The sequence below is a fragment of the Streptomyces sp. NPDC004051 genome (genome assembly GCF_053604275.1).
Genome location: NZ_JBSGHG010000005.1, coordinates 111,199 through 168,008, shown reverse-complemented (window position 1 = coordinate 168,008; position 56,810 = coordinate 111,199). Strand labels below are relative to the sequence as shown.

The following is a 56,810-nucleotide window of genomic DNA, read 5'->3' as shown; positions in this document are numbered from 1 at the left end:
GGCCGAGGGGCGGGACCAGGCCCTCGGCCGCCGCGCGCGTCAGCAGGCCCCGTACGGCCGCGTAGCCGTCCTCGCCGAGGTCGGCGGTGAACTCGTTGACGTACAGCCCGATGTGCTGGTCGGCGACGGCCGGGTCCATCTCCTGGGCGTGCGCCATGACGTACGGCCGCGCCGCCTCGGGATCGTCCCAGGCGGCCCGTACGGAACTGCGGATCGAGTCGGCGAGCAGGGTCAGCGTCCGCGCTCCGAGGGACCGCCTGGCGATGATCGCGCCCAGCGGGATCGGCAGCCCGGTGGTCCGCTCCCAGTGCTCACCCATGTCCGCGAGCCGGTGCAGTCCGTACTCCCGGTACGTGAAGCGCGCCTCGTGGATGACGAGTCCGGCGTCCACCTTCCCGTCCCGTACGGCGGGCATGATCTCGTGGAACGGCATCACCACGATCTCCCCGACCCCGCCGGGCACCACGTCCGCCGCCCACAGCCGGAACAGCAGGTACGCCGTCGACCGCTCGCTCGGCACGGCGACCGTGCGCCCGGTGAGTTCCCCGGGCTCCCGGGTCAGCACCAGCGGTCCGCAGCCCCGGCCCAGCGCGCCCCCGCAGGGCAGCAGCGCGTACGCGTCGAGGACGTAGGGGAGGGCCGCGTACGACACCTTCAGCACGTCCGACTCGCCGCGCTCGGCCATGCCGTTGGTGACGTCGATGTCGGCGAAGGTGACGTCGAGGGCGGGCGCGCCGGGGACGCGGCCGTGCGCGAGGGCGTCGAAGACGAAGGTGTCGTTCGGGCAGGGGGAGTACACGATCCCCAGCCGCTGCTGCTCAACTGTCATACCGGTTCCAACTCTCCAGGACGGGCGCGATCTTCCCGAAGCCCTCGGCGAGGGCGTCCAGGGCGTCGCCGATGCGCCAGGCGGCGCGGTCGCGCGGGCCGACGGGATTCGACACCGCCCGCACCTCCAGCACGGGCACGCCGTGCGCGGCGGCGGCCTCGGCGACGCCGAAGCCCTCCATGGCCTCGGCGAGCGCGCCGGGGTGACGGTCGCGGAGCAGGGCGGCGCGGGCCGCGGTGCCGGTCACCGTCGACACGGTGAGCACGGCACCGGTGAGCGCGCCGGACGCGGCGGCCACCTCCCGGACCAGGGCGGCGGGGGGACGGTGGGTGACGGCGCCGAAGCCGAGGTCGGTCACCGGCAGGAAGCCCTCGGCGGTCTCGGCGCCCAGGTCGGCGGCGGTGATCTCGTCGGCGACGACGAGCGAGGCGAGGGGCGCGTGCGGCGGGAAACCGCCGGCGATGCCGGCCGAGACGACCAGGCCGTAGGGGCGGCCCTCCAGGGCGGCGGCGGTGAGCGCACCGGCCGTGGAGGCGGCGGCGAGGGCCGGGCCGACACCGGCGGCGATCAGATCGGGGCCGTCGGCGACCGTGACGACGGTCACCCCGGGCAGGGCCCTCTCGCGCACGGCACCGGGAAAGGCCCTGGCCACCGCGTCCCGTTCGGCGGGGACGGCGGTGGCCACGAGGACGCCTCCCCGCGCTCCCGGTCTCGTGGGGGCGGGGGGCGCCTCGGCGGACGACGCGGTCAGGCGTCCTTCTTCAGCCGGAAGGACCACAGGCCCGTGGCCTCGTTCTCGCCCTGCTTGACCGACACCAGGGTCGAGTCGCCCTGGGCGCCGTACTGGGCGTTGAAGAAGACGCTGCCGGGGATGGTGCGGTAGGTCTTGGTGCTGGAGTCGGTCAGCGGCTGACCGTTCATCAGGATCGTCCAGCCCTTGTCGGCGAGGTCCGGGTCGACACCGAAGCGCACGGTCTCGTCCGGGTCGACCGAGATCTCCTTGATGTCCTTGTCCTTCAGGCACGACGTCAGGGCGGAGGCCTTCAGGGCCTCGCCCTCACCGCCGCAGGTGGCCTCGGAGGACACCGACTCACTGCCCACGGTGATCGTGGAGATCGCCGTCGGCTTGGTACCGCAGGCGGACAGGAGGAGCAGTCCGGCGGAGACGGCACCGGCGACGACGACGGCACGGCGCCGTCGCACAGCGCGGTCACTTCGAGCGGCTGTGCCGCGGGGCAACGTGGTCATGGGCGAAGGTTATCGGGCACGTCCGGTCCACCTCCCACGTGGGGGTACGGCGTGGCCGGAGCGTTACGCCACTCGCGCGCGCCCGTGGCCCCCGTGCCGGGCGGAGCCGATCAGCGCGCGGACGGTGGTCAGCCAGCCCGTGGTGACGATCGCGGCGCCCACCGCGAGGCCCAGCGGCCCGATCAGCGGCATCGCGATACCGATCGCCCCGCCCAGCACCCACGCCATCTGCAGCAGCGTCTCGGAGCGGGCGAACGCCGACGTGCGGACCGTCTCGGGCACGTCCCGCTGGATCAGCGCGTCCAGGGACAGCTTGGCCAGCGCCTGCGCGAAGCCGGCCACCCCGGCGAGGCAGGCCACCACGACCGCGCCGAACAGCGCCGCCGCCACGACCGCCGCGGTCACCACACAGGCCACCACCGTCACGATGATGATCTCCGGCGCGCGGGACCGGAGCGACGCGCCGACGGCCGTACCGAGCGCGTTGCCCACGCCCGCCGCCACCCCCACGATGCCCAGGGACACGACGGCGCTCTGACCGGACATCGGATGCTCACGCAGCAGGAACGCCAGGAAGAAGATCAGGAAGCCGGTCAGGCAGCGGATGGAGGCGTTGGCGGCCAGCGCGTGGGTGACGGCCGGGCCGACCGTGCGCAGCCCGGGCCGCTTGCCGGACCTGCGGTGCGGGCCGTGCAGATGGGCCTCGTCCGCCGCGAGCAGCGCCGTGTCCTCGCCCTTGGCGGAGTCCACCTCCGGCGGCAGCCGGAAGGACAGGAACATGCCCGTGACGAAGAGCACGAACGCCCCGTACAGCGGCCAGCGCGGCCCGATCTGGTGCAGCCCCGCGCCGATCGGCGCCGCGACACCGGTGGCCAGCAGCCCGCCGAGGGTGACCCGCGAGTTGGCTTTCACCAGGGAGAACGCGGGCGGCAGCAGCCGGGGCACGACGGCGCTTCTGACCACCCCGTACGCCTTCGAGGAGACCAGGACGCCGAGCGCGGCCGGATACAGCTCGAGGCCGCCGGTGACCACCGCGCCGGACAGCACCAGGGCGAGCAGCGCCCGGGCGAGCATCGCGCCCGCCATCGCGGCCCGGCGGCCGTGCGGGAGGCGGTCCAGGAGCGGGCCGATCACCGGTGCCAGGAGGGTGAACGGCGCCATCGTGATGGCGAGGTAGAGCGCGACCCGGCCGCGTGCCTCGTCCGTCGGCACGGAGAAGAAGACGGTGGACGCGAGCGCGACGGTGATCATGACGTCGCCGGCGCCGTTCACGCCGTGCAGCTCGATCAGCTTGCCGAGCCCGGACTCCCCGGCGCCGTGCGCGTGGGTGGCCCGGCGGATCCCGCGTGCGGTTCCGGTCACCGGCTTGCGCAGGACGCGACCGGTCGCGCGCAGACGGCCGCCCCGCCCGCCCGCTTTGAGGCGCGGGCCCTTTCCTCTGACTCTGGCCCCTCTGGCTTCGTGCGGCCCACCGGTCCCGGTGGCGCCCTGGGGTGTCCTCGCGGTAGCCACGACGTTCATAGTGCCCTGATACGGCGGTCCGTAGTGCCCCGACCGCCTCGACGGCCCCGCGGCGTGCGGCTTCCGGGGGAACGCGGCACCGGCGCGCGGTGCCCGGAGAGGGGTGAGGACAGCCGAGAACATCTCGAGAACACTCGAGAACAACCGTCGGTGTAGGCCCAGCGCACGCGAACAGGTAGCGTGCGTATCTCAGCCATCCCGCAGAATGGATGGAGGCGCGCCCGAGCACGATCAGGCGTGGACGTCGACGCGGTCCTCCGGTCCGCTCCGTCCGCCCTCGCGCCGGGAGTGGCGCACTCGTGAGACGGCGTAGGAGAGAAGCGATACCTGTGAAGGCAGCGACAAGGCGAAGCCGCACCCCCGACCGGCTGTGCGCCGAGGCCGTCGACCTCGCCCGCGCAGCAGCCGAGGAGGCCGCCGCGCCCGGGGTCGTCGGCGAACACGAAGGCATGCTCTCCGAGGGCGACCGGGTCGTCACCCACTACTTCGCGTGCCGCGAGCTCGGCTACCGCGGCTGGCGCTGGGCCGTCACCGTCGCCCGCGCCTCCCGCGCCAAGATCGTCACGGTGGACGAGGCGGTCCTGCTGCCCGGTCCCGACGCGATCCTCGCGCCGGAGTGGGTGCCGTGGAGCGAGCGGCTGCGCCCCGGCGACATGGGCCCCGGCGATCTGCTGCCCACCGACGCCGAGGACCTGCGACTGGAGCCCGGCTTCTCCGGCGAGGACGCGCCGCCGCCGAACTCGCCGGTCTCCGGAGAGTTCGCCGAACTGGCGGAGGCCGAGGACGCGGACGTCACCGAGGGCACCCCGGCGCGCCAGGCGACCGCCCCGGCCCGCGGTTCGATCGCGGCGGTCGCCGAGGAACTCGGCATGCGGCGCGCCCGCGTGCTGTCCCGCTACGGCCTGCACACCGCCGCCGACCGCTGGGAGGAGGCCTTCGGCGCCAAGACCCCGATGGCGCAGGCGGCCCCCGCGTCCTGCGTGTCCTGCGGCTTCCTCGCCCCGATCGGCGGCTCCCTCGGCCAGGCCTTCGGCGTCTGCGCCAACGAGTTCTCCCCCGCCGACGGCCGTGTCGTCTCCCTCTCCTACGGCTGCGGCGGCCACTCCGAGGCCGCGGTCATGCCCAAGCCGCCCCGGCCCGTCCCGCCCCGGATCGACGAGACCCGCGTCGACCCCTTCCCGCTGCGCCCGTCCCCCGACTCCGGCTCGGTCCCGCCGACGGAGGACGCGTCGGCGGCGGATCTGGGGCACTCGTAGGGGGACGCGGGCCCCGACCGGCTCGGTCCGAACGCCGTGCTGTCTCAGAACCCCGGGCAGGTGATCTGACCGCCGTGGACGCGTTCGCGGCGCACGACGACCCGGTACGTGAACATTCCGCCGGGAACGGGGATGCCGCCGCCCTCACTCGCCTTCGAAGATCTCTTCGGCCTTCGGAGCGGTGACGGCGCGGAGGAGCCAGTGACGGAGGACTTCGGGGTCGGTGCAGTCGGTGACGCGCGCACGCACCTCGTCGGAGATGTCGAGACCGCGCTGATCGAGCACGAGCAGCACGTCTTCGGCCGCCCGTTGTACGTGCCCCTGCTCGAGCTCTTGCTCGAGCCCCTGCTCAAGTCCTTGCGTACGGGCTTCGTCCCGGATTTCCTCGACGAGGTAGGACTTGTAGAAGGAGAGGTCCACGGCCACCAGATTCCTCCAGAGGTGCTTGACCGGGCGGTTGCCCAGGCCATCGCACCGGGATGCCAGTCCCCGGCGGGGGCCGAAGTCTTTTTGCGGTTGCTGCGCTGAGCGTAGGGCCGCGGGGGGTGCGGTTTTCCGGCTATGTCGGTGATGTTCACCCGCTTGAGTGAGTTTGGGCCTCGGCCTCGAACGGGCGGTGGGATGGGGCTTGGTGGGGGTTTCTCCCCTTGTGGTGAGGGGGATGTGGGCTCCCCGTGGTCCCGGGGCCCGCACAACCGGCGAGGGGGGTGCTGTGCCGGGAACCGTGAGCAGTCAGGGGGAAAGTGTCATCTGGGCGCTCATGCGAGCGGTATGTGGACAGATGTGGCCGAAGTGCTCACGCGTGCGGACGGTGGTGTTCCGGTCGGGCGAGGCTCAGTTCGGCCCGGACGGTCTTGCGAGGACAGCGGCCCTCGGTGACGCCCCAGTGGCCGGCGAACGCCTCGACCGGCAGCAGGCCGCGCCCGGACTCGGCGTCGGCGGAGGGTTCCTGAGGTTCGGGGAGTTGCTCGCCCCGGGTGTCGGTGACCTCGATGCGGAGGGTGCCGGCCACGGCGTAGCGGGTGAGCCGGAAGTCGCGTCCCGGGACGCGGCCGTGTGTGGTCGCGTTGACGGCCGGCTCCGCGATGATCTGGCGGGGTCCAGGGGCAGGCCCCAGGAGCGGAGTTGTTCCGCTCCGGGCAGGCGGGCGAGGCGTGCGCCGCGCGGTGCGGAGGAGGGCTGCACGCTGAAGGTGCGGACGGGGGCCGCGGGTTCGGCGGTTCTCCGGTTCACGTCACCCGGCGTGGCGGTACCCGCGTACCGCGAGTGGTGACCCGGGGCGTGCGCACGGTCACTTTCCGGAGGCCGTCCGGTGCTGTCGAAGCTGTGCCGACGGTTGGTACGGGTGGGGCGCCGAGGGTGTCACGGACGGTTTCGAGGGAGACGCGCGACATGACGGCGGCCGAGGCCGAGTCGGGTCGGCTCAAGGGCGAGGCGGACGAGCCGGGGCGGGAGGCGGACCCGGACGACGAGTGGGGAGTCGCGGTCATCACCACCGTCGAACCCGGATCCCTGTGCCATCGAAGTCGAGCCGGAGGGTCGGGCCCGGCCGGACCAGCACGGAGCCGGCCCGGCGTGCCGGGTTGTCCGGTGCCCCGAGGAGGTCGTCGAGGGCATCGAGGAGAGCGGTGACGATTCCGCGCCGGGGTCGAGCGAGCGGCCGGCCACGGCTCCGGAGGCCGGAGCCCGCATCGGTGCTCACGCCACCCCGGGTTCCGCTTCGAGGGGCACGCGGCCCGGCCCGGGTGGTGCCTGCCCGGTGGATCGTGCCGCAGACGCGGGGTCCGGCACGGGGGGCGTGCCGGGCGGCGGGCGACGCTGGACGGCGTACCCCGGCCGAGCGGCGGTCGAGTGGCGCCGGGGCCCCTGCGGCCCGGGGCGGCCCCGCGGGCCCGGGGCGTGCGTGCCGGCGTCCCGGGGAGGGGTACCTTCGGTCTCACGCCGATCGGGGCCGATGAGGAGAGTGACCGTGAGCATGTTCGTACGGCCTGCGGACGAGGGCGCCGACCCGTTCGGGACGGCGCGGCTGCGGCGTGGGGTGCTGGACGCCTGGGCCGCCAGTCCCGCCCGGTTCCGTGAGGACGCCAACGCCGAGGAGGATCTCGTCCTCGGCGGGTACCGGGACCGCCTCGTCGTCGAGCTGGCGCAGAACGCCGCCGACGCCGCCGCCCGCGCGGGGGTGCCCGGGCGGCTCCGGCTCACGTTGCGCGACGGGGTGCTCGTCGCCGCGAACACCGGCGCCCCGCTGGACGCGGCCGGGGTCGAGTCGCTGTCCACCCTGCGGGCGTCCGCGAAGCGGGACGAGCCCGCCGGGGCCGTGGGCCGGTTCGGCGTCGGGTTCGCCGCCGTCCTCGCCGTCACCGACGAGCCCGCCCTGGTCGGGCGGCAGGGCGGGGTGCGGTGGTCGCTGGCCGAGGCCCGGGGGCTCGCCGGCGACAGCGCGGGGCACAGCGCCGGCCTCGGCGACGAGATCCGCCGCCGCGACGGGCACGTACCGCTGCTGCGGCTGCCCTTCGCCGCCGAGGGCACCGCCCCCGACCCGTACGACACCGCGGTCATCCTGCCGCTGCGCGACACGGCCGCCGCCGACCTCGCCGAGCGGCTGCTGCACGCCGTCGACGACGCCCTGCTGCTCGCCCTGCCCGGTCTGGAGGAGGTCGTCGTCGAGATCGGCGACGACGAGCCCCGCACCGTGCGCCGGAGCGCGGAGGGCGCCCTCACCGTCGTCGACGACTCGCGCGACGGCGCCACCCGCTGGCGCACCTCCGCCGCGCACGGGCCGCTCACCCCGGACCTGCTCGCCGACCGTCCCGTCGAGGAGCGGCTGCGGCCCCACTGGTCGGTCACCTGGGCCGTCCCCGTCGACTCCGACGGCAGGCCCGTCCGGCCCCGCACCAGTCCCGTCGTGCACGCGCCCACCCCCAGCGACGAGCCGCTCGGCGTCCCCGCCCTGCTCATCGCCTCCTTCCCGCTGGACTCCACCCGCCGGCACGCCGCCCCCGGCCCGCTCACCGACTTCCTGGTGGAACGCGCGGCCGACGCCTACGCCGGCCTCCTCGCGGAGTGGCATCCGGTGACCACCGGGATCATCGACCTGGTGCCCGGCCCGCTCGGCAAGGGCGAGCTGGACGGCGCCCTGCGCCGGGCGGTCCTCGGGCGGCTGCCCCGCACCTCCTTCCTGCCCCCCGCCGTCCCCCCGCGCGAGCAGGACGACGACTCCGCTCTGCCCGAGTCGCTGCGGCCCCGGGACGCCGAGGTCGTCGAGGGCGCCGGGGCCGACACGGTGCGGGTGCTCGCCGAGGTGCTGCCCACCCTGCTGCCCGCCGGGCTCGAACGGCGGACGGAACTGCGCACCCTGGGCGTGGCCCGGGTGCCGCTGGCCGACGCGATCGACCGGCTCGCCGGTCTGGAGAAGGCGCCCGAGTGGTGGCGGCGGCTGTACGAGAGCCTTGCCGGGGTCGACCCGGACCGGCTCTCCGGGCTGCCCGTGCCGCTGGCCGACCGCCGTACCGCCATCGGCCCCCGGCAGGTGCTGCTGCCCGGCGCGGAGGCTCCCCGGATCGAGCCCGAGGTGCTGGCCCGGCTCGGTCTCAAGGTCGCCCACCCGGACGCCGCGCACCCCCTGCTGGAGAAGCTCGGCGCCCTCCCGGCCACCCCGCGCGCGGTGCTCACCACCCCGCAGGTGCGGGCCGCCGTCGCCGCCTCCCTCGACGACGAGGGCGGCATGACCGCCATGGGCTGGGAGGAGGAGGCGCCCGACGCCGAGGAACTCGCCGACACCGTGCTCGGCCTGGTGCGCGACGCCGGTCTCGAACCCGGCGACGAGCCCTGGCTGGGCGCCCTCGCCCTGCCCGACGAGGACGGCGAACTCTCCCCGGCCTGCGAACTGGTCTTCCCCGACGGTCCCTTCGCCCGCGTCATGCGCGAGGGCGAACTCGCTTCCGTGGACGTCGAGTTGGCGCAGAAGTGGGGCGAGGCGCCGTTGGCCGCCTGCGGGGTGCTGGTCGACTTCGCCCTCGTCCGCGCCACCGACGTCGTCCTCGACCCGGACGAGCTCGAGCCGCGGGAGGGGGACTACGCCGAACCCGACGACGCGGGCCTGCTCGACGCGGTGGACGTGTGGAGCGAGGACATCCTCGACCGCTTCCCCGACAGCCCGGTGCCGCCGGTCGCCACCGAGATCGTCGCCGTGCGCGACCTCGACCTCGTCGACGACGACCAGTGGCCCCGGGCCCTCGCCCTGCTCGCCCGCCCGCCACTGCGCGACGCGCTCACCCAGCCGGTGCGCGTCCTGCTGCCCGACGGCACCCACGAGATCGTCCGCCCGTACACCGCCTGGTGGCTGCGCGGGCACCCGGTGCTCGGCGGCCGCCGCCCGGCCGGTCTGCGCGCCGCGGGGAGCGACCCGCTGCTGCGCGGCCTGTACGACGAGGCCGACGCCACCGGCTTCGAGGACGAGCAGGTGCTGCGGGCCCTCGGGGTGCGCACCTCGGTGTCCGCGCTGCTCGACGAACCGGGCGGCGCGGCCGAACTCCTGGACCGCCTCGCCGACCCCGACCGTGCGGTCACCGCCGCCCAGCTGCACGGCCTCTACGGTGCGCTGGCCGACCTGGAGCCGGAACAGGTGACCCTGCCGGACGAGCTGCGCGCGGTGGTCGACGGCCGGGTCGAGGTGGTGGACGCCGCCGACGCGGTGGTCGTCGACTCGCCCGACCTGCTGCCGTTCACCGCGGGGGTGGCCCTGCTGCCCGTGCGGCCCTCGCGGGCGGCCGAGCTGGCCGAACTGTTCCAGGTGCGGCGGCTGAGCGAGTCCGTCACCGGGGAGGTCGGCTCCCGGGGCACCGAGTACGACGTGCCGGAGTCCGTGCGGGTCCTGCTCGGATCGCGCACCCCGGCCACCTACGTCGAGCACGAGGAACTCGTGGTGGACGGAGTGGAGATCGACTGGCGCCTGACCGACGACGGCGTGCCGCACGCCGCCACCCTGGAGGGCGTCGCCGCCGGGCTGGCCTGGGCGGCCGGCGAGTGGCCGCGCCGCTTCGAGGTCGCGGCCCTGCTGGAGGATCCGTCCAGGACGGAGGAACTGGCGCGGGACCGCTGGTTCGACTGACGGCGAAGGGGGGCGGGCCGGGGAACTCCCCGGCCCGCCCCCCTTCCACGGGTGGACCCCTCGCCTACTTCGTGGGCGCCTGGGCGCCGGAATCCTTCGCGTACGCCTCGAGCTCGCGGGCGAGCGTCGCCGCGTCGTACGGCCCGGTGTGCCGGCGGTTGCCGACGAAGAACGTCGGGACTCCGCGGGCGCCGCTGGCCTCGGCACTGGCGGCGTCCGCCCGTACCCGCTCGGCGATTTCCTCGGACTCGAGGTCGCGGAGGAACTTCTCGACGTCGAGTCCGAGGTCGGCGGCGTAGCCGGCGCTGTCCTCGTACTCCAGCTCGGCCTGGTGCTTGTAGAGCAGGTCGTGCATCTCCCAGAAGCGGCCCTGCATGCCGGCGGCCGTCGCCGCCCGCGCGGCGAGCTCGGCGTGCGGGTGCACGTCGGGCAGGGGCAGGTGCCGGAAGACGTAGCGGAACTGGTCGCCGAAACGCTGCCGCAGCTCCTGGGTGACGCCCGTGGCGCGGGCGCAGAAGGGGCACTCGAAGTCGCCGTACTCCACCAGGGTGAGGGGCGCCTCGGGGGGCCCGAGGATGTGGTCCGTCTCCGGGTCGACCGGACGGTCCAGGTAACGGGGCAGGTCCGCGTCGGTCTCCCCGCGCAGGACCGCGGCCAGATGGAACACGAGCCAGCCCGCGAGGGTGGAGAACAGGGCGGCCAGCAGGACGCCGACGGTCGCCTCGGCACGGATGACCGGGTCGTCGAAGGCGAGCCCGACGATCAGCAGGGACACGGTGAAGCCGATGCCGGACAGGACACCGCCGCCCAGGACGTGGCCCTGCCCCACCCCGGTCGGGAGCTTCCCGAGGCCGGTCCGGGTGCCGAGGTAGGCACCGCCCCAGATGCCGACCAGCTTTCCGACGACGAGACCCACGACCACGGCCCAGGTGACGGGGGAGGTCAGGGCGTTGGTCAGGACGCCGTTCCGCAGGTCGACGCCGGCGTTGGCCAGCGCGAACACCGGGACGATGACGTAGCTGGACCAGGGGTGGAGCACCGTCTGCATCCGCTCGTTGACGGAGACGGCCCGCTGGAGTCCCCTGCGTGCCGTCTTGCCGACGTCCGCGAGGGGGGACTGACGGAAGGCGCGGAAGAGCCGTGCGGCCTGCTCCACTCCCTCGCGCGAGGGGTTCCGGGCGGGGATCAGGAGACCGCCGAGCATGCCGGCGATGGAGGCGTGCAGGCCGGCCTGGAGGGTGGCGAGCCACATCACCAGGACGATCAGGACGTACGGGGCCGCCTGCCAGACGCCGAAGCGGGTCAGCGCGGACAGCACCACGCCCAGGACGAGCGCGACGATCAGCTCCGGCACACTGACGTTGCCGGAGTAGACCACACCGATCACGGTGACGGCCACGATGTCGTCGATGACGGTGATGGCCAGCAGGAAGACCCGCAGCTGGGTGACGAACCGCGGGCCCACGATGGCGAGCGCGCCCAGCATGAACGCCGTGTCGGTGCCGATGACCACGCCCCAGCCCATGGCGGCCTCGCCCCCGGGCGCGATCGCCAGGTACAGCAGGACGGGCACGAGCATGCCGCCGATCCCGGCGAGGACCGGGATCATGAGCTTGCTGCGGTTGTTCAGCTCACCGACGGAGACCTCGTAACGGACCTCCAGGCCGATGATGAAGAAGAACAGGGCCATCAGTCCGTCGTTGACCCAGTGCCCCAGGTCCATCGACAGCTCGGCGTTGCCGAGGGAGAGGGACAGGTCGGTGGCCCACAGTGCCGTGTACGAGTCCGACCAGGGCGAGTTCGCCCAGAACAGGGCGACCGCGACGGCTATCAGGAGCAGACCGGCGCTGCCGGCCTCGGTTTCCATGAAGGAACGCACGCGGGTGGAGAGCTGTCCACCCAGTGAGCGCCGCTTCGCCCGGGACTGCGTGTCCGGAGTCTTCGTCGGGCTCATCACTGAATCACAGTACCCGTCCGAATGGCGGACAAGGCCTGGGAATGATGCTGACAGGGGTTGTCGCGGACGGGTGTGATCATGCGGGACCCTCCTTCGGGTTCTTCAGATGCTTCTGGCCTTTCGGGCTCTGCTTGCGGCACGCGGCGGCCGGGGCCGTGATCTTCAAGAATCGCACACAAGTTTTCGATCCCTGGTACAACCATTCACCGGTGTGACGTATCTGATCAGCTGAGTCAACAGACTCCAAGGTCACTCGGGCCCCGAAAGTGACGACGAGCCGTTGGGAACGACGACCATCGGGGCCCCTTCTCCCTCAGGGGAACGCATGCGTATACGAGCCACCGTCGTCGCCGCAGTCTCCGGCGCCCTGGCCCTCTCCGCCCTGGCCGCTCCGGCCGCGCAGGCGGACAGCGGGTGGGGCGACACCACGATCACCAAGGTCGTCGTCGACGGAGACAACAAGGTGTCCGTGGGCACCTCCAACCCGAAGACCATCAAGGTCAGTGTGACGGCCAAGGACAACTCGGGCATCAAGGGTGCCGACGAGTTCCTGCTGAAGGGCCCCGACTACGGGTTCATCTTGACCAGCAAGCCCGTCTGCAAGGCTTCCAGCTCCACCACCTCCACCTGCACCGCCTCGGTGCTGGTGGACCCGAAGGTCGATTACCTCAGCAACGCCAACGCCGGTACCTGGTACGTGGAAGCGTGGATAGACGCCAAGGACGGCGACTACCTGTGGAAGGACAAGGCCGGCTCCTTCAAGTTCCAGCGCGCTTCCAAGCTGACCGCCAACGCCTCGCCCGAGCCGGTCAAGAAGGGCAAGACCATCACGGTCACCGGCAAGCTGACCCGCGCCAACTGGGAGACCGGCAAGTACGCCGCCTACACGAAGCAGTCGGTGAAGCTGCAGTTCAAGAAGAAGGGCGCCAGCACCTACACCACCGTCAAGACCATCACGACCGACTCGAAGGGCAACCTGAAGACCACGGTTAAGGCTTCCGTCGACGGTTCTTACCGCTACTCCTTCGCGGGCAACACGCCCACCCCGGCGGTCAACTCCGCGGGCGACTTCATCGACGTGAAGTAGGCCCTGCCCGGGCTGGTCGCGCGGTTCACCGAAACGCCCCGTCAGGGGCGCGGGGCTGTGTCGACATGCGGCTCCGCCGCACGGGCGCGACCAGCCCCCACCGGCCCGCAGGGACGGACCGACCGTCCCTTCTCGGGCCGAGCGCTAAGCGAAAACGCGGTCCACCCACCGCCACAGGAACTCCAGGGCGGCCGCCGCCAGCACCGCGATGCCGACCGCGACCCAGGGCATCGTCATCCCCACCAGCCTCAGCGCGAAGAACTCCTGCAGCCACGGCACGACCAGCACCAGCAGGAACCCCGCGGCCATCGTCGCCACCAGCCCGACCCGCCACCAGGTGTAGGGCCGGGCGATGATCGCCAGCACCCACAGCGAGATCAGGAACAGCGTCAGCGTCGCCGCGCTGGTCTCCGCCTCCAGCGCCCCCGCACCGCTGTAGTGGTGGCGGGCGAGCAGATACGTGGCGAACGTCGCCAGCGCGGCCAGCACCCCGCCCGGGATCGCGTACCGCATGACCCGCCGTACGAAGTGGGGCCGGGCCCGCTCCTTGTTGGGGGCGAGGGCCAGGAAGAACGCCGGGACGCCGATGGTGAGCGTGGACAGCAGGGTCAGATGACGCGGCAGGAACGGGTACTCCACCTGCCAGCAGACCACCAGCACCGCCAGCAGCACCGAGTAGACGGTCTTCACCAGGAACAACGTCGCGACCCGGGTGATGTTGCCGATCACCCGCCGCCCCTCGGCCACCACCGACGGCAGGGTGGCGAACCTGTTGTCGAGCAGCACGATCTGCGCGACCGCCCGGGTGGCCTCCGAACCGGAGCCCATCGCGACCCCGATGTCGGCGTCCTTCAGCGCCAGGACGTCGTTCACCCCGTCGCCGGTCATGGCGACCGTGTGCCCACGCGACTGGAGCGCGCCCACCATGTCCCGCTTCTGCCGCGGCGCGACCCGCCCGAACACCGTGCCCCGGTCCAGCGCCTCGGCCATCCGGTCCCGCTCGGCGGGCAGCCCGCGCGCGTCGATCGCCGTACCGCTCAGCCCGAGCTTGGCCGCGACCGCGCCGACCGAGACGGCGTTGTCGCCGGAGACGACCTTGGCGCGGACGTCCTGCTCGGAGAAGTACCGCAGGGTGTCGGCCGCGTCCGGCCGCAGCCGCTGCTCCAGCACCACCAGCGCGGTCGGGCGGAGCCCCTCGGCCGCCTGAGGGTCGTCCACGGGCACGTCGCGCTCGGCACGGGCGAGCAGCAGCACCCGCAGCCCCTGCTCGTTCAGCCGCGTGGTCCGGGCCAGGGCCGGGTCGTCGGCGTCCAGCAGCACGTCGGGCGCCCCGAGCAGCCAGGTGACGGGCGGCTGTCCGGCGCCCTCGGCGAGGGTGGCGCCGCTGTACTTGCGGGCCGAGGAGAACGGCAGGGTGGCGGTGCGGCGCCAGTCCCCGGCGTCCGGGTAGGCGTCGGCGATCGCCCGGAGGGACGCGTTCGGCCGCGGATCGGACGCGCCGAGCGCCCCCAGCACCCTCCGCACGTACGGCTCGTCGTCGCCGTCGAGCAGCCGCAGTCCGGTGACGTCCATGCCGCCCTCGGTGAGGGTGCCGGTCTTGTCCAGGCAGACCGTGTCGACGCGGGCCAGCCCCTCGATGGCGGGCAGTTCCTGCACCAGGCACTGCTTGCGCCCCAGCCGGATCACGCCGATCGCGAAGGCGACGGAGGTGAGCAGCACCAACCCCTCGGGCACCATCGGCACGATCCCGCCGACCGTGCGGGCGATGGAGTTCTTCAGCTCGTCGTCCTTGACCACCAACTGGCTGATGATCAGCCCGGTCGCGGTCGGGATCATCATCCACGTCACGTACTTGAGGATCGTGGAGATGCCCGAGCGCAGCTCGGAGTGGACCAGCGTGAACCGGGACGCCTCCTCGGCGAGCTGCGCCGCGTACGCCTCGCGCCCCACCCTGGTCGCCTGGAAGGAACCGCCGCCCGCGACCACGAAGCTCCCGGACATCAGGCGGTCCCCGGGCTGCTTGACCACGGGGTCGGCCTCGCCGGTGAGCAGCGACTCGTCGATCTCCAGCGCGTCCGCCTCGGCGCACACCCCGTCGACGACGACCTTGTCGCCCGGCCCGATCTCGATCAGGTCGTCCAGCACGATTCCGGAGGTGCCGACCTCGGTGCTCACCCCGTCCCGGCGCACCGTGGGCCGCACCTCGCCGATCAGCGCCAGCGAGTCCAGGGTCTTCTTCGCCCGCCACTCCTGGACGATGCCGATCCCGGTGTTGGCGAGGATCACGAAGCCGAACAGGCTGTCCTGGACGGGCGCGACGACCAGCATGATCACCCAGAGGACGCCGATGATCGCGTTGAACCGGGTGAAGACGTTCGCGCGGACGATCTCGAGCACGGACCGGCTGCTGCGCACCGGCACGTCGTTGACCTGCCCGAGGGCCACCCGCTCCGCCACCTCCGCGGCGGTCAGGCCGGTCACCGGCGAGGTGACGGTGCCGGGCTGCGCGGCACCGGCCCGCGGGTCCGCGTCGAGATGCGTCATGCAGTCGACGGTACGTGCGGCGCCACGGCTTCACCCACCGGATGCGCGGAAGATCCGACCCGGGGAGGAGGGGCGCGGGCGGCCGTAGTGCCGTGGTCGTACGGGAGCGGCGGGGGTCAGTCGGCCGACGACGGAGAGGAGGTGCCGGAGGAGGCGCCGGAGGGTCCACCGGCCGGTTCCGTCTCCACCTCTTCCACCTCTTCCACCCCTTCCGCCGCTTCCACCGACGCCGCCGTCTCCGCGGTCCGCGCAGCCGCCGCGGCCTGCTCGCGCTTGATCGCGGCGTCGCGCCGGCGGACGTACCAGATGCCGATGAACCCGAGCCCGCCGCCGGCCAGGCAGGTCCACAGCCACCAGGCGTGGCCGCGGTCGTCGAACCAGCCGTAGAAGGGCAGCTGCACCAGGAAGAGGACGAACCAGATGATCGTGCCGCCGACGATGGTGGCGACCACGGGGCCCTCCAGGGGCTCCGGCGCCTCGTGCTTGGGGGTCCCCGTGAGCCGGCGCGAGAGATCCGAGAAGAAAGCGGCCATGCGGACAGCTTACGAGGACGGACGGGGGTGAGGTTCGCCGCATCGATCCGCGGGTGTCTACGCGCGGAGATGGCGTGGTTGACGTTATATCTTCATACTGAATCTGTTTGTCTCCGGCCCATTCTGATCGTAGGAAACGCCAAAGGGCTCTGCCGGAAGTCCGACGGTGATGAGGTTCTGCATGTCCACGTCGGCCCCCAGCAAGGCCCCCCTGCCCGACCAGCCCGGGCCCGCGCCCGCGCAGGGCGCACTCGACCGCTACTTCAAGATCTCCGAGCGGGGCAGCAGCCTGCCCCGCGAGATCCGTGGCGGATTCGCCACCTTCTTCGCGATGGCCTACATCATCGTGCTGAACCCGATCATCCTCGGCAGCGCGAAGGACCTGTACGGCAACCAGCTCGACAACGGCCAGCTGGTCACCGCGACCGCCCTGACGGCGGCGTTCACCACGCTGCTCATGGGTGTCATCGGCAACGTGCCGATCGCGCTGGCCGCCGGCCTCGGCGTGAACTCGGTCGTCGCCCTCCAGCTCGCCCCGCGCATGTCGTGGCCCGACGCGATGGGCATGGTGGTGCTGGCGGGCTTCATCGTCATGCTGCTGGTCGCCACCGGTCTGCGCGAGCGCGTGATGAACGCCGTCCCGTACGGCCTGCGCAAGGCCATCGCCATCGGTATCGGCCTGTTCATCATGCTGATCGGTCTGGTCGACTCCGGTTTCGTCTCCCGGATACCGGACGCCGCCCAGACCACCGTCCCGCTCCAGCTCGGCACCGGCGGTCACCTCACCGGCTGGCCGGTCCTCGTCTTCGTCCTCGGCGCGCTGCTCACGCTGGCGCTGATCGTGCGCAAGGTGCCCGGCGCGATCCTCATCTCGATCGTCGCGATGACGGTCCTCGCCGTGATCATCAACGCCGTGGCCGACATCCCCTCCTGGGGCCTGACCAACCCGACCTGGCCCGGCAACCCCCTCGCCACCCCCGACTTCGGCCTGATCGGCGAGGTCAGCCTGTTCGGCGGCTTCGCCAAGGTCGGCCTGCTGACCGGCGTCCTGTTCGTCTTCACCGTGCTGCTGTCGTGCTTCTTCGACGCGATGGGCACGATCATGGGCGTCTCCGACGAGGCCAAGCTGACCGACGCCGACGGCCAGATGCCCGGCATCAACAAGGTCCTGTTCATCGACGGTGTCGCGGTCGCCGCGGGCGGTGCCAGCTCCTCCTCCGCCACCACCGCCTTCGTGGAGTCCACGGCCGGCGTCGGCGAGGGCGCGCGCACCGGCTTCGCGAACGTCGTCACCGGCGCGCTGTTCGCCGTCGCGCTGTTCCTCACGCCCGTCGCCACGATGGTGCCGTCCCAGGCGGCCACCCCGGCGCTGTTCGCGGTCGGTTTCCTGATCCTGGCGGGCTCGATCAAGGAGATCGACTGGGCGGACTACACGATCGCCGTCCCGGCCTTCGTGACCATGGTGATGATGCCGTTCACCTACTCGATCACCAACGGCATCGGCATGGGCTTCATCACCTTCGCGCTGCTGCGCCTGGTGGCCGGGCGCGGCCGGGAGGTCCCGGCGGCGATGTACGCGGTGGCGGCGGTCTTCGCCTTCTACTACCTGATGCCGGCCCTGGGCCTGGCCTGACCGGCCCGGTGCGGGCTCAGGTGACGCCGTAGAACTTCTCCGTCTCCTCCACGGCGGTCTGGAACCGCTGGTCGAAGTCATCGCGAATGAGCGTCTGGACGACATAGTCCTGGACGCTCATTCCGCGTTTGGCGGCATGGCCTCTGAGTCTTTCGAGCAGTTCCTGGTCCATGCGCAGGCTGAGTACGTCGGTCCCCATGGGCATGAGCCTTGCCGTACTCTCCGGCCGGGTGTGCCCTTTTACGCGCAGGAATCACCCGTACGAGTGATCTATGGCGCGCTGTGTGGCCTGATCCACTGCACGAGTGGCCGATATCACGGGTGTGGACGGGGTGGGAACACGCCCCGGACTATCCTTTAGCGAAGCTAATGAGTTACGCTAAAGAACATGCCGGACCTCAGCCATGGCGACGACGCGGCCGCCGTCAACGCCCTTCGATCCGCCGTGATGCGACTGTCCCGTCGACTCAGGCACCAGCGCGTCGACGAGTCCCTCAGCCCCACCGAGATGTCGGTGCTGGGCACCCTCACCCGCTGCGGCCGGGCCACCCCGGGCGAGCTCGCCCGCAAGGAGCACGTCCAGCCGCCCTCGATGACCCGCATCGTGGCCCTGCTGGAGGGCAAGGGGCTGGTCCGGCTGGAGCCGCACCCCGACGACCGGCGCCAGAAGGTCGTGACGCAGACCGAACAGGCCGAGGCGATGCTCGCCGAGAGCCGCCGCAGGCGGAACGTCTTCCTGGCCACCCTCGCGGAGGAACTCGACGAGGACGAATGGGCGAAACTCCGTGCCGCCGCGCCAGTGCTGGAAAAACTCGCGCACCTCTAGAAAACCCAGCAGCTTTCGCTAGGAGGCGAACCTTGAGTACGGGACCCGGAGCACACTCCGCCCCCGGACCTGACACCAACGACATCCCCGCCGGCGGTGACACACCGCCCGACCCCGAAGCGCCGGGTCATCACATCCGCAAGGCCCGGATGTTCTCCTCGCTGCAGGTCAGGAACTACCGCCTGTTCTTCATCGGCCAGGTCGTCTCCAACATCGGCACCTGGATGCAGCGCATCGCCCAGGACTGGCTGGTGCTCACCCTCACCGCCTCCTCGGCCGCCGTCGGCATCACCACGGCCCTGCAGTTCCTGCCGATGCTGCTGTTCGGCCTGTACGGCGGCGTCCTCGTCGACCGCCTGCGCAAGCGGCCCACGCTGCTCGTCACCCAGTCGGCGATGGCCCTCACCTCGCTGGCGCTCGCCGCTCTCACCCTCACCGGACAGGTCGAGGTCTGGCACGTCTACGTCGCCGCCTTCGTCACCGGTCTGGCGACGGTGGTCGACAACCCCGCCCGCCAGTCCTTCGTCGCCGAGCTGGTCGGCCCCGGTCAGCTGCAGAACGCGGTCAGCCTGAACTCCGCGAACTTCCAGTCCGCCCGCCTGGTCGGTCCCGCCGTCGCGGGCCTGCTGATCACCGGCGTCGGCACGGGCTGGGCGTTCCTCCTCAACGGCCTGTCCTTCATCGCGCCGCTGGCCGGCCTGATGATGATGCGGGCCCGCGAACTGCACGCCGTCACGCCGTCCCCGCGCGGCAAGGGGCAGCTGCGGGAGGGGCTGCGCTACGTCGCGGGCCGGCCCGACCTGGTCTGGCCGATCGTCCTGGTCGGCTTCATCGGCACGTTCGCCTTCAACTTCCCCGTCTACCTCTCGGCCTTCGCCGACGACGTCTTCCACGGGGGCGCGGGCGCCTACAGCCTGTTCAACACCCTGATGGCGGTCGGCTCCCTGGCCGGCGCCCTGCTCGCCGCCCGGCGCGGCACGGCCCGCCTGCGGCTGCTGATCCTGGCCGCGCTGGCCTTCGGCGCACTGGAGATCGTGGCGGCCGGGGCGCCCACCCTGTGGCTGTTCGCCCTGCTCATGATCCCGATCGGCCTGTTCGCCATGACGGTCAACGTCACCACCAACACCAGCATCCAGATGTCCACCGACCCGGCCGTACGCGGCCGCGTCATGGCCCTGTACATGATGGTCTTCCTCGGCGGCGCGCCCGTCGGCGCCCCGATCGTCGGCTGGATCACCGACACCTACGGCGCCCGTCTCGGCTTCGCGATGGGCGGCGCCGTCGCGGTCCTCGCCGCCGCCGTGATCGGCCTGATCCTGGCCCGCGTCGGCAACCTGCGCCTGACGGTCGGCTGGAACCACGGCCACCCCCAGGTGCGGTTCGTACCGCGGGAGCGGCGACGAGAGCTGACGGCGATGGCCTGACGACGCCGGCCTGACGGCCGGACCCGCTGCCCCGGCGAGTTCCCCCGCGATCAGTCGCGGGGGAACTCGTCGGTCTTGAGCACCAGCCCGACGACCGTCCCGCTCAGATCGACCTCCTCACCGAAGGGAAGCCGGACCGCCCCGCGGTACGTACCGTCCTTCGGCAGGGTGTACAGGTGCCACTCGCCGGTGTACGGGTCCACGATCAGGTACACGGGGACGCCGGCGGTGGCGTAGGCGGTCTTCTTGGCGCCGTAGTCGTTGGCGCCGGTCTTCTTGGAGATCACCTCAGCGACGAATTCGACGTCCTCGCAGCTCCACAGCCCTTTGGCGTTCTTGTCGGCGCCTTCGGCCATCAACGTGACATCAGAGGCGAAGCCGTTGAGGTACCCCGGGTAGTCGATGCGGACGTCGGACTTCACGCGCTTGCGCGGGTACTCGGCGCGCAGCTGGTCGTAGATGTTCGCGATGATCTCCCAGTGGGTGTCCCGCTGAGGCGCCATGAAGATGTTCCCCCCGACGATTTCGACCTTGTAACCCTCGGGGACGGGCATCGTCTCCAACCACTCGAACATCATGTCGAGGGTGGGTTCGCCGTTGCTGTCGGCCATCTTGATCCTGTCGTCAAGGACGGTCATCGTGGCGCTCCTCCCCGGCTGAGCCCCGGACGGGCGCAGCCGCGCGGTACAACGATACGCACGGTGACCAGGACACGCGTGGGCGTACACGCGTTCCCCGGTGAGACTGGAGACATGAGACTCTTCGCCGCCGTGGTGCCGCCCGAGGACGTGATCCGTGAGCTCGCCGTCGAGGCCGAGGAGCTGCGACGGCTGCCCGGCGCGGACGCCCTGCGCTGGACCGGGGTTCCGGGTTGGCACTTCACGCTGGCCTTCTACGGGGAGGTGGACGACGCCCTCGTCCCCGAGCTGACCGCCCGCCTGGAGCGGGCCGCATCCCACACCGGGTCCTTCGAGCTGGCGCTGTGCGGCGGTGGCCGGTTCGGCCACGGACGGGCCCTGTGGACCGGGGCGGACGGTGACCTGCACACTCTGAGCCTGCTCGCCGACCGTACGGAGGCGGCGGGGCGCAGGGCGGGCGTGGCGATGGGGGAGCACCGCCGCTACAAGGCCCACCTGACGCTGGCCCGCAGCCGGACCGGCGCCGACGTGCGGCCGTACGTGGAGGCACTGGGGCGGTTCCGGAGCCGCACCTGGACCGTGGGCGAGCTGGCGCTGGTGCGCAGCAACCTGCCGAGGTCGGGGGTGCCGGGCGAGCAGCCCCGTTACGAGGTGGTCGCGCGCTGCCCACTCGGGGCGGCCGGTTAGGCTCGAGGGCGTGGACCCGAAAACCCGGAACCGGATCATGGCCGGTGCGCTTGTACTGATGTTCGTGGTGGTGGCCGTGGCGGCGGCGCTCGGAAACTAGCCCCGCCGCCAGGCACCTCCGGCGATCCCGGCGTGCCCGCCGGGAGGGCGGCGTCCTACCAGGCGAAGGCCTCCGGGGACGGCCCCGGGCCCGGGAAGATCTCGTCCAGCGAGGTCAGCAGCTCCTCGCTCAGCTCCAGCTCGACCGCCCGCAGCGCCGACGCCAGCTGCTCGGTGGTGCGCGGACCGACGATCGGCCCCGTCACGCCGGGCCGGGTGAGCAGCCAGGCGAGCGCCGCCTCGCCGGGCTCGATGCCGTGCTTGTCGAGCAGGTCCTCGTACGCCTGGATCTGCGCGCGGGCGGCGGGGTCGGCGAGCGTTTCGGCGGCCCGCCCGGACGCGCGGCGCCCCTGCGTGGCCTCCTTCTTGAGGACCCCGCCCAGCAGACCGCCCTGCAGCGGCGACCAGGGGATGACCCCGAGCCCGTAGTCCTGCGCGGCCGGGATGACCTCCATCTCGGCGCGGCGCTCGACGAGGTTGTACAGGCACTGCTCGCTGACCAGGCCCATGCGGCCGTGCCGGGCGGCGGTCTCGTTCGCCTGGGCGATCTTGTACCCGGGGAAGTTGGACGACCCCACGTAGAGGATCTTCCCCTGCCGGACCAGGACGTCGATCGCCTGCCAGATCTCCTCGAACGGCGTCGACCGGTCGATGTGGTGGAACTGGTAGAGGTCGATGTAGTCGGTCTGCAGCCGCTTGAGTGAGGCGTCCACGGCCCGGCGGATGTTCACCGCGGAGAGCTTGTCGTGGTTGGGCCACGCCTCACCGTCGGCGCCCATGTTCCCGTACACCTTGGTGGCGAGCACGACCTTGTCGCGCCGCTCGCCGCCCTTGGCGAACCAGTTGCCGATGATGCTCTCGGTACGGCCCTTGTTCTCGCCCCAGCCGTACACGTTGGCGGTGTCGAAGAGATTGATACCGGCGTCCAGCGCCGTGTCCATGATGGTGTGGCTGTCGGCCTCGTCGGTCTGCGGACCGAAGTTCATCGTCCCGAGGACGAGCCGACCGACCGTGAGTCCCGTGCGTCCGAGCTGCGTGTACTCCATGAACACCAAGCCAACGTCCTGGAGCGCGCTCTATGCAAGGGGATCAGTCGGCGGTGCCCGCGGGGGCGGCCCAGGCCGTCGGCTGTCCGGTGACCGAGGCGATCATGTCGAAGTCGCCGTCGTAGTGCAGGACAACGGCGCCGTGGCGCTCGGCCGTCGCTGCGATGATCAGGTCGGAGACGGACAGGGCCTTCCAGTTCCCCTCCTGGATGAGAAGGGCCTGGACCTCGATCGCCCGGTCCCAGGCTTCGTCCGGTGTCGACAGCCAGTCGAAGCCGCGCATTTCGTCGCGGATCCGCTCGGCGTCCGCCTTGGACCGGGCACTGTGCAGGACCTCGAGTTCCACCGCACCGCATACCGCCAGCAGACCGGCGTTGTGCAGCGGGTCGATGACGGCGCGGACCGCCGGCTTCGGATAACGGGCCAGAGCCGACTTGTCGATCAGGTACCGGCCGGTCACGCGGCTCCCCGCGAGTCGCTCGGCTGCTCCACGGGCCCCGTGAGGTCGGGTAGTCCGCCCTCGGCCAGCCAGTTCAGGAACGACTCCCGCTTCCGGCGCTTGATGGCGTCCTCGAGAGCCGCGTTCACCGTGGCGACCTTGGTGGTGGTACCGAAGATCTCGGCGGCTTCGGCCAGCTTGTCGTCGTCGATGTCTATGACCGTTCGTGCCATGTGAACCTCCAGGACGAGGACAGCGCTCAACACGGCGAGGATATCAAAATCGCCGCCACTTGATATCGTTCGGCGCTCGCTTCCCCTCGGAGCATCGTTCGAGGGCTCTGGTTCTTGTGGGGCCCGCCCAGCTCCCACTCCTGGTGCGGCGACTCCGGGACGAGGGCGTGGACATGGTCCGCGGTCTGCTCGGCGTTCGTGCAGAAGCCGAGATCGATCAGGCCCAGGGGGTCAGGAACAGGTCGGTGCGGTGGGCGAGGACGGGACCGGGATCAGTCGTGGGGGAAGTCGCCGGTCCCGACCTTCAGGTCCGCCACCGTGCCGGTCAGATCGATGTCGTCGCCGAAGTCCACCCGCGTCCTGGTGACGTAGTCGCCGTTCTTGGGGTCGGTGTAGACGTAGCAGCAACCCCGGTAGGGGTCGGCGATGACGTAGAGGGGGACCTCCGCGGTCGCGTAGGCGGTCTTCTTCGGGCCGTAGTCGTTGGCGGCCGTGCCCTCGGAGATGACCTCGAAGACGAACTCGACGTCCTCGTGGCGCCAGCGGCCTTCGTCGTCCTTCTCGGCGGAGGCGCGAAGCACGGCCACATCGGGGCAGAGGCCGTTCTGGTGGCCGGGGAAGTCGATGCGGACGTCCGAGAACACCGGCACGTCCATCCCGAACCTGTCCTCGACGGCCCGTACGATTCGACGGATGATTGCCCAATGGGTGTCCCGCTGCGGTGTCATGTAGACGTTGCCCCCGACGATCTCGACCCTGAATCCTTCGGGGACGGGCATCCGCTCCAGCCGCTCGAACCACTCGTCCAAGCGCTGCGTGTTGCTGTCGGCCATGGTGATCCTGTCGTCAAGGACGGTCATCGTGGCGCTCCTCCCCGGCCGCTCCACGGACGAGTACGGCCGCGCGGTACAACGATACGCACGGTGACCGGGACACGGGGTGGAGTGCATATGCCGCCGGGCGACGGCTACGGCGCGGAGGACGCCTCGTAGGGCCCGCCCAGCTCCCAGCCCTCGTACATCGCCTCCGCGAAGGCCCCCGCGATCTTGTGTTCGCCGGTCGCGTTGGGGTGGGTGCCGTCGTAGGTGTCGGTGTGGATGTCGTACGACGGCGGGACGGCGGCCAGGAGGAGCGGGGAGCCCGGGGTGTCGAGGTCGGCGGCCGTCTTCGCGAGCAGCTCGTTGAAGCGGGTGACCTCGGTGGCGAAGGACGGGTCGGCCTCCGCGCGGATGTTCGGTATCACCGGGAGCAGGACCAGCCGGACGCGGCGGTTGGCCGCCCGCGCCCCGGCGACGAAGGCGCGGACGTTGTCCGCGGTCTGCTCGGCGTTCGTGTAGAAGCCGAGGTCGATCAGGCCCAGGGAGACCAGGAGCACGTCGGCCCGGTGGGACCGGACGCTCTCACCGATCAGCGGCGCCATGTGCTGCCAGCCCTCGCCCCAGCCGGCCAGGTGGGCCCGGGGGAAGTCGGGCTCGGCGTAGGCGTACGAGGTGGGGGCGTCCGTCGCCTGGTCGTGCAGCGTCTCGCGCGGGCCGACGAAGGTGAAGGGGCCGCCGTACTCCGTGCACAGGTGCTGCCACAGGCGGTAGCGCCAGGTGTGTTCACCCGCGCTCCCGATGGTCATCGAGTCGCCGACGGGCATGAACCTGAGCACCCGATCATCATCGTCGATCAGTCCGGCCGCCGCGATGTGAGACCGACCACCTGCGGTGAAGTCGGCGGCGGGATGGCAGTCTTGGGCCATGCGCCGACCCTCCGCCCTGCTCGCCGCGGCCCTTCTCCTCGGGGCGTCCGCCGTGCTCACCGCCCCCGCCGCCCCCGCCTTCGCAGCCGGCGACGACGAGGGGTTCACGATCAAGGACCCGCGCATCACCGAGTCCAGCGGTCTCGCCGCCTCCCGCCTCCACCCGGGCGTCTACTGGACCCACAACGACAGCGACGACGGCCCCTACCTCTACGCCGTCGACAGCGCCACCGGTGACACCGTCGCCCGGATCACCCTCACCGGCATCGGCGAGCCCCGGGACGTCGAGGCGATCTCCATCGGGCCGGACAACCGGATCTTCGTCGGCGACATCGGCGACAACCTCGGCGGCACCTGGCCGCACGTGTGGATCTACGAGCTGCCCGAGCCGAAGGAGCTGCGGGACCAGACCGTGCGGGCCACGCAGTACGTCGTGACGTACTCCGACGGGGCCCGCGACGCCGAGTCCCTCGTCGTGCACCCGAAGACCGGGCGCGTCTACATCATCGACAAGAAGGAGGAGGGCGGGCACCTGTACGAGGGGCCGGCCGAACTCTCCGCCTCGGGCGGCAACGTCTTCGAGCCCGTCGCGCCCGTCGAGCTGTGGGCCACCGACGCCGCGTTCTCCCCGGACGGCCGGCAGCTCGCGGTACGCGGGTACTTCGGCGGGATCCACTACGCGTGGGACGACGCCCGGGACGGGAAGATCGAGCGCAAGGGGCGGCTCAGCGTGCCGCTCCAGGCGCAGGGCGAGTCCGTCAGCTACTCCGCCGACGGCTCCCGGCTGATGTACGGGAGCGAGGGCGAGCAGAGCCCGGTCGAGGCCCGGGAGGCACCCGGCGGGGGCGGCTCGGGGTCGGCGTCCTCCTCGGGTGCCTCGGGCTCCTCGGGCGAGGGCTCGCAGGCGGGGGACGAGGGCCCGGAGGGCGGTGCCGGGTCCGGTGACGGCCTCACGATCGGTGCCGTGGCCGCCGTGGCGGTCGTCTGCGCGGCCCTGTTCGGGCTGGGGCGCCGGCGCCGGAGGGGCTGAACCGGCGGGCGGTCACGCGGCGCCGTCCGTGGGCGCCCTCCGCACCTCGTAGTGGAGCGTCCGCGTCCGCGTCAGCCGGTGGGCGAGCGGGACCAGGACGCCCTGCACGACCGGGTACTTGCGCCGCAGCAGCCGTGCCGCGTGCCGGTCCTCCCTGCTCCCCTGGTTCAGCAGCCGGGCCCGGGCACGCATCTCCGGTCCGACCGGCTTGCCGTCGGGGGTGGCGGGGGCCAGCTCCACCAGCGGATCGAGGCGCAGGCGTCTGACCTTCTTGGCCTTGCCCGGGGTGCGGAAGTAGGCGTGGTCGCCCTCCACGGCGAGGTTCACGGCGGTGCCCACGCCCGTGCCGTTCCCGCGGTGGCTGGTGAGCAGCACCGCCCACTGCCCGGCGAAGTCCGCCAGCTCCGGGCGGGCGGTGCGTTCCGGGTGGGTGTGCGAGGCGGTCATACCTCCATCCAGACACCGATCCGCCGGTCTGTCATCCGGTGGCACGTCGGCGGACCAGCACCTCCAGCCCGTCCAGGAGGCGCTGCAGCCCGAACTCGAAGTGGTCGAAGTCGGGGCCGAAGGTGTCCTCGGAGAGGGAGGCCAGGACGGGGTAGCGCCCGCTGAGCATGGCCTTCTCCAGCGTCGGCCGCTGGGCCTCCCAGAACTGCGCGTCCGTCAGCCCGGTGCGGCGCTCGGCCTCCGCCCCGTACCGCTGGGTGCGGGCGGCCCCGGCGACGTACCCGTCGATCATGATGATCACCGACACCAGCTCGGGATCGGACAGGCCCATCGGCTTGATCCGGGCGAGCACCTTCTCCATGCCGTCGAGCGCGTTCGGGCCGAGGATCGGGCGGGACTGGTTGACCTCCAGCAGCCAGGGGTGGCGGCGGTACAGGGCGAGGGTGGCGCGGCCCAGGGCTTCCAGGGCGGTGCGCCAGCCGCCGTCGCCGAAGTCGGCGGGGTCCTCCGACGGGCGCTGCACGCGGTCCAGCATCAGGTCGAGCAGCTCGGCCTTGCCGGGAACGTAGCGGTACAGGGACATCGTGCCGGTGCCGAGCTCGGTGGCGATCCGGCGCATGGAGAGCGCGCCGAGCCCGTCCCGGTCCGCGACCTCGACGACGCCCTCAAGCCGGGCGCCATGCCCGACAGCATCAGCCACGACGGCATCAACACCGACCTGCGCGGCCTTACTTCGCTCCAGGTCATGGACAGGATCGTGGCGTACGCGGGGCAGTCGGGCCTGAAGGTCGTGCTCGACCGGCACCGCCCGGACGCGGCCGGGCAGTCCGCGCTCTGGTACACCTCCGCCGTCCCCGAGTCGACGTGGATCGCCAACCTCAAGGCACTCGCGGCCCGTTACCAGGGTGATCCGACCGTCATCGGCATCGACCTGCACAACGAGCCACACGACCCCGCCTGTTGGGGCTGCGGCGACACGGCGAGGGACTGGCGGCTGGCCGCCGAGCGGGCCGGCAACGCGGTGCTGTCCGTCAACCCCGAACTGCTGGTCTTCGTCGAGGACGTGCAGTCGTACAACGGGGTCAACGGCTGGTGGGGCGGCAACCTGATGGGCGTCGCCGAGCACCCGGTCCGCCTGAACGTGCCGAACCGACTCGTCTACTCCGCCCACGACTACGCCACGAGTGTGGGCCGGCAGCCCTGGTTCGAGGACCCGTCGTTCCCCGCCAACATGCCGGGCATCTGGGACAAGTACTGGGGCTACATCTTCAAGCAGGACATCGCCCCGGTCTGGCTCGGCGAGTTCGGTACGACGCTCCAGTCGGGCGTGGACCAGCGGTGGCTGTCCGCACTGGTGACGTACCTGAGGTCGACCTCGGAGCACGGCACCGACAGCTTCCACTGGACCCTCTGGTCCTGGAACCCAAACTCCGGGGACACCGGGGGCATCCTGAAGGACGACTGGACGACCGTGGACACGGCCAAGGACGGCTACCTCGCAGACATCAAGGCGCCGGGGTTCCCGGCGGGTGACCCCGGTGGTCCGGGAGGCCCCGGCGGCCCGGGTGATCCCGGGGGCGACGGGCCCGCGTGCAGTGCCGCCTACACCGTCAGCAGCGACTGGGGCGGCGGCTTCAACGCCGAGGTGAAAGTCACCAACACCGGGACGGTTCCGCTGAAGTCCTGGAAGGTGACGTGGGCCTGGAGCGGCTCCCAGCGGGTCACCACCCTGTGGAACGCCTCGTACACCCAGTCCGGTACGACCGTCACCGCGACCAACGCCACCCACAACGGCGCGGTCCCGACGGGCGGTTCGGCGAGCTTCGGCTTCGGCGGCGCCCCCGGCGGCGGAAGCGTACCGAGCGCGACGTGCACGGCGACGTGAGCGGCGTGTGATCAGGGGCCCGGCGCAGTGACCCGCACACAGTGCTGGGCCCCTGCCCTGTGTGCGGGTCGCACCTGGGCATGCCGCCGTGAATAGGGAATTTTCGGCTGAACGTCCACGCGACGGCTGAATGGCTTGCTGTCAGGCGTAGGGGATGCGAAACTGATGTGGCAAGGTCCTATGTGCTCTCTAGAGGGCACTCAAAGGATCTTGCTCTCGTGGGCCCCCGGCATGCCGGGGGTTTCTGCGTTTCTGGGCGCTGTCCGCATCGAGCCAGACGATGCCATCGGTGCCGTGGCCAGGGAGCCAGTGCTGCGACAGTCGCCGGTAGGACTTCGACATGGCCCCCACTGGATTCATCTTGGGCCACACTTCGGGATGGGTGAGTCCCAGGTGATGGAAGGCGGCATAGCCGACCATGTCGGCAGCCCCCGCTGTGCCGGAGAGCACCGGAGTTCCAGGTGTCGGTGGCCCGGGAGGCAGGTCACCAGGGCCAGGAAAGAAGAGGAGGGTCGTTCGAGGTGGATCATTCCGTTGATGACCTGCCGGTCGTCCACCCTCGGCCGGCCAGTCGCCGCCCGGAGTATGAGCGGAGCGAGTAAATCTCACCCGGTGGGACGGCGGTCTCGACGTGTACGAGGCCGGGCACGCGTCCGCGCCCCGGAGAGGGTGCACCGCCCCCAAAGCGTGAGCACTTTGGCTGCCACTGTCCTGATGCCGCTCGTTCGAGCGCTCTCGTGACACATGCCCGCCGACTGCTCACGGTTTTCGGTAAGGCATTCGTCTTCGGCCCACGGCGTCGGGGCCGCGGCGATCCCCCTGCGCCGCCCGGCGGGACACCATCGCGGGCGAGGCCCCAGTCGGTCGCCCGGGTGCCCCTTCATTCTGCGGCCGGACCTGCTTTTTGGAAGGTCCTCCAGTACTGACGTCGTTTCTCGTCCCGCACCACGATGCCGAGACGGGCCAGTTCCTCGCGGAGTTCTCGAACGCCCCCGTCGGAGGGGCCCTTCTTCTCCAACGACTCCTGGCGGGCCTTGAGGATGGCGTTCGCGCCCTCCGGGAGGCCGGGAGCACCCGGGACCCAGCGGCGGAACTCGTCCTGGTGCGGATCGACGTCCGCCCACGCATAGCCGTGCTCGGTGAAGGCCTCGGCAACGCGGCCGGTGTCCAGGTCGCACTCCTGCCGGGTGAGTTCGCCACCGTCGTGACCGAGCAGAACGAGTTGCTTGCCGTCCCGGAACACTGTGGCGACGGCGTCGTGCGGGAACTCCTGTTCCCGTCCCTTGCGTGTGAGCGCAACGCGATCGTCCGACAGGCGAATCCCCAACTGCTCGTGCTGGGCAACAAGCCCGAGGGCCAGCCCTGCCACCGCGCCCGCGGCGGGCAGTACCGGGGCGGGGAGGAGCGCGACCAACTCGGCCGGTCCCTGCAGCGGCGCCCAGGGCAGTGTCACCAGCCAGTCGGCCAGGAAGTCGACGAGCCAGCCGACGCCCGCCCCCACCAGCACGAAAGCGGCATAAAGGCACGCGATGTCCAAAGCCGGCTGGCCGAGCACGGTGAGCCGATCCCCCTGCGGCTCTCGCCCTGTTCCCTTGCGCATGTCCATGACTCCCCCTCACTTCCTGCGTCACGCAATAATAGACCGAGCACTCGGTCTATTAATATCCGTCCGAGACCGGAGTCGAGAGTTGACCGGAAAGAGGCCCTGATGAGGACAGTCGACCCGGCCAGGCACCAGGCGCGGCGCCGGCACATCATCAACGCCGCGGCCGAACTCTTCGCCGCCAAAGGCTTCGAGCGCACCACCACGGCGGAGATCTGCAAGGCCGCCGGCATGAGCGCGGGCAACCTGTTCCACTACTTCCCCAACAAGCGCGCGATCTTCCACGCCGTCTTCGAGGACGACGAGGGCGACGGCGCCACCAAGGCCGAGCGTCTCGCCGCCGCCCGCACCGCCGACGACCCGTGGGCCGCCCTCCTCGACACCGTGGACCTTCTCGCCGCCCCCGCCATGGAGCCGCTGGTCCCCGCCCTCGTCATGGAAGCGATGGTCCAGGCTTACCGCGACCCCGAGCTCGAAGCGCTGCTGAGCCGCGACAACGACGAGGAGCAGTCCACCATCGTCACCCTGCTGCACAACGCGGCTGCGGCAGGCCAGATCGACCCCGCTCTGGACCCGGACGGCACCGCGGCATGGGTCATGGCCCTCGTCGCCGCCCTCTACACCAGCGCCGCCACCGACCCGTCCTTCGACCCGGCCGCCCAGCTCCCCACCCTGCGCCTGATCCTCCACCGCTTCCTGCGGCCCGACGCCACCCCGAAGCCGGAGCAATGAGTGGTCTACCCGGAGAGGACCCGACGCAGCGGCGGGCGCGCAGGCATACACGGAACGCCCGCACCGTCCCGGTCGTCCTGCGTGCTGGAAGGTGTGAGCACTTTGGCTGTTGCTGTCCTGATGCCGCTCGTTTGAGCGCTTGAGTGACACATGCCCGCCGATTGCTCACGGTTTTCGCCACAGCACTCGTCTCCGGACCCGCGGCGTCGGGCGAGCGCCTCACGGAGTCGACGGGGGTGCGAGCGCTCTCCGTCTCGCGTGAGAGCCGGCAGGCCTTTCTCGGTCGGTTCGCATAGGCGTCGTGTGCACGAAGGGCGCCCGGTGGTGATCCACCGGGCGCCCTTCATCGTCGTGCGGGGAGCGGTCAGAGCTGCTCGATGACGTAGTCGACGCACTTCGTCAGGGCCTCGACGTCCGCCGGGTCGACGGCCGGGAACATGGCGACGCGGAGCTGGTTGCGGCCGAGCTTGCGGTAGGGCTCGGTGTCGACGATGCCGTTGGCGCGCAGGACCTTGGCGATCGCGGCGGCGTCGATCTCGTCCGTGAAGTCGATGGTGCCGATGACCTGGGAGCGCTTGGCCGGGTCGGTGACGAACGGGGTGGCGTACTTCGATTCGTCCGCCCACGCGTACAGGCGGGTCGAGGAGTCCTTCGTACGGGCCGTGGACCAGGCGAGGCCGCCCTGGCCGTTGATCCACTTCAGCTGCTCGTTGAGGAGGAAGAGGGTGGACAGGGCCGGGGTGTTGTACGTCTGGTTCTTGCGGGAGTTGTCGATCGCCGTGGGCAGCGAGAAGAACTCCGGGATGTGGCGGCCGGACGCGTGGATGCGCTCGGCACGCTCGATGGCGGCCGGGGAGAAGACGCCGATCCACAGGCCGCCCTCGGAGGCGAAGGACTTCTGCGGGGCGAAGTAGTAGACGTCCGTCTCGGCGATGTCGACGGGCAGGCCGCCGGCGCCGGACGTGGCGTCCACGAGGACCAGGGAGCCCTCGTCGGCGCCGGGCACCCGCTTGACGGGCATGGCGACACCGGTGGAGGTCTCGTTGTGGGTGAAGGCGTAGACGTCCACGCCCGCCTCGGCGACCGGCTCGGGGTGCGTGCCGGGGTCGGCGGAGACGACGGTCGGCTCGGCGAGCCAGGGGGCGAGCTTGGCCGCCTTGGCGAACTTGGAGCTGAACTCGCCGAAGGTGAGGTGCTGCGACTTGTTCTCGATCAGGCCGTGGGTCGCGACGTCCCAGAACGCGGTGGAGCCGCCGTTGCCGAGGACGACCTCGTAGCCCTCGGGGAGCTGGAACAGCTCACGGATGCCCTCGCGCACCTCGCCGACCAGGTTCTTCACCGGGGCCTGGCGGTGGGAGGTGCCCAGCAGGGACGTGCCGGTCGCGGCCAGCGCGTCCAGTGCCTCCGTCCGCACCTTGGAGGGACCCGCGCCGAAACGACCGTCGGCGGGCTTGATGTCAGCAGGAATCCGGATCTCAGCCACGGAAGGAGCCTAGCGGCTCCGGGAAACCCGGGTGCAATCTCGTCCGTCGGCTGAGACACGGATCAGCCGGTGGGGGAAGGAGGGCCGGGGCAGGGCGGGTGGGGCGGCGGGACGGGGTCGAGTCCCCGTTCCGCCGCCTTGAAGTCGCCTCGAAAGCCGCCTCGAAAGCCGGCCCGGAAAGGTCAGCCGCCGAGGGTCACCGGCAGTTCGTACAGGTCGTTCTGGGTGACCACCGGCTTGTTGCGGAGTTCGGTCGCCGGGACCGCCAGGTCCAGCTTCGGGAATCGCGCGTACAGGGCCGGCAGGGCGACGCCCGCCTCCAGGCGGGAGAGGGCCGCGCCGGGGCACACGTGCGGGCCGTGGCCGAAGGAGATGTGGCGGTTGGCGGTCTCGCGGGTGATGTCGAAGGCGCCGGCGGTGGGGCCGTGGGCCTGCTCGTCGCGGCCGATCGCGGCGTACGACACGATCAGCGCCTCCCCGGCGGGCAGGACCTCGTCACCGACCGGTACGTCCTCGGTGGCGAACCGGATCAGCACGTGGGAGGTGGGCGTGGAGTACCGCAGGGTCTCCTCGATCACCGCCGACCAGTCCGCCTCGCCGGACAGCACCAGCTCGCGCTGCTCGGGGTGGAGGGAGAGGTTGACCACCGCGTTGACGATGAGGGAGATCGTCGTCTCGTGACCGGCCGCGATCATCAGCTGGAGCGTGGAGACGATCTCCTGGTCGGTGAGCCGGCTGCCGTCCTCGGACGCCTGGATGAGCGCGGAGGTCAGGTCGTCGCCGGGGTTCTCCCGCTTGTGCGCGACCGTCTCGGCCATGATCTGCGCCAGTTCGGTCAGCGTCGCGATGACCTCCTCCGGCGGGGTCTGCGTCGAGAAGAACTTCTCGAACAGCACCTTCAGCCGCGGCAGCCGCTCCTCGGCGAGCCCCATCAGGTCGGCGACCACGTACATCGGCAGCGGGTAGGCGAACAGGGCCTTCAGGTCGACCGTCTCGCCCGGCTCCGCGGCCACCTTGTCCAGCAGGCCCTCGGTCAGCTCCGTGATCCGGCCGCGCATCTGCTCCACCCGGCGCGGGGTGAGCGCCTGGGCGACCAGGGTGCGCAGACGGCGGTGGTCGGCGCCGTCCACGGTGAGCATGGAGCGGGGCGGGTTGGCCAGTCCGATCAGCGGCCAGTCGGGGGCGATCTCGCCGCGCCGCCAGGCGCCCCAGACGTTGATGTCCTTCACCAGCCGGGGGTCGGTGAGCAGCTTCTTCGCCTCGGCGTGGTGCGTGACCGCCCACACCGGTACGTCGCCCGGCAGCACCACGCGTGCGAGGGGCCCGGCGGCCCGCAGTGCCGCGCTCTCCGCCTCCAGGTCGGAGACGAACGGGTCGAGGTGGATGGGGGTCTGGCCGGTGTCCGTCGCGGTGGTGGGAGAGTCCGTACCAGCAGCCGTCATCTGATTCTGCCTCCAAGGGCGGGAGTGGGTGTGAACGTGACCGGAAGTTCGGACAGCCCGCGCAGCCACGGCGAGGGGCGGCGGGTCAGGGACGCGGCCGGCACCGCGAGGTCGATGTCCGGCAGCCGGTCCAGGACGACCTCGATGCCGGTCCGCGCGATCACCTCGGCGATCTCCTGAGCCGGGAACGGGCACCGGTGCTCCCCGTGCCCGAAGGAGAAGTGCGCGCCGTTCCCGCCGGTCAGGGCGGAGCCGTCGGTGCGCACCTGGGGATCGGAGTTGGCGCCCTGGAGGCCCAGGAGCAGCATGTCGCCGGCGCGGATGCGGCGGCCGCCCAGCTGGGTGTCGCGGGAGGCCCAGCGGCCGGCCACGTTCTGGGTGGGGGTGTCCTCCCACAGCACCTCGTTCATCGCCTCGGCGACGCTGTTGCGGCCGCCGAACAGGGACGCGGCGAACCGGTTGTCCGTCAGCATCAGGTGCAGGGAGTTGCCGATCCAGTCGGCGGTCGGCTGGTGCCCGGCCGCCATCATCACCATCAGGTCCTGGACGATCTCCTCGTCGGTGAACCCGGAGGTGTCGGCGAGCATCCGCGACGCCACGTCCTCGGCGGGCTCCTTCCCGCGGGCGGCCACCAGTTCGGTCATCGACGTGAACAGGTGGGCCTGGCCCGCCAGCGCCCGTTCCCGCCCGTCGATCATGTCGTTGAGGGCGGTGACCAGGGCCGGCCCCTGCTCGTCGGAGAAGCCGTAGAGCCGGGCCAGTACGCGCACCGGCAGCAGCATCGCGAACTCGCCGATGATGTCGGCGGTGCCCGCGGGGCAGATGCCGTCGATCAGCTCGTCGGCGAACTTCTCGGCGTAGCCGCGCAGTTCGAACGGGTCCACCGCCTCCAGCGCGTGCACCAGCATCGCGGCCCGTTCGCGGTGCCGCTCGCCGACGGTGTAGAGGATGGAGGGCTGCTTGCGGCCGATCATCGGCAGCAGCGGCCAGTCGTCGGGGATGTTCTCCCACTGGCTCCACAGGTCGGAGTCGCGGCTGAACAGCACCGGGTCGCCGGTGACCTGGTGCAGTTCGCGGTAGCCGAGCACCAGCCAGGCCGGTACGTCGCCGTCGAGCAGCACCGGGACCACGCTGCCGTGGTCGCGCCGCATCTCCCGGTACACCCTGGCCGGGTCGTCCTGGAGCAGGGGCCCGCTGAGGGCGACGGGGGCGGCCGGGGACGCGGGGGCGGGGCTCACACCAGCTCCTGACGGGGGGCTCGGGCCGGGTCGGCGTAGCGGGCCTGGATGTGCTCCACCAGCGTGATCAGCACCAGCTTGCTGGACTCCCGGGACCGCGCGTCGCAGGTGATGAGCGGGACGTGCGGGTCGAGGTCGAGGGCCTCGCGGATCTGCTCCGGGGCGAAGGCGGGGCCGCCGAAGTCGTTGCAGGCCACGATGAACGGCGTGCCGTGCTTCTCCAGCCGGTCGATGGCGTACCAGGACTCGTCGATGCGCCGGGTGTCGACCAGGACGACCGCGCCCAGGGTGCCGGAGAACAGCCGGTCCCACAGGAACCAGAAGCGTTCCTGGCCGGGCGCCCCGAACAGGTACAGCACATTGCGCCGGTCCAGGGTGATGCGGCCGAAGTCGAAGGCGACGGTGGTCGCGGTCTTGCCGCTCACCGCGCTGACGTCGTCGACGGCCTCCCCGGCCCGGGTCATCGTCTCCTCGGTGTTGAGGGGACGTATCTCGCTCACCGAGCGGACCATCGTCGTCTTGCCGGCGCCGAAGCCGCCCACGACCACGATCTTGAGGCCGTTGTCGGCCGACGCGTCCAGCGGTGTACGCGTCTCAGAGGTTGCGGAGTCCAACGAGCACCTGCTCCAGGATGTCGGGGTCGGGTACGGCGGCCTGGTGGCGGGGGTGGCGGGCGCTGACGCGCCCCGCCGCCTGGAGGTCGGCGAGCAGGATGCGGGTGATGCTCACCGGCAGCTTCAGCTCGGCCGCGATCTCCACGACCGCCGTGGGCCGTTCGGTCAGCCGCAGGATCGCGGCGTGCTCGGACTGCATGCCCGGCACCGGATCGCATTCGGCGACGACCAGGGTCACCAGGTCGAAGGGGTTGTCGGCCCCGGACCGGCTGCGTCCGCCGGTGACGGTGTAGAGCCGGTCGGGGGCGTCGTCCCTGCCCGGCCTGCTCATGAGGTGCGCGGCGGCGCGGTCAGGTGCTCCCCGAGCTGCTCCACCAGCTCGCTCATGTTGTGCCCGATGAGCCCGGCGTCGGCGTCCTCGTCGGTGATGACGGCCAGGTGCGCGCCCTGGCCGGCCTCCACGATGAACAGCACGCCGCCGTAGAACTCGGTCATCGCCGACCTGACGCCTCCGCTGCCGTCGCCGAACTCCACGGACGCGCCGTGCGACAGGGACTGGATGCCCGCGGCGATCGCGGCGAGCTGGTCGGCCTGGTCGGCGGAGAGCTCGGGGGTGCGGCACAGTTTCAGGCCGTCCCTGGACAGCACGAGCGCGTGCCGCGCGCCCGGCGTGCGCTCCAACAGGCCTTCTATCAGCCAGGTGAGCTTCTCGTCGGCGGTCGTCGTGCCGGTCATGAGGTGGTGTCGCCTTCCGGTGTTACGGGGGTGGGGGTCGAGGGGTGGGTGTCGAGGGGGGTGGTGCTTGCGCCGGTGCCGGTTCCGGTGTCGGTGTCCGCGCCGGTGCCGGTGCCGGTGCCGGTGCCTCTTTCCGTGCTGGTGCTGGTGCTCGTGCCTGTGTCCGTTTCTGTGCGGGGTGCTGCTTCCGGGCAGGTCGCCGTGTCGTCCGGGGCGGTGACGCGGACGGCCCGGCGGAAGCTGCTGAAGCGGGCCGTGCGGGCCCTCGTCTCCTCGGCGGTGGGCGGCGCGGGACGAGGGGCGGTGGCGCGGGCCCCGGTGCTCCGGGTGCGTTCGGCCTCGGCGAGGGTGCGGCCACGGCGGCGGCGCGGGAGGCCGAGCGGGGGCGCGTCCGGCGCGGAGGCGTCCGTGCCTGTGTCTGTGTCTGTGTCTGTGTCTGTGGTCGGGCTCGGGTCCGTGTGCCGGTCCGGGGACTCGTGGGTGGGCACCGGGTCGGGGTCGAGGTCGGCTCCGGCGCGGTGTGCCGCGTACGAGTGGCCGGCGGGGGCCGAAGTGGCCGAGGTGGCCGCGGGGTCCGTTTCCGGCGGGGCGGTGGCGTCGGCGGGGTGGGCGGCCGGCGCCTCGGCCGGGCGGGCGCCGTGGCGCTGGGGGAGTCCCGACGCGGACGGCCTGGCGGAAGCCGCTGAAGCGGGCCGTGCGGGACGGGTGGGGGCTTCGGTGCGGGCGGGGGCGTCGGCGGGCGGGGTGTGGGGCGTGTCCGGCGATACCAGGATGTCCTGGGGCACGAGCATCAGTACGCCCGTGCCGCCGCGGGCCGAGGGCCGGTAGGAGACCCGGAGGCCGTAGCGCCGGGCCAGCCGGCCCACCACGGCGAGTCCGAGCCGGGTGCCGGTGAGGCCGCCGAGCCCGCTGGTCTCGCCGGAGACGGCACGCTCGGCGCGCCGCAGCTGGGCCTCGCCCATGACGAGCCCGCTGTCCTCGACGGAGACGATGACACCGGCCGGCACCTCCTCCACGTAGACGTGGACCTCGGCGGTCGGCGGCGAGAAGTTGGCCGCGTTGTCGAGGAGTTCGGCGAGCGCGTGCATCACGCCCTCGGCGGCGTGCCCGGCGACGGCGGTGTCGGCGGCGGAGTGGACGCGGACGCGCCGGTAGCCGCTGATCCTGCCCATGGCGCCGCGCAGGATCGACTCCATGCGGATCGGCCGGGCCCAGCGGCGGCCCGAGCGGGCGCCGGTGAGGACGGCGACGGAGTCGGCGAGCCTGCCCGCCTGCGCGGTGCGGTGGTCGAGGTGGAGGAGGTCGGCGAGGACCTCCTCGTCGTGGTGCTTGTCCTCCATCGCGCGCAGGTCCGCGAGCATGCCGGTGGACAGGGCCTGCATTCGGCCGGCCGCGTTGGCCGTCGCGGACAGCGCGGCGGCGCGGGCGCTGTCGGCCTCGCGCAGCCGGACGGCCAGCCGCGCGTTCTCCCCGATGTGCCGGTCCCGGTCCTGGGACAGCCGGTCCCGCTCCTCGCCGATCCGCTTGAGTTCCGCGTCGAGCCGGTCGCGCTCGTCGGCGTGCTGCTGGACCAGGTGGGCGGTGCGGGCGTCGTGTTCCTCGGCGCGCCGGCGCAGTTCCCCGGCGTGCTCGTCGGCGAGCCGGGAGAGCTCGGCGGCGTGCTCCTCCCTCAGCCGGGTGAGTTCGGCGGCGTGGGCGTCGGTCAGGCGGGCCCGTTCGGCGGTGTGCTCCTGGGTGAGCCGTGCCCGCTCGGCGGTGTGCTCCTGCGCCGACCGGGCCGTGGCGGTGGCGTGCTGCTCGTTGAGGCGCTCGCGCTCCGCCGCCACGGACTTCGCGAGGCGGTCCCGCTCCTGGTCCAGGTCGGCCGACAACCGGGCCCGCTCCCGGGTGAGTTCACCGGTCAGCCGCTCGTGCTGGCGGCGGGCCTCCTCCGCCTGCCGGGCGCGCTCCTGGAGCAGCCGGCCGACGTCCTGGGAGACCTCCTCCAGCCGCCCGCGGAGCGCCCGCGCCGTCAGGGCGGCGTGGGTGGCCCAGGTGACGGCCGCGCACAGCAGCAGGGCGGCGATCACTCCGGCCGCCGTGAGGACGGCGCGCGCGGAGGCCGGCCCCAGGAGCACCGCGACGACGACCCCGATCGCGGAGAGCGCCGCGGCGAGCAGGGGTACGGGCAGCAGGCTGCGGGGGGTGGGGCGGTCGCCGGGGAGCAGGGGGGAGGTCATCAATCAGGGTCCTCGGTCGGGTCCTCGGTCGGGTCCGCCGGGCATACGCCGTCGTCTGCCCGTGTCGTCTGCACGTGTCGTCCGTCCGCACGTGCTGTCTGCGCGTGCTGTCTGCGCGGGTTGTCCGCGCGGTCCTCGAGTGGTCGATGGGGTCGCCGGACCCGGTTTCGGGGTCGCTTCCGGAACGAGGGCCGACAACCGCGCGCAACTCGCGGTCACTATATGCAAGTTCGTGATCTGCTTGGGAAGATTCCGGTCTCGTTCTTGGGATTTGAGTCACTCCTGAGGGAATCGGCTCCCCCGGCGACCCCGCCCCCGTGCGCCGCGCGGGGTGGGCGCCGTCGCCCGGTGTCCCGCCCGTTCCGGGGGCATCCTGGGGGCATGACGGATCTCCGGGAACTGCGGGCCGGACTGCGCGCGGGGGTGCGCGGCGAGGTGGACTTCGGCGTCACCGCGCGGGCGCTGACCACCATGGACGCCTCCAACTACCGCCGGGTGCCGCTGGGCGTGGTGTCGCCGCGGGACGCCGACGACGTGGCGGCGACTCTCGCCGTCTGCCGGGAGCACGGCGTCCCCGTGGTGCCGCGCGGCGGCGGCACGTCGATCGCGGGCCAGGCGACCGGCACCGGCGTGGTGCTCGACCTCACCCGGCACATGAACCGGCTGCTCTCCCTCGACCCGGAGACCCGCACGGCCGTCGTCCAGCCCGGCCTCGTCCTCGACCGGCTCCAGGAGGCCGCCGCCCCGCACGGGCTGCGCTTCGGCCCCGACCCCTCCACGCACAGCCGCTGCACCCTCGGCGGCATGATCGGCAACAACTCCTGCGGCTCCCACTCGGTCGCCTGGGGGACGACGGCGGACAACGTGCGGGAACTGTCGGTGATCACCCCGCGCGGGGAGCGGCTGCGGCCCGGACCGGGGTGGGCCGGGGCCCCGGCGGGACTGCGGGAGCTGGTGGAGGGCGAACTCGCCCGCCTGCGCACCGGCTTCCCCGAGCTGCCCCGCCGCATCTCCGGATACGCCCTGGACGCCCTGCTGCCCGAGAGGGGCGCCGACGTCGCCCGCTCCTTCTGCGGCTCCGAGGGCACACTCGGCGTGCTGACGGAGGCGGTGGTGGAGCTGGTGCGTGCCCCCCGCGCGCGGGCGCTCGCCGTGCTGGCGTACGCCGACGAGAGCGGCGCCGCCGAGGCCGCGGCCGGACTGCTGGCGCACCGCCCGCTGACCGTGGAGGGCATGGCGGCGGACCTGGTGCCGGCCTCGGTGGACCTCCCGCGCGGTGGCGCCTGGCTGTTCGTCGAGACGGGCGGGGACACGGAGGGCGAGGCGCGTGCGCGTGCGGAGACGATCGTCCGCGCGGCGGACGTCGTCGACTCCCTGGTGGTGACCGACCCGGCCCGGCAGCGCGTCCTGTGGCGGATCCGGGAGGACGCGAGCGGCACGGCGACCCGGATGCCGGACGGGACGGAGGCCTGGCCGGGCTGGGAGGACTGCGCGGTGCCGCCCGCCCGGCTCGGCGCGTACCTGCGGGACTTCCGGGGGCTGCTGGCCGCCCACGGGCTGCGCGGGGCGCCGTACGGGCACTTCGGGGACGGCTGCATCCACGTCCGGATCGACTTCGACCTGCTGACGGAACCGGGCATCGCCCGCTTCCGCACCTTCTCCGGGGAGCTCGCCGACCTGGTCGTGGCCCACGGCGGCTCGCTGTCCGGCGAGCACGGCGACGGGCAGGCGCGCGCGGAGCTGCTGCCGCGCATGTACGGCCCGGAAATGGTGGCCCTCTTCGAGCGCGTGAAGGGCGTCTGGGACCCGGACGACCTGCTCAACCCGGGGATGCTGGTGCGCCCCGAGCCTCTGGACGCGAACCTCCGCTTCGCCGTCCTGCCGCGCGAACCGGTGGACGTCGCCTTCGGCTACCCCGCCGACGGCGGCGACTTCTCCGCGGCGGTCCGCCGCTGCGTGGGCGTCGCCAAGTGCCGTACGGAGTCGGTGTCGGGACCGGCGGTGATGTGCCCCTCGTTCCGGGCCACGGGCCAGGAGGAGCACTCCACGCGCGGGCGCGCCCGGCTGCTGCACGAGATGCTCGCCGGCGAGCTGGTGACCGACGGCTGGCGGTCCACGGAGGTACGGGACGCGCTGGACCTGTGCCTGTCCTGCAAGGGCTGCCGTTCGGACTGCCCGGTCGGGGTCGACATGGCCACCTACAAGGCGGAGTTCCTCCACCACCACTACGCCGGCCGCCGCCGCCCCGCCGCCCACTACGCGATGGGCCGGCTGCCGCTGTGGCTGGGCTGGGTGGCGCGCACCAGGTCGGCGGCGCTGATCAACGCGGGCGCCTCGGTGGCCCCGCTCGCGCGGGCGGCGAAACGGCTGGGCGGGATCGCCGGGGAGCGGGAGATCCCGCGCCTGGCCGGGGAGCCGTTCACCCGCTGGTGGCGGGGCCGACGGGCCGCCGTGCCCGCTGACAGCGGCGCCCTGGTGGTCCTCTGGCCGGACACCTTCACCGAGCACCTCTCGCCCTCCGTGGGCCGCGCGGCCGTACGGGTCCTGGAGGCGGCCGGCCTGCGGGTCGCCCTGCCCCCGACCCTGCGCCTGGCCGGAGCCCGGAGCCCGGTGGGGGACGCGCGTTCCCGCTCGGCGCTGCGGCTGCTGTCGGCCCGCCGCGGCCGGGTCTGCTGCGGCCTGACGTACATCTCCACCGGTCAGCTCGACCGCGCCCGCGCGGTGCTGCGCCGCACCCTGGACCTGATGGAACCGGTGCTCGCCACCGACGCCCCGGTGGTCGTCCTGGAGCCGAGCTGCGCGGCGACCCTGCGCACGGACGCCCCGGAACTCCTGCACGACGACCCCCGCGCGGCACAACTGGCGGCCCGCGTCCGCACGTTCGCGGAGACCCTGGAACAGTACGCACCGGACTGGACCCCGCCGGCCCTGGACCGCCCCGTCGCCGGCCAGACCCACTGCCACCAGCACGCGGTCCTCGGCGACACGGCCGACCGCCGGCTGCGCGCCGCCGCGGGCCTCACCGGCGACCTGAGCGGCGGCTGCTGCGGCCTGGCCGGCGACTTCGGCTTCGAGCGGGGCCACTACGAGGTGTCGGTGGCCTGCGCGGAGGACCAGCTCCTCCCCGCGGTACGCCAGGCGCCGCGGAACGCCCTGATCCTGGCCGACGGCTACTCCTGCCGCACCCAACTGGCCCAACTGGCGGACGTCCGGGGCCGCCACCTGGCGGAGGCGCTGGCGGAGACCCTGGAGGAAAACCCGTGAACACCACCCACTCCCGCACCCACAACACGCCCACCTGAGCCACTACAGCCCCCGCCCCGGTTCTCCGCCGAGGCGGTGCGGTGAGGCGTCTGCCCCGGCAGCCGGAGCAGGCGGACTGCCGGACGGCAGCGACCTCAGTAGGCTGGCGACTCGAACAAAGGGGCACTGGACATGAGTTACCGCCTGAAGGCGATCACCCGCGAAGAGCACCTGGCCTTCGTCACGGCCCGGCCCTCAGCGAGTCACATGCAGGTGCCCGCCTGGGGGGACGTGAAGCCGGACTGGAGGGCCGAGAGCCTGGGGTGGTTCGACGCCGACGACCGTCTCGTCGGCGTGGGGCTGGTGCTCTTCCGGCCGTTGCCGAAACTCAAGCGGTTCCTCGCCTATCTGCCCGAAGGGCCGGTCATCGAATGGAACGCGCCGGATCTTCACCTATGGCTCGAACCCATGCTCGCCCACCTGAAGGCCCAGGGCGCGTTCTCGGTGAAGATGGGCCCGCCTGTCGTCGCTCGCCGCTGGAGCGCCGAGGCGGTCAAGGCGGCGATCGCCGACCCGCGGGCCAGACGGCTGCGTGACGCGGAGGCCACCGCGCACGAGCCGCGGGCCTTCGACATCGCCGACCGGCTGCGACAGATGGGCTGGCAGCAGACCGAGCTGGGCAGCGAGGACGGCTTCGCCGCCGGCCAGCCACGGTATGTGTTCCAAGTCCCGTTCTCCGGACGGTCGCTGGAGGACATCCAGCGCGGCCTCAACCAGCAGTGGCGCCGCAACATCAAGAAGTCGGAAAAGGCGGGCGTCAAGGTCGTCCGCGGCGGCTACGAGGACCTTCCCGCCTTCTACGACATCTACGTCGAGACCGCCGAACGCGACCGGTTCATCCCGCGCCCGCTTGCCTACTTCCAGCGCATGTGGACCGCGCTGACGACCGAGGATCCGGACCGGATGCGCCTCTACCTCGCCCACCACGAAGGCGAGGTGCTCGCGGCGGCGACGATGCTGACCGTCGGTGAGCACGTCTGGTACTCCTACGGAGCCTCCACCAACCGCAAGCGCGAGGTGCAGCCGAACAACGCGATTCAGTGGCGGATGATGTGCGACGCCCACGAACTCGGGGCGAGCGTCTACGACTTCCGAGGTATCACCGACACCCTGGAGGAGAGCAATCACCTGCTCGGCCTGCTCCGGTTCAAGGTCGGCTCCGGTGGTCAGGCCGTGGAGTACCTCGGTGAGTGGGACTTCCCCCTCAACAAGTTCCTGCACAAGGCCCTCGACCTCTACATGTCCCGCCGCTGAGACCACACGGCTTCAGCACTTCGCAGCACCGGAGCGAAGCCCGCTCCCTCCTTCGTGACCAGGCGCACCGTGGTCACTTCCGAGTACCGGACCGGTCCACCGGGTGGGACGTCATCGTGCATGGACGGTGAGCCCTGAGGTGGGGCCGGAGATCGCGACACACCTGCCGAAAAGCGTGAGCACTTCGGGCGTTGGTGTCCATATGTCGCTCGTTTGAGCGCTCAAGAGACACTTTCCCGCTGACTGCTCACGCTTTTCGCCAGGTACCCCTTCCGGCCGCCGGAGTACGGAGATCGAGCGTCCCAGGCCACCGGCTCGCAGGGGCGGCGTCTCCTCGGGTGCGCTGGCGGGGCGGGCCGGAGTAGGAGGGGCGGGGTCAGGTGAGGCGGTACGCGTTGTGGATGGCTCGGGTCAGGTCGTGGAGGGCCTTGTCCTCGGTGCGGGAGGACAGGGCGGCGGCGTGGTCGGCGAGTTCGCCGAGGCCGGGGGCGCCGGGCAGGGGGCTGTGGCGGTGGTCGGAGGAGCGCAGGGCGTCGGCGAAGTAGGCGGCGGTCGCGGTGAGGGCGAGGCCGCGGTCCGCGGTCCAGACGGAGTCGTCGAGGGCGTCGGTCTCCAGGGCGCCGGTCTCCTCGTGCGGGGCGCGGGTGTCGGGGTCGAGCCAGCGGACCGTGGCCGTGGCGAGGTGGCCGTCGGCGCCGGACCGCGTACGGACCGCGTACAGGGCGGTGACGGTATGGCCGGGGCCGACCTCGCCGCCGTCGACGTCGTCGTTCCGGAAGTCCTCGTCGGCGACGCGGCGGTTGTCGTAGCCGACGAGGCGGAACTCGGCGACGGTCCGCGGGTCGAAGGCGACCTGGGCCTTGGCGTCGCGGGCGGTCAACTCGATGTGGCGGGGCAGCTGTTCGCAGAAGACCTCGCGGGCCTCCTCCTCGTCGGACACGTAGACCGTGTGGCCGTCGCCCTTGTCGGCGAGGCGTTCCATCAGGGCGTCGCCGTAGTCGCTGCCGACACCCACGCCGAAGAGGGTGATGCCGTGCTCGCGACGGGACGTCGAGATGCGTTCGAGGATCGCGTCGGCACTGGTCTCGCCGGTGTTGGCGAGCGCGTCGGAGACGAGGACGACCCGGTTGGTGGCGCCCTCGCGCAGGCCCTCGACGGCGGTCTCGTAGCCGGTCTCGACACCCGCGCCGAGGTTGGTGGACCGGGCGGTTTCCAGACGGTCGACGGCGTCGTGGATCCTGCCCCGGTTGCCGTCGAGGCGGGTCATCGGCAGGACGGTCTCGGCCTCGTCGCTGAAGGCGACGATCGCCACGGAGTCCTCGTCGCGCAGCCGGTCCGTCATGGTGCCGAGGGACTGCCGGGCGAGGTCGAGGCGGCCCGGTTCGGCCATGGAGCCGGAGATGTCGACGACGAAGGTGAGGGCTGCGGGCGGGCGCTCGCCGCTCGGTTCGGCGGGCCGGGTGGCGAGGCCGACGCGGACCAGGGACCAGTCGTCCTCGTCGGTGCGGGCGCCGTCGACGGTGACCGTGAAGCCGTCGCCGTCGGGTCGTGTGTAGTCCTGGCGGAAGCTGTTGACGAACTCCTCGGGGCGGACCGTCGACGGGTCGGGCAGCCGGCCGTCGGCGAGGGTGCGGCGGGCGTAGCCGTAGGAGGCGGTGTCGACGTCGAGGGCGAAGGTGGACAGGTAGTCCGGGGCGAGGGCGGTGTCGCGGGAGTCCTGCTCACCCTCGCGCTGCCCGCCCTCGCGTTGCTCGCCCGGGTCCCGGGGGCCGTCGGGGGCGGGGAGCCGGGCCGAGCCGTTCCCCTTGCGGTCGTAACCGCTGTCGGCCGTCGCGTTCTCGTCGCCGCCGCCCGCGCTGCATCCGGTGAGCAGCAGGCCGCTCGCCACCGTGAACGCCAGCAGCGCGCCGCTCAGCCGCCGTGCCCCGTGCCACTTCGCCGCCCCGCGTCGCTCCGTCGTCGTGTGCCACTTCATCGTCCGTTCCCCCTCGGTCCGTCGAGTCCGACTCATGCGACTGTGACGCCCGGGCGTGGCGGAACGTGCGGCACGGGGCGTCACGGGTGCGTTGCGAAGCGGGCACGGACGACGGCCGCCGAGACCGGTGGGTGACCTTCCGTTGACCTACGGCGTCATGTCGTCGTCCCGCCGCCGGAACGATCGTCCGTATGACGGACCGGATTGACCCGGGCGGGACACGGGCCTCATCGTCAGGTACGTGAAAGCTGCATGGTGCTGACCAAGTCCATTACTCTGGACCGGACAGTTCAGCTTCGTGCACAATCCTCGAGGGGATCACCCGCTCCCCCCGCACCGAGCCCATGGAAGGCGCCGTGACCACCCCCAGCTCCGCCACCCCGTCCGTCCCGGCCCTGGCAGCCGTCCCCGCGGCTGCTCCCGGGCACGCCCCCGGCGGGGCGGGCGCTCCGCGTGGGCGGGGCGCGCTGGGACCCGTCGGGCTGGTGCTCGCCGGGGGGATCTCCGTGCAGTTCGGCGGGGCGCTCGCGGTGACCCTGATGCCGCGCGCCGGTGCCCTCGGCGTCGTGACGCTGCGGCTGCTGGTGGCCGCGGTCGTGCTGCTCCTGGTGTGCCGCCCCCGGCTGCGCGGGCACTCGCGCGCCGACTGGACCACGGTGATCGTCTTCGGGCTCGCGATGGCCGGGATGAACGGCCTCTTCTACCAGGCCGCCGCCCGCATCCCGCTCGGTACGGCGGTCACCCTGGAGGTGCTCGGCCCGCTCGCCCTGTCCGTGCTGGCCTCCCGGCGCGCGATCAACTTCGTCTGGGCCGGACTTGCCCTCGCCGGTGTCTTCCTGCTCGGCGGCGGAGGCTTCGACAGCCTCGACCCCGCGGGTGCCGCCTTCGCCCTGGGGGCCGGTGTCATGTGGGCGGCCTACATCGTCTTCAGCGCGCGTACGGGCCGCCGCTTCCCGCAGGCCGACGGGCTCGCCCTCGCCATGGGCGTGGCGGCGCTGGTGTTCCTGCCGCTGGGCGTCGTCGAGTCCGGCACCAAGCTCCTCGACCCGACGGTCCTCGGTCTGGGCGCGGCGATCGCGGTGCTCTCCTCCGTCCTGCCGTACACCCTGGAACTCCTCGCCCTGCGTCGTCTGCCCGCCTCCACCTTCGCCATCCTGATGAGCCTGGAACCGGCCATCGCCGCCGCCGCGGGCTTCCTCATCCTCAGCCAGGCCCTCACCCTCACCGAGGCCGCCGCCATCGCCCTGGTCATCGCGGCGAGCATGGGGGCGGTACGGACCCAGGTGGGGCGGGGGCGCGCGAAGGCGGTTTCCTGACGTTTGAGGCGACGGGGTGAGGGGTGGCGGGACTAGAGTCACTCCCGTGTCTCGAATCAACCGGGCCGCGACGCGTGGCCGGCCCGTCCACCCAGGACGCGAAGGGAACAGCAGGCATGAGTGTGCAGCCCACTGAGACCGTCGGCGATGGACCGTTGATCCCTCGCCCGGAGCGCACACCGGGTGCTCTGCGTGCTGCTTGTACGGTCGTCGCCCCCGACCTCCTGGCGGCATACGACCGGGCGAAGGACCAAGCGCTCGCTGAGGCGGTGGAACACGGTTCGCTCAAGCCGGTCCACGCCTACCTCGGTCACTGGGCTGTGCTGATCGAGATCGAGCGCCACCCGGCCATGGCCAAGGCGTATCACCGTGCCGAGTACCTCGCCCGGATCGCCACCACGGCGGACGATGCCCGCAGACATCTGATCACGGCGAGTTCCCTGTACCGCGACGCCGCCAAGGCGGTGCACGCGGAGTGACCTGGGGTTGGGAGTACGTCCCCGACGAGGAGATGGTGGCGGTCGGTGCTCCTGCGGCGTTTCTCGCCGAAGTGGAGAAGAAGGCCGACGAACTGGTCAGGGCAGCGGAAGCGCTTCACCTCCACGGCCCCGCATACGAGGGAGCGGATGAAGGCGCGAAGCACGCGTTCGTCGCAGGAGGCTTCTTCGTCTACATGGTCACGCCACGCTCGGAGCTCGTGACCATCTGGCAGGTAACGCCTGATCCCCTTGTGTGAGGGGATGGCCCGGAGCAGCCGTTCGGCCGGGCAAGGTGGTCGTGTCGCGGCGGATGAAATCCAGCAAGCGTGCTTGATTGCTTTCTGGGGGCCTGTCATGCTCGCTCCATGGCCGACCCGACGCCCGTGATCGACGACCTGTGTGCGGAGAGCGACGAACTCGACCGGCTGGTGGCCGGGCTGAGCCCCGAGCAGTGGGTGCTTTTGACGCCCGCCGCCGGCTGGACCGTCGCCCATCAGATCGCGCACCTCGCCTGGACCGACCGTTCCTCGCTGCTCGCCGTGACCGATCAGGACGCCTTCGCCCGTGAGGTCGAGAAGGCGCTGACCGAGCCCGGGGACTTCGTGGACAACGCCGCGCGGGAGGGGGCCGTCCTGCCACCCGAACGGCTGCTCGCGGACTGGCGCGCCGGACGCGGGGCCCTCGAGAACGCCCTGCGGGCAGCACCCGAGGGGGCGCGTTTCCCCTGGTACGGCCCGCCCATGTCCACGGCCTCCATGGCCACCGCCCGGCTCATGGAGACCTGGGCCCACGGCCTGGACGTGGCCGACGCGCTGGGTGCGGTGCGGCCGCCCACCGACCGGCTCCGGCACGTGGTGCGGCTCGGCATCCGCACCCGCGACTTCGCCTTCGGGGTGCACGGACTGCCCACGCCGTTCGAGCAGTTCCGCGTCGAACTCACCGCCCCCTCGGGCGGGCTGTGGACGTACGGTCCCGAGGACGCCACGGACCGCGTCACCGGCCCCGCGCTCGACTTCTGCCTCCTGGTCACCCAGCGCGCCCACCGCGCCGATCTCGCCCTCACCGCCGACGGCCCCGACGCCGACCGCTGGCTGGACATCGCCCAGGCCTTCGCCGGGCCGCCCGGAGGTGGACGGGAACCGAAGGGGGACACCGCGCGGTGACGGCGACGACCCTGCGCATCGGGAACTTCTCCGGCTTCTACGGCGACCGCTTCGACGCCCTGCGCGAGATGCTCACCGGCGGCGAGCTCGACGTCCTCACCGGCGACTACCTCGCCGAACTGACCATGCTCATCCTGGCCCGCGACCGGCTCAAGGACCCCACCGCCGGGTACGCCCGCACCTTCCTGCGGCAACTGGAGGAGACCCTCGGCCTCGCCCACGAGCGCGGGGTGAGGATTGTCACCGACGCCGGTGGGCTCAACCCGGCCGGCCTCGCCGACGCCGTACGGGAGCTGGCCGGGCGGCTCGGCATCCCGGTGCGGGTCGCGCACGTGGAGGGCGACGACCTCACCGCCGCCCACCCGGGCGCGCTGGCCGCGCACGCCTACCTCGGCGGCTTCGGCATCGCGGCCTGTCTGCGCGAGGGCGCCGACATCGTGGTCACCGGTCGGGTCACCGACGCGGCCCTGGTCACCGGGCCGGCCGCCGCCCACTTCGGCTGGGCGCCGACGGAGTACGACCGGCTCGCGGGGGCCGTCGTCGCCGGGCACGTGCTGGAGTGCGGGGCCCAGGCCACCGGAGGCAACTACGCCTTCTTCGGCGAGCGGCCGCCCGGCGACTTACTGCGGCCCGGCTTCCCCCTCGCCGAGCTGCGCGAGGACGGTTCCTGCGTCATCACCAAGCACCCCGGCACCGGCGGCTTCGTCGACGTCGGCACCGTCACCGCGCAGCTGCTCTACGAGACGGGCGGCGCCCGGTACGCCGGACCCGACGTCACCGCCCGGCTGGACACCGTACGGCTCACCCAGGACGGCCCCGACCGGGTACGCGTCGAAGGAGCCCGAGGGGAGGCGCCGCCGCCCACGCTCAAGGTCGGACGGAGCCGGCTCGGCGGCTTCCGCAACGAGGTCGTGTTCGTCCTCACCGGGCTCGACATCGAGGCCAAGGCGGATCTCGTACGGGAGCAGATGACCGGCGCGCTCGCCAAGACGCCGCCCGCCGAGGTGCGGTGGGAGCTGGCGCGCACCGACCGGCCCGACGCGGACACGGAGGAGACCGCGAGCGCCCTGCTGCGGCTCGTCGTGCGGGACCCCGGGCAGGAGGCGGTCGGGCGTGCGCTGAGCGGGGCCGCCGTCGAGCTGGCGCTGGCCAGTTACCCCGGATTCCATGTGGTGGCACCACCGGGGAAGGGCGCCCCCTACGGGGTGTTCGAGGATGTGTACGTCCCCCATGGCGGGGTCCACCATGTGGCCGTCCTCCACGACGGGCGCCGGATCACCGTGGACCCGCCCCAGGACACCGCCGTGCTCGCGGACGTGCCGGAGCCGGAGCCGCCGGAGCCCCCGGCCCCCGGGCCCACCCGCCGCGCCCCCCTCGGGCTGGTCGCCGGGGCCCGCAGCGGCGACAAGGGCGGGAACGCCAACGTCGGCGTGTGGGTCCCGGAGGCCCGCGGCGACGACGCCTGGCGCTGGCTCGCGCACGAGCTGACCGTCGAGCGGCTGCGGGAACTGATCCCCGAGGCCCGCGACCTGCCCGTCACCCGGCACGTCCTGCCGAACCTGCGCGCCCTGAACTTCCTCGTCGAGGGCATCCTCGGCGAGGGCGTCGCCGCGCAGGCCCGTTTCGATCCGCAGGCCAAGGCGCTCGGCGAGTGGCTGCGCTCCCGGCACCTCGACATCCCGGAGGCCCTGCTGTGACGGTCCTCGAATCCGCCCTGGACACGGCCGACCCGGAGTACCGGGCCCACCGCGAGGCCATGCTCGCCAAGCTCGCCGAACTCGACACCGAGCACGCCGAGGCCCTCGCGGGCGGCGGGGAGAAGTACGTCGAGCGGCACCAAAAACGCGGCAAGCTGCTCGCCCGGGAGCGCGTCGAGCTGCTCCTCGATCCCGACACGCCCTTCCTGGAGCTGTCCCCGCTGGCGGCCTGGGGGAGCGAGTACACCACCGGCGCCTCCCTGGTCACCGGCATCGGCGTCGTCGAGGGCGTGGAGTGCCTGATCACCGCCAACGACCCGACCGTACGGGGCGGTGCCAGCAACCCCTGGTCGCTGAAGAAGGCCCTGCGCGCCAACGACATCGCGCTCGCCAACCGGCTGCCCGTGATCAGCCTGGTGGAGTCCGGCGGCGCCGACCTGCCCTCCCAGAAGGAGATCTTCATCCCGGGCGGCGCCGTCTTCCGGGACCTGACCCGGCTCTCGGCGGCGGGCATCCCGACCGTCGCGGTCGTCTTCGGCAACTCCACCGCCGGCGGCGCGTACGTCCCCGGCATGTCCGACCACGTGATCATGGTCAAGGAGCGGGCGAAGGTGTTCCTCGGCGGCCCGCCGCTGGTGAAGATGGCCACCGGGGAGGAGAGCGACGACGAGTCGCTGGGCGGCGCCGAGATGCACGCGCGCGTGTCGGGCCTCGCCGACCACTTCGCCGTCGACGAGCCGGACGCCCTGCGGCAGGCCCGCCGGATCGTGGCCCGCCTCAACCACCGCAAGGCGTACCCCGATCCGGGACCGGCGGCGCCTCCGCAGTACGACGAGGACGAACTCCTTGGCATCGTCCCGGGCGACCTGAAGATCCCCTTCGACCCGCGCGAGGTCGTCGCACGCATCGTCGACGGCTCCGACTTCGACGAGTTCAAACCGCTCTACGGCACCAGCCTCACCACCGGCTGGGCCACCCTGCACGGCTATCCCGTCGGCGTCCTCGCCAACGCCCGGGGGGTGCTGTTCAGCGAGGAGTCGCAGAAGGCCGCCCAGTTCATCCAGCTCGCCAACCAGCGCGACATCCCGCTGGTCTTCCTGCACAACACCACCGGCTACATGGTCGGCAAGGAGTACGAGCAGGGCGGGATCATCAAGCACGGCGCCATGATGATCAACGCGGTCGCCAACTCCCGCGTCCCCCACCTGTCCGTCCTCATGGGCGCCTCCTACGGCGCCGGGCACTACGGCATGTGCGGCAGGGCGTACGACCCGCGCTTCCTGTTCGCCTGGCCCAGCGCCAAGTCCGCCGTCATGGGCCCGCAGCAGCTCGCCGGCGTGCTCTCCATCGTCGCCCGGCAGTCGGCGGCGGCGAAGGGACGGCCCTACGACGACGAGGCGGACGCGGCGCTGCGCGCCATGGTGGAGCAGCAGATCGAGTCCGAGTCGCTGCCCCTGTTCCTGTCCGGGCGGCTGTACGACGACGGCGTCATCGACCCGCGCGACACCCGCACCGTCCTCGGCCTGTGCCTGTCGGCCGTCCACACCGCGCCCTACGAGGGCGTGCGCGGTGGCTTCGGCGTCTTCCGGATGTGAGGGACCGTGTTCACCTCGTTCACTTCGATCACCTCGATCACCTCGATCAATTCCGTACTGGTGGCGAACCGGGGCGAGATCGCCTGCCGTGTCGTCCGCACCTGCCGTGAGCTCGGGATCCGCACGGTCGCCGTGCACTCGGACGCCGACGAGCACGCCCGCCACACACGCGTGGCCGACACGGCGGTACGCCTCCCGGGGGCGGCTCCCGCCGACACCTACCTCCGCGGCGACCTGATCGTGAAGGCGGCCCTCGCGGCCGGCGCGGACGCCGTGCACCCCGGTTACGGCTTCCTCTCCGAGAACGCCGGCTTCGCGCGGGCCGTCCAGGACGCCGGACTGGTGTGGATCGGGCCGCCCCCGGAGGCCATCGAGGCGATGGCGTCCAAGACGCGCGCCAAGGAACTGATGGGCATCGAGCCCCTGCGCGAGGTCACCGAGGCCGACCTGCCGGTGCTGGTGAAGGCGGCGGCGGGCGGCGGCGGACGCGGGATGCGCGTCGTCCGGCGCCTCGCCGACCTCGATGCCGAACTGGCCGCCGCCCGCGCGGAGGCGGCGAGCGCCTTCGGCGACGGCGAGGTGTTCGTCGAGCCCTACGTGCGGGGCGGGCGCCACGTCGAGGTGCAGATCCTCGCCGACACCCACGGCACGGTGTGGGCGCTCGGCACCCGGGACTGCTCCCTCCAGCGCCGCCACCAGAAGGTGATCGAGGAGGCCCCGGCGCCCGGGCTGTCCGCGCGGCTCACCGGCGAACTGCACACCCTCGCGGTACGCGCCGCCCGCGCCGTCGGCTACGTCGGCGCCGGGACCGTCGAGTTCCTCGTCGCCGGGGGCGGGGCGCACTTCCTGGAGATGAACACCCGCCTCCAGGTCGAACACCCGGTGACGGAGGCCGTGTTCGGCGTCGATCTCGTCGCCGAGCAGATCCGCGTCGCCGAGGGGCACCCGCTCGAGAAGGACCCGCCCCGTGCGCACGGTCACGCCGTCGAGGCCCGCCTCTACGCCGAGGACCCCGCCCACGACTGGGCCCCGCAGACCGGCCGGCTGCACCGCCTCGCCGTCCCCGACGGCATCCGCCTGGACACCGGCTACACCGACGGCGACGACATCGGGGTCCACTACGACCCCCTGCTCGCCAAGGTCGTCGCCCACGCCCCCACCCGCGCGGAGGCGATCCGCAAGCTGGCCGCCGCCCTGGACCGCGCGGTGATCCACGGCCCCGCCACCAACCGGGACCTGCTCGTCCGCTCCCTGCGGCACGAGGAGTTCGCCGGAGCCCGGATGGACACCGGCTTCTACGACCGCCACCTGACCGAACTGACCACCCCCGACCCCGACCCGTACGCCCCGCTCGCCGCCGCCCTCGCCGACGCCCACGGCCGCTCCCGCTTCGGCGGCTGGCGCAACCTGCTCTCGCAGCCGCAGGTCAAGCGGTACGCGACGGCGGACGGGGAACACGAGGTCCGCTACCGGCACACGCGCCGGGGCCCGGCGGCCGACGGGGTGCGGGTGGTGCACGCCGACGCGGGGCTGGTGATCCTGGAGGCGGACGGCGTACGGCGCCGCTACGAGGTCAGCCGCCACGGCGACCGCGTGTACGTGGGCGCCACCACCCTCACCGCCCTGCCCCGCTTCCCCGACCCCACCGACCGGCACGCCCCCGGCTCCCTCCTCGCCCCCATGCCGGGCACGGTCGTCCGCATCGCGGAGGGCCTGACCGAGGGGGCGCCGGTGGAGGCCGGCCAACCCCTCCTCTGGCTGGAGGCGATGAAGATGCAACACCGGATCACCGCCCCGGTCACAGGAACATTGAGCACCCTCCACGCCGCCCCGGGACAGCAGGTGGAGCCCGGCGCCCTTCTGGCCGTCGTGGAGGCAGACACCCTCCAGGGGCGCGGGGAACCGCGCGAGTGACCACAGACGACCCGCACCCTCGTGACGACCTGAAGCCCCTCCCCCTTAGGAGCGCTCATGCCGGTGATCGAATCAGAAGAGCACAAGTCCCTCCGTGAAGCGGTCGCCTCGTTCGCGAGGAACCATCCCCGCACCCCCGGCGCCGACAACCGCCCGTTCTGGCAGGAGGCCGCCAAACTCGGCTACATCGGCGTCAACCTGCCGGAGGCATACGGCGGCGGTGGCGGCGGCATCACCGAACTCTCCCTCGTCCTGGAGGAGATGGGCGCCGCCGGCAACCCCCTGCTGATGATGATCGTCTCCCCGGCCATCTGCGGCACCGTCATCTCCCGCTTCGGCACCGGGACCCAGAAACGGGAGTGGCTGCCCGCCCTGGCCGACGGCAGCCGCCTGATGGCCTTCGGCATCACCGAACCCGACGCCGGCTCCAACAGCCACCGCATCACCACGACCGCACGCCGCGACGGCGCCGACTGGATCCTCACCGGCCGCAAGGTGTTCGTCTCCGGCGTCGACATCGCCGACGCCACCCTGATCGTCGGCCGCACCGAAGACGCGCGCACGGGAAAACTCAAGCCCTGCCTGTTCATCGTCCCCCGCGACGCCGAGGGCTTTCAGCGGCGTCCCATCGACATGGAACTCCACTCAGTGGAGAAGCAGTTCGAGCTGGTCCTCGACGACGTACGGCTGCCCGCCGACGCGCTTGTCGGTGATGAGGACGCCGGACTGCTCCAGCTCTTCGCCGGACTCAACCCCGAACGCATCATGACCGCCGCCTTCGCGATCGGCATGGGCCGCCACGCGCTCTCCCGCGCCGTCGGGTACGCGCGGGAGCGCACCGTCTGGAACGCCCCCATCGGCGCCCACCAGGCCATCGCGCACCCCCTCGCGCAGGCACACATCGACCTCGAACTGGCCCGGCTGATGATGCAGAAGGCCGCCCACCTCTACGACGCCGGCGACGACACCGGCGCCGGCGAGGCCGCCAACATGGCCAAGTACGCGGCCGCCGAGGCATGCGTGCGGGCCGTCGACCAGGCCGTGCACACCCTCGGCGGGAACGGCCTCACCCGCGAGTACGGGCTGGCCTCGCTGATAACGGCCGCGCGCGTGTCCCGTATCGCCCCGGTGAGCCGGGAGATGATTCTCAACTACGTCTCCCACCAGACCCTGGGCCTTCCCAAGTCGTACTAGCCCGTCCTGGAGGAACCGTGTTCCGCAGCGAGTACGCAGACGTCCCACCCGTGGAACTCCCCATCCACGAGGCGGTGTTGGCCCGCGCCGCCGAGTTCGGGGACACCCCGGCACTGATCGACGGCACCGACGGCACCACCCTCACCTACGAGCAGCTGGACCGGTTCCACCGGCGGGTCGCCGCCGGTCTCGCCGAGGCGGGGGTGCGCAAGGGCGACGTGCTCGCCCTGCACAGCCCCAACACCATCGCCTTCCCCACCGCCTTCTACGCGGCCACCCGCGCGGGCGCCTCCGTCACCACCGTGCACCCGCTGGCCACCGCCGAGGAGTTCGGCAAGCAGCTGCAGGACTCCGCGGCCCGCTGGATCGTCACCGTCTCACCGCTGCTGGAGACCGCGCGGCAGGCCGCCGGACTCGCGGGCGGGGTACGGGAGATCTTCGTCTGCGACAGCGCGCCGGGACACCGCTCCCTGATCGACATGCTGGCCTCCACGGCCCCCGAGCCGGTCGTCGGGATCGACCCCGCCGAGGACGTCGCCGCCCTGCCGTACTCCTCCGGCACCACCGGCACCCCCAAGGGCGTGATGCTCACCCACCGGCAGATCGCCACCAACCTCGCCCAGCTCCAGCCGCTGATCACGACGGGCCCCGGCGACCGCGTCCTCGCCGTGCTGCCCTTCTTCCACATCTACGGGCTGACCGCCCTGATGAACGCCCCCCTGCGCCAGGGCGCCACCGTCGTCGTGCTGCCGCGCTTCGACCTGGAGACGTTTCTTGCGGCCATCCAGAACCACCGCATCACCGGCCTGTACGTGGCCCCGCCCATCGTGCTGGCCCTCGCCAAGCACCCCCTGGTCGACCGGTACGACCTGAGCTCGCTGCAGCACGTCATCAGCGCCGCCGCCCCCCTGGACGCGCGCCTCGCCGCCGCCTGCTCGCAGCGGCTCGGGCTGCCGCCCGTCGGCCAGGCGTACGGCATGACGGAACTCTCGCCCGGCACCCACGTCGTCCCCCTGGACGCCATGCGGGACGCGCCGCCGGGCACCGTCGGCAAGCTCATCGCCGGCACCGAGATGCGGATCGTCTCCCTCGACGACCCGGGCAAAGACCTCGGGCCCGGCGAGTCCGGCGAGATCCTCATCCGCGGACCCCAGGTCATGAAGGGCTACCTCGGCCGCCCCGACGCCACCGCCGCGATGATCGACGGTGGGGGCACCTCCCGCTCGAGCGAAGCCGAGAGTGGGGGAGGCTGGCTGCACACCGGCGACGTCGGCCACGTCGACGACGGAGGCTGGCTCTTCGTCGTGGACCGCGTGAAGGAACTGATCAAGTACAAGGGCTTCCAGGTCGCCCCCGCCGAACTGGAGGCGCTGCTCCTGACCCACCCCGGCATCGCCGACGCGGCCGTCATCGGTGTCCACGACGAGGACGGCAACGAGGTCCCGCACGCCCACGTCGTCCGTCAGCCGTCCGCCCATGACCTCGCCGAGGGCGAGGTCATGATGTACGTGGCCGAGCGCGTCGCCCCGTACAAGCGGGTCCGGCGCGTCACCTTCCTCGACGCCGTCCCCCGCGCCGCCTCCGGAAAGATCTTGCGCCGTGAACTCCGCGCGGCGCACGAGGAGCCCTCGTGACCCTGATCGGCCGCACCCGCGAGCGGGGCGTCGAGACGCTCGGTCTCGACGCCCCGGAGCGCCGCAACGCCCTGTCCGCCGCCCTCGTCGGGGAACTGGCCGAGGCGCTGACCGACGCCGGCCGGGACACCGGCGTGCGCGCGGTGGTCCTCACCCACACCGGCAACACCTTCAGCGCGGGCGCCGACCTGCGCGACCCTCCCGCGCCGGATGCCCTGGTGGGCCTGTTGCGGCAGATCGTCGAGGTGCCGAAACCGGTCGTCGCGCGGGTCACCGGGCACGTCCGCGCGGGCGGCCTCGGCCTGCTCGCCGCCTGTGACATCGCGGTCGCCTCCCACACGGCGACCTTCGCCTTCACCGAGGTCCGCATCGGGGTCGCCCCGGCCGTCATCTCCCTGCCGCTGCTGCCCCGCACCGACCCGCGCGCACTGGCCCGCTACTGCCTCACCGGCGAACGCCTCGACACGGCGGAAGCCGTCCGCATCGGACTGCTCACCGCCGCCGGCGACGACGTGGACGAGACGCTCGCGCCCCTCCTCGACGGCCTGCGCAGATCCGCCCCCGAGGCCCTGGCCGAGACGAAACGACTGCTCACCACTAAGGTGCTGGAGAACTTCGACCGGGACGCCGCCCACCTGACGGCGCTCTCGGCCCGCCTCTTCGCCTCCGCCCCCGCGCGCGAGGGGATGACGGCCTTCCTCGAACGACGGGATCCGGAATGGGTGGTGTGAGCGCGGCGGCCGACCGCGGTGAACGCGTCCCCAAGCAGGACCGCAGCCGGGCCACCCGGCAGCGCCTCCTGGAGGCCGCCGTGGCCTGTCTCGCCGAACGCGGCTGGGCGGGCTCCACGGTCCTCGTCGTCGCCGAGCGCGCCGGTGTCTCCCGGGGGGCGGCCCAGCACCACTTCCCGACCCGCGAGGACCTGTTCACGGCCGCCGTCGAGTACGTCGCCGAGGAACGCTCCACCGCGCTGCGCGCGCTCTTCCCCGAGGGCGCGGCCGTCG

At 72.2% G+C, this 56,810-nt stretch carries 47 protein-coding genes and 4 pseudogenes (2 of these 51 only partly in view); 24 read left to right on the top strand and 27 right to left on the bottom strand.

The features are described 5' to 3' along the window. The 4 genes from ACWEQO_RS09025 to ACWEQO_RS09010 all read right to left on the bottom strand — a co-directional run. Positions 1–829 carry the 5' portion of a 1,4-dihydroxy-6-naphthoate synthase gene (locus tag ACWEQO_RS09025; protein ID WP_361451152.1) on the bottom strand. 23 nt of this gene lie to the left of the window's left edge, so only the first 829 of its 852 coding nucleotides appear in the window; the start codon lies at positions 827–829; its stop codon lies beyond the left edge, outside the window. Beyond that, positions 819–1,514, bottom strand: a complete 696-nt coding sequence (locus ACWEQO_RS09020; RefSeq protein WP_452980598.1) for a futalosine hydrolase — start codon at positions 1,512–1,514, stop codon at positions 819–821. Before ACWEQO_RS09020 ends, ACWEQO_RS09025 begins: the two co-directional genes overlap by 11 nt. Positions 1,515–1,576: 62 nt before the next feature. Then, positions 1,577–2,077 (bottom strand): DUF2771 domain-containing protein, encoded by a 501-nt coding sequence (locus ACWEQO_RS09015; protein WP_361451158.1) that lies wholly within the window; start codon positions 2,075–2,077, stop codon positions 1,577–1,579. Positions 2,078–2,140: 63 nt separating this feature from the next. Then, a complete protein-coding gene (locus ACWEQO_RS09010; protein ID WP_452980595.1) occupies positions 2,141–3,589 on the bottom strand; it encodes an MFS transporter in 1,449 nt (482 codons plus the stop codon). A 338-nt stretch (positions 3,590–3,927) separates the two neighbouring features. Between ACWEQO_RS09010 and ACWEQO_RS09005 the strand changes: the two genes are divergently transcribed. Beyond that, the gene (locus ACWEQO_RS09005) at positions 3,928–4,854 is read left to right on the top strand and encodes a DUF3027 domain-containing protein (protein WP_361451164.1); all 927 of its coding nucleotides are present in this window, start codon (positions 3,928–3,930) and stop codon (positions 4,852–4,854) included. A 144-nt stretch (positions 4,855–4,998) separates the two neighbouring features. Here the strand turns inward: ACWEQO_RS09005 and ACWEQO_RS09000 are convergent. Then, positions 4,999–5,322: pseudogene (locus tag ACWEQO_RS09000) on the bottom strand (hypothetical protein); the annotation flags it as partial. Between the two features lie 328 nt (positions 5,323–5,650). After that, positions 5,651–6,087: pseudogene (locus ACWEQO_RS08995) on the bottom strand (ATP-binding protein). Positions 6,088–6,246: 159 nt separating this feature from the next. On the opposite strand from ACWEQO_RS08995, the pseudogene ACWEQO_RS08990 reads away from it, so the two are divergent. Together ACWEQO_RS08990 and ACWEQO_RS08985 are read left to right on the top strand one after the other, a co-directional pair. Further along, positions 6,247–6,354: pseudogene (locus tag ACWEQO_RS08990) on the top strand (transcriptional regulator); the annotation flags it as partial. Between the two features lie 469 nt (positions 6,355–6,823). Next, on the top strand, positions 6,824–9,964 hold the full coding sequence (locus ACWEQO_RS08985; protein ID WP_452980592.1) for a sacsin N-terminal ATP-binding-like domain-containing protein: 3,141 nt from the start codon (positions 6,824–6,826) through the stop codon (positions 9,962–9,964). A gap of 64 nt (positions 9,965–10,028) precedes the next feature. On the opposite strand, the gene nhaA is transcribed toward ACWEQO_RS08985, so the two are convergent. Further along, positions 10,029–11,918, bottom strand: coding sequence for a Na+/H+ antiporter NhaA (nhaA, locus tag ACWEQO_RS08980; protein WP_452980589.1), 1,890 nt, complete (start codon positions 11,916–11,918; stop codon positions 10,029–10,031). 328 nt (positions 11,919–12,246) lie between these two features. Here nhaA and ACWEQO_RS08975 point away from each other — a divergent pair, with 328 nt between their 5' ends. Then, positions 12,247–13,008 (top strand): calcium-binding protein, encoded by a 762-nt coding sequence (locus ACWEQO_RS08975; RefSeq protein WP_452980586.1) that lies wholly within the window; start codon positions 12,247–12,249, stop codon positions 13,006–13,008. A 144-nt stretch (positions 13,009–13,152) separates the two neighbouring features. Here the strand turns inward: ACWEQO_RS08975 and ACWEQO_RS08970 are convergent, their stop codons facing one another. Beyond that, positions 13,153–15,552, bottom strand: coding sequence for a cation-translocating P-type ATPase (locus tag ACWEQO_RS08970; RefSeq protein WP_452980583.1), 2,400 nt, complete (start codon positions 15,550–15,552; stop codon positions 13,153–13,155). 116 nt (positions 15,553–15,668) lie between these two features. Beyond that, positions 15,669–16,085 (bottom strand): DUF2530 domain-containing protein, encoded by a 417-nt coding sequence (locus ACWEQO_RS08965; protein WP_452980580.1) that lies wholly within the window; start codon positions 16,083–16,085, stop codon positions 15,669–15,671. A gap of 181 nt (positions 16,086–16,266) precedes the next feature. Here ACWEQO_RS08965 and ACWEQO_RS08960 point away from each other — a divergent pair, with 181 nt between their 5' ends. After that, positions 16,267–17,718: an NCS2 family permease gene (locus ACWEQO_RS08960; RefSeq protein ID WP_452980577.1), complete on the top strand. Its 1,452-nt coding sequence runs from the start codon at positions 16,267–16,269 to the stop codon at positions 17,716–17,718. A 16-nt stretch (positions 17,719–17,734) separates the two neighbouring features. On the opposite strand, the gene ACWEQO_RS08955 is transcribed toward ACWEQO_RS08960, so the two are convergent. Next, positions 17,735–17,917 (bottom strand): ribbon-helix-helix protein, CopG family, encoded by a 183-nt coding sequence (locus tag ACWEQO_RS08955; RefSeq protein WP_452980574.1) that lies wholly within the window; start codon positions 17,915–17,917, stop codon positions 17,735–17,737. A gap of 189 nt (positions 17,918–18,106) precedes the next feature. Here ACWEQO_RS08955 and ACWEQO_RS08950 point away from each other — a divergent pair, with 189 nt between their 5' ends. Both ACWEQO_RS08950 and ACWEQO_RS08945 read left to right on the top strand, forming a co-directional pair. Next, positions 18,107–18,544: a MarR family winged helix-turn-helix transcriptional regulator gene (locus tag ACWEQO_RS08950; RefSeq protein WP_361451185.1), complete on the top strand. Its 438-nt coding sequence runs from the start codon at positions 18,107–18,109 to the stop codon at positions 18,542–18,544. 32 nt (positions 18,545–18,576) lie between these two features. Next, positions 18,577–19,968, top strand: coding sequence for an MFS transporter (locus ACWEQO_RS08945; RefSeq protein WP_452980571.1), 1,392 nt, complete (start codon positions 18,577–18,579; stop codon positions 19,966–19,968). 50 nt (positions 19,969–20,018) lie between these two features. On the opposite strand, the gene ACWEQO_RS08940 is transcribed toward ACWEQO_RS08945, so the two are convergent. Continuing rightward, the gene (locus ACWEQO_RS08940; RefSeq protein WP_452980568.1) at positions 20,019–20,606 is read right to left on the bottom strand and encodes a Uma2 family endonuclease; all 588 of its coding nucleotides are present in this window, start codon (positions 20,604–20,606) and stop codon (positions 20,019–20,021) included. Positions 20,607–20,720: 114 nt separating this feature from the next. On the opposite strand from ACWEQO_RS08940, the gene thpR reads away from it, so the two are divergent. Beyond that, entirely contained in the window at positions 20,721–21,293 is a 573-nt protein-coding gene (gene thpR / locus ACWEQO_RS08935; protein WP_452980565.1) for an RNA 2',3'-cyclic phosphodiesterase, read from the top strand. 155 nt (positions 21,294–21,448) lie between these two features. Here the strand turns inward: thpR and ACWEQO_RS08930 are convergent, their stop codons facing one another. From ACWEQO_RS08930 to ACWEQO_RS08910, 5 genes are all read right to left on the bottom strand, one after another. Further along, positions 21,449–22,438 carry an aldo/keto reductase gene (locus ACWEQO_RS08930; RefSeq protein ID WP_452980757.1) on the bottom strand — a complete coding sequence of 330 codons (990 nt, stop codon included), beginning with the start codon at positions 22,436–22,438 and terminating at the stop codon, positions 21,449–21,451. Positions 22,439–22,481: 43 nt separating this feature from the next. After that, complete coding sequence (locus ACWEQO_RS08925) at positions 22,482–22,898, bottom strand: PIN domain nuclease (RefSeq protein ID WP_361451200.1); 417 nt, start codon at positions 22,896–22,898, stop codon at positions 22,482–22,484. Further along, on the bottom strand, positions 22,895–23,140 hold the full coding sequence (locus ACWEQO_RS08920; protein ID WP_452980562.1) for a type II toxin-antitoxin system VapB family antitoxin: 246 nt from the start codon (positions 23,138–23,140) through the stop codon (positions 22,895–22,897). The genes ACWEQO_RS08925 and ACWEQO_RS08920 overlap by 4 nt, the downstream gene beginning before the upstream one ends. A 242-nt stretch (positions 23,141–23,382) precedes the next feature. Further along, positions 23,383–23,970, bottom strand: a complete 588-nt coding sequence (locus ACWEQO_RS08915) for a Uma2 family endonuclease (RefSeq protein WP_361451205.1) — start codon at positions 23,968–23,970, stop codon at positions 23,383–23,385. 107 nt (positions 23,971–24,077) lie between these two features. Further along, the gene (locus ACWEQO_RS08910) at positions 24,078–24,764 is read right to left on the bottom strand and encodes an SGNH/GDSL hydrolase family protein (RefSeq protein ID WP_361451402.1); all 687 of its coding nucleotides are present in this window, start codon (positions 24,762–24,764) and stop codon (positions 24,078–24,080) included. An 88-nt stretch (positions 24,765–24,852) separates the two neighbouring features. Here ACWEQO_RS08910 and ACWEQO_RS08905 point away from each other — a divergent pair, with 88 nt between their 5' ends. Continuing rightward, positions 24,853–25,884, top strand: a complete 1,032-nt coding sequence (locus tag ACWEQO_RS08905; protein ID WP_452980558.1) for a WD40 repeat domain-containing protein — start codon at positions 24,853–24,855, stop codon at positions 25,882–25,884. A gap of 12 nt (positions 25,885–25,896) precedes the next feature. On the opposite strand, the gene ACWEQO_RS08900 is transcribed toward ACWEQO_RS08905, so the two are convergent. Further along, positions 25,897–26,331 carry a PPOX class F420-dependent oxidoreductase gene (locus tag ACWEQO_RS08900; protein ID WP_452980555.1) on the bottom strand — a complete coding sequence of 145 codons (435 nt, stop codon included), beginning with the start codon at positions 26,329–26,331 and terminating at the stop codon, positions 25,897–25,899. Positions 26,332–26,362: 31 nt separating this feature from the next. Beyond that, a complete protein-coding gene (locus tag ACWEQO_RS08895) occupies positions 26,363–27,031 on the bottom strand; it encodes a TetR/AcrR family transcriptional regulator (protein WP_452980552.1) in 669 nt (222 codons plus the stop codon). On the opposite strand from ACWEQO_RS08895, the pseudogene ACWEQO_RS08890 reads away from it, so the two are divergent. Beyond that, positions 26,987–28,216, top strand: a pseudogene (locus ACWEQO_RS08890) (cellulase family glycosylhydrolase); the annotation flags it as partial. The gene ACWEQO_RS08895 and the pseudogene ACWEQO_RS08890 sit on opposite strands and share 45 nt — an antisense overlap. Positions 28,217–29,096: 880 nt before the next feature. Here the strand turns inward: ACWEQO_RS08890 and ACWEQO_RS08885 are convergent. Then, positions 29,097–29,816, bottom strand: coding sequence for a YqeB family protein (locus tag ACWEQO_RS08885; protein ID WP_452980550.1), 720 nt, complete (start codon positions 29,814–29,816; stop codon positions 29,097–29,099). Positions 29,817–29,924: 108 nt separating this feature from the next. Here ACWEQO_RS08885 and ACWEQO_RS08880 point away from each other — a divergent pair, with 108 nt between their 5' ends. Next, complete coding sequence (locus ACWEQO_RS08880; RefSeq protein WP_452980547.1) at positions 29,925–30,551, top strand: TetR/AcrR family transcriptional regulator; 627 nt, start codon at positions 29,925–29,927, stop codon at positions 30,549–30,551. A gap of 364 nt (positions 30,552–30,915) precedes the next feature. Here the strand turns inward: ACWEQO_RS08880 and serC are convergent, their stop codons facing one another. The 7 genes from serC to ACWEQO_RS08845 form a co-directional block, all read right to left on the bottom strand. Then, positions 30,916–32,034, bottom strand: coding sequence for a phosphoserine transaminase (serC, locus tag ACWEQO_RS08875; protein ID WP_452980544.1), 1,119 nt, complete (start codon positions 32,032–32,034; stop codon positions 30,916–30,918). Between the two features lie 182 nt (positions 32,035–32,216). Next, on the bottom strand, positions 32,217–33,476 hold the full coding sequence (locus ACWEQO_RS08870; RefSeq protein WP_452980541.1) for a cytochrome P450 family protein: 1,260 nt from the start codon (positions 33,474–33,476) through the stop codon (positions 32,217–32,219). After that, entirely contained in the window at positions 33,473–34,714 is a 1,242-nt protein-coding gene (locus ACWEQO_RS08865; RefSeq protein WP_452980538.1) for a cytochrome P450, read from the bottom strand. Before ACWEQO_RS08865 ends, ACWEQO_RS08870 begins: the two co-directional genes overlap by 4 nt. After that, the gene (locus ACWEQO_RS08860) at positions 34,711–35,328 is read right to left on the bottom strand and encodes a GTP-binding protein (RefSeq protein ID WP_361451235.1); all 618 of its coding nucleotides are present in this window, start codon (positions 35,326–35,328) and stop codon (positions 34,711–34,713) included. The genes ACWEQO_RS08865 and ACWEQO_RS08860 overlap by 4 nt, the downstream gene beginning before the upstream one ends. Next, a complete protein-coding gene (locus ACWEQO_RS08855; protein WP_361451238.1) occupies positions 35,309–35,659 on the bottom strand; it encodes a DUF742 domain-containing protein in 351 nt (116 codons plus the stop codon). Before ACWEQO_RS08855 ends, ACWEQO_RS08860 begins: the two co-directional genes overlap by 20 nt. After that, positions 35,656–36,063, bottom strand: coding sequence for a roadblock/LC7 domain-containing protein (locus ACWEQO_RS08850; RefSeq protein WP_109379352.1), 408 nt, complete (start codon positions 36,061–36,063; stop codon positions 35,656–35,658). Before ACWEQO_RS08850 ends, ACWEQO_RS08855 begins: the two co-directional genes overlap by 4 nt. Next, the gene (locus ACWEQO_RS08845; RefSeq protein ID WP_452980532.1) at positions 36,060–38,282 is read right to left on the bottom strand and encodes an ATP-binding protein; all 2,223 of its coding nucleotides are present in this window, start codon (positions 38,280–38,282) and stop codon (positions 36,060–36,062) included. Before ACWEQO_RS08845 ends, ACWEQO_RS08850 begins: the two co-directional genes overlap by 4 nt. Positions 38,283–38,663: 381 nt before the next feature. Here ACWEQO_RS08845 and ACWEQO_RS08840 point away from each other — a divergent pair, with 381 nt between their 5' ends. Both ACWEQO_RS08840 and ACWEQO_RS08835 read left to right on the top strand, forming a co-directional pair. Beyond that, positions 38,664–41,546: an FAD-binding and (Fe-S)-binding domain-containing protein gene (locus tag ACWEQO_RS08840; RefSeq protein ID WP_452980529.1), complete on the top strand. Its 2,883-nt coding sequence runs from the start codon at positions 38,664–38,666 to the stop codon at positions 41,544–41,546. Positions 41,547–41,717: 171 nt separating this feature from the next. Further along, positions 41,718–42,839, top strand: a complete 1,122-nt coding sequence (locus tag ACWEQO_RS08835; RefSeq protein ID WP_452980526.1) for a lipid II:glycine glycyltransferase FemX — start codon at positions 41,718–41,720, stop codon at positions 42,837–42,839. A 376-nt stretch (positions 42,840–43,215) separates the two neighbouring features. On the opposite strand, the gene ACWEQO_RS08830 is transcribed toward ACWEQO_RS08835, so the two are convergent. Continuing rightward, positions 43,216–44,814 carry a YfbK domain-containing protein gene (locus tag ACWEQO_RS08830; RefSeq protein WP_452980522.1) on the bottom strand — a complete coding sequence of 533 codons (1,599 nt, stop codon included), beginning with the start codon at positions 44,812–44,814 and terminating at the stop codon, positions 43,216–43,218. Positions 44,815–45,170: 356 nt separating this feature from the next. On the opposite strand from ACWEQO_RS08830, the gene ACWEQO_RS08825 reads away from it, so the two are divergent. The 11 genes from ACWEQO_RS08825 to ACWEQO_RS08775 all read left to right on the top strand — a co-directional run. Beyond that, positions 45,171–46,130, top strand: a complete 960-nt coding sequence (locus tag ACWEQO_RS08825; RefSeq protein ID WP_452980519.1) for an EamA family transporter — start codon at positions 45,171–45,173, stop codon at positions 46,128–46,130. Between the two features lie 116 nt (positions 46,131–46,246). Beyond that, complete coding sequence (locus ACWEQO_RS08820; RefSeq protein ID WP_452980516.1) at positions 46,247–46,609, top strand: DUF6247 family protein; 363 nt, start codon at positions 46,247–46,249, stop codon at positions 46,607–46,609. After that, positions 46,606–46,866, top strand: coding sequence for a hypothetical protein (locus ACWEQO_RS08815; protein WP_452980513.1), 261 nt, complete (start codon positions 46,606–46,608; stop codon positions 46,864–46,866). Before ACWEQO_RS08820 ends, ACWEQO_RS08815 begins: the two co-directional genes overlap by 4 nt. Before the next feature lie 108 nt (positions 46,867–46,974). Further along, positions 46,975–47,772, top strand: coding sequence for a TIGR03084 family metal-binding protein (locus tag ACWEQO_RS08810; RefSeq protein ID WP_452980510.1), 798 nt, complete (start codon positions 46,975–46,977; stop codon positions 47,770–47,772). After that, the gene (locus tag ACWEQO_RS08805; RefSeq protein ID WP_361451265.1) at positions 47,769–49,469 is read left to right on the top strand and encodes an acyclic terpene utilization AtuA family protein; all 1,701 of its coding nucleotides are present in this window, start codon (positions 47,769–47,771) and stop codon (positions 49,467–49,469) included. The genes ACWEQO_RS08810 and ACWEQO_RS08805 overlap by 4 nt, the downstream gene beginning before the upstream one ends. Further along, positions 49,466–51,064 (top strand): acyl-CoA carboxylase subunit beta, encoded by a 1,599-nt coding sequence (locus ACWEQO_RS08800; protein ID WP_452980507.1) that lies wholly within the window; start codon positions 49,466–49,468, stop codon positions 51,062–51,064. Before ACWEQO_RS08805 ends, ACWEQO_RS08800 begins: the two co-directional genes overlap by 4 nt. Positions 51,065–51,070: 6 nt before the next feature. Further along, positions 51,071–52,978 (top strand): acetyl/propionyl/methylcrotonyl-CoA carboxylase subunit alpha, encoded by a 1,908-nt coding sequence (locus tag ACWEQO_RS08795; protein ID WP_452980504.1) that lies wholly within the window; start codon positions 51,071–51,073, stop codon positions 52,976–52,978. A gap of 57 nt (positions 52,979–53,035) precedes the next feature. Then, positions 53,036–54,172 (top strand): acyl-CoA dehydrogenase family protein, encoded by a 1,137-nt coding sequence (locus ACWEQO_RS08790; RefSeq protein ID WP_452980501.1) that lies wholly within the window; start codon positions 53,036–53,038, stop codon positions 54,170–54,172. A 17-nt stretch (positions 54,173–54,189) separates the two neighbouring features. Next, on the top strand, positions 54,190–55,806 hold the full coding sequence (locus tag ACWEQO_RS08785; RefSeq protein ID WP_361451277.1) for a 4-coumarate--CoA ligase family protein: 1,617 nt from the start codon (positions 54,190–54,192) through the stop codon (positions 55,804–55,806). Beyond that, on the top strand, positions 55,803–56,537 hold the full coding sequence (locus tag ACWEQO_RS08780; RefSeq protein ID WP_452980498.1) for an enoyl-CoA hydratase family protein: 735 nt from the start codon (positions 55,803–55,805) through the stop codon (positions 56,535–56,537). The genes ACWEQO_RS08785 and ACWEQO_RS08780 overlap by 4 nt, the downstream gene beginning before the upstream one ends. Further along, positions 56,525–56,810, top strand: partial view of a TetR/AcrR family transcriptional regulator gene (locus tag ACWEQO_RS08775; protein ID WP_452980495.1) — the beginning only. 344 nt of this gene lie beyond the right edge of the window; only the first 286 of its 630 coding nucleotides appear in the window; the start codon lies at positions 56,525–56,527; the stop codon falls past the right edge of the window. The genes ACWEQO_RS08780 and ACWEQO_RS08775 overlap by 13 nt, the downstream gene beginning before the upstream one ends.

Bases quoted from the DNA above. Each gene is read 5' to 3' on its own strand.
- ACWEQO_RS08930 (WP_452980757.1), bottom strand. From the start codon at position 22,438: ATGGAGTACACGCAGCTCGGACGCACGGGACTCACGGTCGGTCGGCTC.
- ACWEQO_RS08870 (WP_452980541.1), bottom strand. From the start codon at position 33,476: ATGACGGCTGCTGGTACGGACTCTCCCACCACCGCGACGGACACCGGC.
- ACWEQO_RS08840 (WP_452980529.1), top strand. From the start codon at position 38,664: ATGACGGATCTCCGGGAACTGCGGGCCGGACTGCGCGCGGGGGTGCGC.
- ACWEQO_RS08880 (WP_452980547.1), top strand. From the start codon at position 29,925: ATGAGGACAGTCGACCCGGCCAGGCACCAGGCGCGGCGCCGGCACATC.
- ACWEQO_RS08885 (WP_452980550.1), bottom strand. From the start codon at position 29,816: ATGCGCAAGGGAACAGGGCGAGAGCCGCAGGGGGATCGGCTCACCGTG.
- ACWEQO_RS08905 (WP_452980558.1), top strand. From the start codon at position 24,853: ATGCGCCGACCCTCCGCCCTGCTCGCCGCGGCCCTTCTCCTCGGGGCG.
- ACWEQO_RS08955 (WP_452980574.1), bottom strand. From the start codon at position 17,917: ATGGGGACCGACGTACTCAGCCTGCGCATGGACCAGGAACTGCTCGAA.
- thpR (WP_452980565.1), top strand. From the start codon at position 20,721: ATGAGACTCTTCGCCGCCGTGGTGCCGCCCGAGGACGTGATCCGTGAG.
- ACWEQO_RS08790 (WP_452980501.1), top strand. From the start codon at position 53,036: ATGCCGGTGATCGAATCAGAAGAGCACAAGTCCCTCCGTGAAGCGGTC.
- ACWEQO_RS08830 (WP_452980522.1), bottom strand. From the start codon at position 44,814: ATGAAGTGGCACACGACGACGGAGCGACGCGGGGCGGCGAAGTGGCAC.
- ACWEQO_RS08940 (WP_452980568.1), bottom strand. From the start codon at position 20,606: ATGACCGTCCTTGACGACAGGATCAAGATGGCCGACAGCAACGGCGAA.
- ACWEQO_RS08915 (WP_361451205.1), bottom strand. From the start codon at position 23,970: ATGACCGTCCTTGACGACAGGATCACCATGGCCGACAGCAACACGCAG.
- ACWEQO_RS08950 (WP_361451185.1), top strand. From the start codon at position 18,107: ATGCCGGACCTCAGCCATGGCGACGACGCGGCCGCCGTCAACGCCCTT.
- ACWEQO_RS08850 (WP_109379352.1), bottom strand. From the start codon at position 36,063: ATGACCGGCACGACGACCGCCGACGAGAAGCTCACCTGGCTGATAGAA.
- ACWEQO_RS08835 (WP_452980526.1), top strand. From the start codon at position 41,718: ATGAGTTACCGCCTGAAGGCGATCACCCGCGAAGAGCACCTGGCCTTC.
- ACWEQO_RS08855 (WP_361451238.1), bottom strand. From the start codon at position 35,659: ATGAGCAGGCCGGGCAGGGACGACGCCCCCGACCGGCTCTACACCGTC.
- nhaA (WP_452980589.1), bottom strand. From the start codon at position 11,918: ATGAGCCCGACGAAGACTCCGGACACGCAGTCCCGGGCGAAGCGGCGC.
- ACWEQO_RS08900 (WP_452980555.1), bottom strand. From the start codon at position 26,331: ATGACCGCCTCGCACACCCACCCGGAACGCACCGCCCGCCCGGAGCTG.
- ACWEQO_RS09015 (WP_361451158.1), bottom strand. From the start codon at position 2,077: ATGACCACGTTGCCCCGCGGCACAGCCGCTCGAAGTGACCGCGCTGTG.
- ACWEQO_RS08845 (WP_452980532.1), bottom strand. From the start codon at position 38,282: ATGACCTCCCCCCTGCTCCCCGGCGACCGCCCCACCCCCCGCAGCCTG.
- ACWEQO_RS08820 (WP_452980516.1), top strand. From the start codon at position 46,247: ATGAGTGTGCAGCCCACTGAGACCGTCGGCGATGGACCGTTGATCCCT.
- ACWEQO_RS08960 (WP_452980577.1), top strand. From the start codon at position 16,267: ATGTCCACGTCGGCCCCCAGCAAGGCCCCCCTGCCCGACCAGCCCGGG.
- ACWEQO_RS08975 (WP_452980586.1), top strand. From the start codon at position 12,247: ATGCGTATACGAGCCACCGTCGTCGCCGCAGTCTCCGGCGCCCTGGCC.
- ACWEQO_RS08970 (WP_452980583.1), bottom strand. From the start codon at position 15,552: ATGACGCATCTCGACGCGGACCCGCGGGCCGGTGCCGCGCAGCCCGGC.
- ACWEQO_RS08965 (WP_452980580.1), bottom strand. From the start codon at position 16,085: ATGGCCGCTTTCTTCTCGGATCTCTCGCGCCGGCTCACGGGGACCCCC.
- ACWEQO_RS08810 (WP_452980510.1), top strand. From the start codon at position 46,975: ATGGCCGACCCGACGCCCGTGATCGACGACCTGTGTGCGGAGAGCGAC.